General features: G+C 73.5%; 39 protein-coding genes (2 of these 39 only partly in view). 12 read left to right on the top strand and 27 right to left on the bottom strand.

Translation table 11 applies throughout. The features are described from left to right. The 3 genes from ACZ6O5_RS01540 to ACZ6O5_RS01530 all read right to left on the bottom strand — a co-directional run. Positions 1 to 412, bottom strand: partial view of a sensor histidine kinase gene (locus ACZ6O5_RS01540; RefSeq protein ID WP_465973970.1) — the beginning only. It extends 770 nt beyond the left edge of the window; only the first 412 of its 1,182 coding nucleotides appear in the window; its start codon is at positions 410 to 412; its stop codon lies beyond the left edge, outside the window. A gap of 135 nt (positions 413 to 547) precedes the next feature. Beyond that, complete coding sequence (locus ACZ6O5_RS01535; RefSeq protein ID WP_465973969.1) at positions 548 to 889, bottom strand: DUF190 domain-containing protein; 342 nt, start codon at positions 887 to 889, stop codon at positions 548 to 550. After that, positions 886 to 5,112 carry a putative inorganic carbon transporter subunit DabA gene (locus tag ACZ6O5_RS01530; protein WP_465973968.1) on the bottom strand — a complete coding sequence of 1,409 codons (4,227 nt, stop codon included), beginning with the start codon at positions 5,110 to 5,112 and terminating at the stop codon, positions 886 to 888. Before ACZ6O5_RS01530 ends, ACZ6O5_RS01535 begins: the two co-directional genes overlap by 4 nt. A 92-nt stretch (positions 5,113 to 5,204) precedes the next feature. Between ACZ6O5_RS01530 and ACZ6O5_RS01525 the strand changes: the two genes are divergently transcribed. After that, a complete protein-coding gene (locus ACZ6O5_RS01525) occupies positions 5,205 to 5,750 on the top strand; it encodes a carbonic anhydrase (RefSeq protein WP_465973967.1) in 546 nt (181 codons plus the stop codon). 13 nt (positions 5,751 to 5,763) lie between these two features. Here the strand turns inward: ACZ6O5_RS01525 and ACZ6O5_RS01520 are convergent, their stop codons facing one another. From ACZ6O5_RS01520 to ACZ6O5_RS01485, 8 genes are all read right to left on the bottom strand, one after another. Next, a complete protein-coding gene (locus ACZ6O5_RS01520; protein ID WP_465973966.1) occupies positions 5,764 to 6,600 on the bottom strand; it encodes a DUF6671 family protein in 837 nt (278 codons plus the stop codon). A gap of 45 nt (positions 6,601 to 6,645) precedes the next feature. Then, the gene (locus ACZ6O5_RS01515; RefSeq protein WP_465973965.1) at positions 6,646 to 7,812 is read right to left on the bottom strand and encodes a M20/M25/M40 family metallo-hydrolase; all 1,167 of its coding nucleotides are present in this window, start codon (positions 7,810 to 7,812) and stop codon (positions 6,646 to 6,648) included. 1 nt (position 7,813) lies between these two features. Continuing rightward, positions 7,814 to 8,575, bottom strand: a complete 762-nt coding sequence (locus ACZ6O5_RS01510) for an amino acid ABC transporter ATP-binding protein (protein ID WP_465973964.1) — start codon at positions 8,573 to 8,575, stop codon at positions 7,814 to 7,816. Continuing rightward, positions 8,572 to 9,429 (bottom strand): amino acid ABC transporter permease, encoded by an 858-nt coding sequence (locus ACZ6O5_RS01505; protein WP_431936555.1) that lies wholly within the window; start codon positions 9,427 to 9,429, stop codon positions 8,572 to 8,574. Before ACZ6O5_RS01505 ends, ACZ6O5_RS01510 begins: the two co-directional genes overlap by 4 nt. Before the next feature lie 112 nt (positions 9,430 to 9,541). After that, on the bottom strand, positions 9,542 to 10,483 hold the full coding sequence (locus ACZ6O5_RS01500) for a transporter substrate-binding domain-containing protein (protein WP_465973963.1): 942 nt from the start codon (positions 10,481 to 10,483) through the stop codon (positions 9,542 to 9,544). Between the two features lie 92 nt (positions 10,484 to 10,575). Further along, the gene (locus tag ACZ6O5_RS01495; RefSeq protein WP_465973962.1) at positions 10,576 to 11,460 is read right to left on the bottom strand and encodes a MurR/RpiR family transcriptional regulator; all 885 of its coding nucleotides are present in this window, start codon (positions 11,458 to 11,460) and stop codon (positions 10,576 to 10,578) included. A 71-nt stretch (positions 11,461 to 11,531) separates the two neighbouring features. After that, entirely contained in the window at positions 11,532 to 12,959 is a 1,428-nt protein-coding gene (locus tag ACZ6O5_RS01490; protein ID WP_465973961.1) for a hypothetical protein, read from the bottom strand. Positions 12,960 to 13,090: 131 nt separating this feature from the next. Beyond that, complete coding sequence (locus ACZ6O5_RS01485) at positions 13,091 to 14,356, bottom strand: cyanophycinase (protein WP_465973960.1); 1,266 nt, start codon at positions 14,354 to 14,356, stop codon at positions 13,091 to 13,093. A gap of 201 nt (positions 14,357 to 14,557) precedes the next feature. Here ACZ6O5_RS01485 and ACZ6O5_RS01480 point away from each other — a divergent pair, with 201 nt between their 5' ends. Further along, positions 14,558 to 16,036: an arabinofuranosidase catalytic domain-containing protein gene (locus tag ACZ6O5_RS01480; protein WP_465973959.1), complete on the top strand. Its 1,479-nt coding sequence runs from the start codon at positions 14,558 to 14,560 to the stop codon at positions 16,034 to 16,036. 64 nt (positions 16,037 to 16,100) lie between these two features. Further along, positions 16,101 to 18,857: a beta-L-arabinofuranosidase domain-containing protein gene (locus ACZ6O5_RS01475; RefSeq protein ID WP_465973958.1), complete on the top strand. Its 2,757-nt coding sequence runs from the start codon at positions 16,101 to 16,103 to the stop codon at positions 18,855 to 18,857. 390 nt (positions 18,858 to 19,247) lie between these two features. Here ACZ6O5_RS01475 and ACZ6O5_RS01470 read toward each other — a convergent pair whose 3' ends face one another. The 14 genes from ACZ6O5_RS01470 to ACZ6O5_RS01405 all read right to left on the bottom strand — a co-directional run bounded on the left by ACZ6O5_RS01470 (position 19,248) and on the right by ACZ6O5_RS01405 (position 38,960). Further along, positions 19,248 to 20,237 carry a LacI family DNA-binding transcriptional regulator gene (locus ACZ6O5_RS01470; RefSeq protein WP_281942136.1) on the bottom strand — a complete coding sequence of 330 codons (990 nt, stop codon included), beginning with the start codon at positions 20,235 to 20,237 and terminating at the stop codon, positions 19,248 to 19,250. Positions 20,238 to 20,598: 361 nt separating this feature from the next. Next, complete coding sequence (araA, locus tag ACZ6O5_RS01465; protein ID WP_465973957.1) at positions 20,599 to 22,101, bottom strand: L-arabinose isomerase; 1,503 nt, start codon at positions 22,099 to 22,101, stop codon at positions 20,599 to 20,601. 26 nt (positions 22,102 to 22,127) lie between these two features. Then, positions 22,128 to 23,120 (bottom strand): galactofuranose ABC transporter, permease protein YjfF, encoded by a 993-nt coding sequence (gene yjfF, locus ACZ6O5_RS01460; protein WP_465973956.1) that lies wholly within the window; start codon positions 23,118 to 23,120, stop codon positions 22,128 to 22,130. Continuing rightward, positions 23,117 to 24,190: an ABC transporter permease gene (locus ACZ6O5_RS01455; RefSeq protein ID WP_465973955.1), complete on the bottom strand. Its 1,074-nt coding sequence runs from the start codon at positions 24,188 to 24,190 to the stop codon at positions 23,117 to 23,119. Before ACZ6O5_RS01455 ends, yjfF begins: the two co-directional genes overlap by 4 nt. Continuing rightward, positions 24,187 to 25,728, bottom strand: a complete 1,542-nt coding sequence (locus ACZ6O5_RS01450) for a sugar ABC transporter ATP-binding protein (protein ID WP_465973954.1) — start codon at positions 25,726 to 25,728, stop codon at positions 24,187 to 24,189. Before ACZ6O5_RS01450 ends, ACZ6O5_RS01455 begins: the two co-directional genes overlap by 4 nt. 74 nt (positions 25,729 to 25,802) lie before the next feature. Then, positions 25,803 to 26,801, bottom strand: coding sequence for an ABC transporter substrate-binding protein (locus tag ACZ6O5_RS01445; protein WP_465973953.1), 999 nt, complete (start codon positions 26,799 to 26,801; stop codon positions 25,803 to 25,805). 91 nt (positions 26,802 to 26,892) lie between these two features. Next, the gene (locus tag ACZ6O5_RS01440; protein WP_425786754.1) at positions 26,893 to 27,576 is read right to left on the bottom strand and encodes an L-ribulose-5-phosphate 4-epimerase; all 684 of its coding nucleotides are present in this window, start codon (positions 27,574 to 27,576) and stop codon (positions 26,893 to 26,895) included. Beyond that, the gene (gene araB, locus ACZ6O5_RS01435; protein ID WP_465973952.1) at positions 27,573 to 29,255 is read right to left on the bottom strand and encodes a ribulokinase; all 1,683 of its coding nucleotides are present in this window, start codon (positions 29,253 to 29,255) and stop codon (positions 27,573 to 27,575) included. The genes ACZ6O5_RS01440 and araB overlap by 4 nt, the downstream gene beginning before the upstream one ends. A gap of 632 nt (positions 29,256 to 29,887) precedes the next feature. Beyond that, complete coding sequence (gene mmsB, locus ACZ6O5_RS01430) at positions 29,888 to 31,138, bottom strand: multiple monosaccharide ABC transporter permease (RefSeq protein ID WP_357297612.1); 1,251 nt, start codon at positions 31,136 to 31,138, stop codon at positions 29,888 to 29,890. Continuing rightward, a complete protein-coding gene (gene mmsA / locus ACZ6O5_RS01425; RefSeq protein WP_465973951.1) occupies positions 31,135 to 32,673 on the bottom strand; it encodes a multiple monosaccharide ABC transporter ATP-binding protein in 1,539 nt (512 codons plus the stop codon). The genes mmsB and mmsA overlap by 4 nt, the downstream gene beginning before the upstream one ends. Before the next feature lie 84 nt (positions 32,674 to 32,757). Continuing rightward, complete coding sequence (chvE, locus tag ACZ6O5_RS01420; protein WP_465973950.1) at positions 32,758 to 33,897, bottom strand: multiple monosaccharide ABC transporter substrate-binding protein; 1,140 nt, start codon at positions 33,895 to 33,897, stop codon at positions 32,758 to 32,760. 197 nt (positions 33,898 to 34,094) lie between these two features. Continuing rightward, a complete protein-coding gene (locus ACZ6O5_RS01415; protein WP_465973949.1) occupies positions 34,095 to 35,441 on the bottom strand; it encodes an extracellular catalytic domain type 1 short-chain-length polyhydroxyalkanoate depolymerase in 1,347 nt (448 codons plus the stop codon). An 82-nt stretch (positions 35,442 to 35,523) separates the two neighbouring features. Continuing rightward, complete coding sequence (locus tag ACZ6O5_RS01410; RefSeq protein WP_465973948.1) at positions 35,524 to 36,894, bottom strand: endo-1,4-beta-xylanase; 1,371 nt, start codon at positions 36,892 to 36,894, stop codon at positions 35,524 to 35,526. A 188-nt stretch (positions 36,895 to 37,082) separates the two neighbouring features. After that, entirely contained in the window at positions 37,083 to 38,960 is a 1,878-nt protein-coding gene (locus tag ACZ6O5_RS01405; protein WP_465973947.1) for an AfsR/SARP family transcriptional regulator, read from the bottom strand. 137 nt (positions 38,961 to 39,097) lie between these two features. Between ACZ6O5_RS01405 and ACZ6O5_RS01400 the strand changes: the two genes are divergently transcribed. Next, on the top strand, positions 39,098 to 40,021 hold the full coding sequence (locus tag ACZ6O5_RS01400; RefSeq protein ID WP_465973946.1) for a hypothetical protein: 924 nt from the start codon (positions 39,098 to 39,100) through the stop codon (positions 40,019 to 40,021). Here ACZ6O5_RS01400 and ACZ6O5_RS01395 read toward each other — a convergent pair. Then, on the bottom strand, positions 39,985 to 41,859 hold the full coding sequence (locus ACZ6O5_RS01395; protein WP_465973945.1) for an AfsR/SARP family transcriptional regulator: 1,875 nt from the start codon (positions 41,857 to 41,859) through the stop codon (positions 39,985 to 39,987). The two genes, ACZ6O5_RS01400 and ACZ6O5_RS01395, sit on opposite strands and share 37 nt — an antisense overlap. Positions 41,860 to 42,047: 188 nt before the next feature. On the opposite strand from ACZ6O5_RS01395, the gene ACZ6O5_RS01390 reads away from it, so the two are divergent. The 7 genes from ACZ6O5_RS01390 to ACZ6O5_RS01360 all read left to right on the top strand — a co-directional run bounded on the left by ACZ6O5_RS01390 (position 42,048) and on the right by ACZ6O5_RS01360 (position 50,695). After that, entirely contained in the window at positions 42,048 to 42,980 is a 933-nt protein-coding gene (locus tag ACZ6O5_RS01390; protein WP_465973944.1) for an STM4015 family protein, read from the top strand. Between the two features lie 22 nt (positions 42,981 to 43,002). Further along, positions 43,003 to 44,109, top strand: a complete 1,107-nt coding sequence (locus ACZ6O5_RS01385; RefSeq protein WP_465973943.1) for an STM4014 family protein — start codon at positions 43,003 to 43,005, stop codon at positions 44,107 to 44,109. Next, complete coding sequence (locus ACZ6O5_RS01380) at positions 44,097 to 44,900, top strand: STM4013/SEN3800 family hydrolase (RefSeq protein WP_465973942.1); 804 nt, start codon at positions 44,097 to 44,099, stop codon at positions 44,898 to 44,900. The genes ACZ6O5_RS01385 and ACZ6O5_RS01380 overlap by 13 nt, the downstream gene beginning before the upstream one ends. Next, positions 44,897 to 46,222 carry an STM4012 family radical SAM protein gene (locus ACZ6O5_RS01375; RefSeq protein WP_465973941.1) on the top strand — a complete coding sequence of 442 codons (1,326 nt, stop codon included), beginning with the start codon at positions 44,897 to 44,899 and terminating at the stop codon, positions 46,220 to 46,222. Before ACZ6O5_RS01380 ends, ACZ6O5_RS01375 begins: the two co-directional genes overlap by 4 nt. Continuing rightward, the gene (locus ACZ6O5_RS01370) at positions 46,219 to 47,088 is read left to right on the top strand and encodes an STM4011 family radical SAM protein (RefSeq protein ID WP_465973940.1); all 870 of its coding nucleotides are present in this window, start codon (positions 46,219 to 46,221) and stop codon (positions 47,086 to 47,088) included. Before ACZ6O5_RS01375 ends, ACZ6O5_RS01370 begins: the two co-directional genes overlap by 4 nt. A 270-nt stretch (positions 47,089 to 47,358) precedes the next feature. Beyond that, positions 47,359 to 48,786: an arabinofuranosidase catalytic domain-containing protein gene (locus tag ACZ6O5_RS01365; protein ID WP_465973939.1), complete on the top strand. Its 1,428-nt coding sequence runs from the start codon at positions 47,359 to 47,361 to the stop codon at positions 48,784 to 48,786. Between the two features lie 196 nt (positions 48,787 to 48,982). Continuing rightward, positions 48,983 to 50,695, top strand: coding sequence for a serine/threonine-protein kinase (locus ACZ6O5_RS01360; protein WP_465973938.1), 1,713 nt, complete (start codon positions 48,983 to 48,985; stop codon positions 50,693 to 50,695). 6 nt (positions 50,696 to 50,701) lie between these two features. Here the strand turns inward: ACZ6O5_RS01360 and rph are convergent, their stop codons facing one another. Beyond that, positions 50,702 to 53,305, bottom strand: coding sequence for a rifamycin-inactivating phosphotransferase (rph, locus tag ACZ6O5_RS01355; protein ID WP_465973937.1), 2,604 nt, complete (start codon positions 53,303 to 53,305; stop codon positions 50,702 to 50,704). Between the two features lie 401 nt (positions 53,306 to 53,706). Between rph and ACZ6O5_RS01350 the strand changes: the two genes are divergently transcribed. Continuing rightward, a protein-coding gene (locus tag ACZ6O5_RS01350; protein ID WP_465973936.1) for a SpoIIE family protein phosphatase crosses the window boundary here: on the top strand, positions 53,707 to 57,671 show its 5' portion. 190 nt of this gene lie beyond the right edge of the window; 3,965 of the gene's 4,155 nt are visible here — the first part of the coding sequence; the start codon lies at positions 53,707 to 53,709; the stop codon falls past the right edge of the window.

Below are 57,671 nucleotides of genomic sequence, written 5' to 3'. Positions count from 1 at the left end.
CCGGGTCCAGCCAGCCCACCCCGAGCGCGACGACCGCGCCGCCGCCGAGCACCAGGCCGCTCGCCGCGCCGGCCGCCACCGCGGTCCGCCGGTCGGTCCGGGTCGCCACCGTGTACGCGGCCAGCGCCACGGTCAGCACGAACGGCCCCCGCGCCTGTTGCACCAGCAGCGCGGTGACCGCCGTGGCGGTGACCAGCGCGAGCACCGGCAACGGGTGGCGGCGGCGCAGCACCAGCGCGCCGCAACCGGCCAGCGCGAGCAGCACCGCGCCGACGGTCAGCGGGTCACGCGGGGGCCCGCCGGGCGGGTTCACCGGGAGCAGGCTGACCACGAAGAGCAGCGCGGCCAGCAGCGCATCGGTCACGGTCGGGTGTGCCCGGGCCACCCGACGCCACCGCGCGACGCGTCCCATGCGCTCACCGTACGACACCGCTCGGGCGGGCACCCCGACGGGACGGATCCCGCCGGGACGCCCGCCCGGGTCGCCGGGTCGACCCCTACCGTCGCGCCACCCGCCGGGCGGGCGGCCGGAGATCGTCCCCGGCGGTCACTCCGCCGCCCGGTCGGCGCCGAAGTACTCGGGTCGGCTGACCCAGGCGTCGCTGACGAACATCACGCCGGGCCGCTGGGCCAGGATGTCGCGCAGCCCGGTGACCACCGGCTCGGCCCGGCCCGGCGGAAGCACGGCGATGACCATGACGAGTCCGGCCCGGTCGTTGAAGAGCAGCCGCCCCTCGTGGGTGCCGTGGTGGCCGAAGCCGGAGACGCCGCTCAGGCTGGTCCAGCCGCTCACCCCGGAGGAGTGCAGCAGGGTGCGGACCGCGTCGGCGTCGTCGGCCCGCGTGACGACCTCCACCTTGACCATGCGGGTCAGTCCCAGTTCGTTCATGCCGTGTACTCCTTCTCCGTCGCGGGCGCCGGGTGGCGCGCGGGCGGCTCGGTGGCGGGTGCGTGGCGCGGGGCGGGCAGCGCCCGCCACGATCCACCCGGCGCGGGCTCGGACCACGCGCCGGTGCCGGGGTCGACGACGGTCAGCGACAGCCACCCGCCGTCGACCAGGTGGCGCAGCCCGGGGTTGCGGCCCAGCACCGCGTCGACCAGGCGGTGCGGGGCGCGGATCACCGCGAGCAGCCGCAGCGGCTCGTGCGCCGGCCGCGTGCCGTCGGCGACCGACTGGAGCGGCAGTCCGAGGCGCAGGTCGCCGCCGGATCCGGAGAGGACGCCGAGCGCGTCGCCGAGCACGGTGTGCACGGTCTTGGTGCCCGCGCCGAGCCGCTGCGGGTCGACCGTGGAGAAGTAGTACTGGAGGTTGATCCAGGCGGCCACCACGAGCGGGCCGGTCATGATCGCCTCCAGCGCCGCCGCGTCCCGGTCGCCGGTCCAGTCGTAGGAGTGCAGGAACGTCCGGCAGCCGAGGTCGACGCCGGCGGTCAGCTCGCGGGGCGCGGCGACGAACGCGGCGTTGCCGGCCAGCGCCCACTCCGGGCGGACCTGCGCCCAGTCCCCGGCCCGCCGGGGCAGGCGGCGCGGACGTGGCCGGCCGGGCAGTCGCGCGGCCCGTTCCGCGCGCAGCCGCGCGCCCGCCCCGGCCAGCCGGCCGACCAGTTCCTGGACCGCCGGTCGCAGCCCGGCGGGCACGGCGTCCACGTCGAACAGCCGCACCTCGTCGGTGACGGTGTCGTGCTCACCGGCCAGCACGTGCGTGCCGTCGGGCAGGTGGATGCCCCGGTCGGTGAGGGCCGCGCGCACCTCGGGCCGGTTGAGCATCCCGGCGACGAGACGGGCGCTCACCCCGCCCCGGTTGCCGCCGCAGGCGCCGCAGTCCAGCGCGGCGGCGTACGGGTTGTTGGCGCTGGTGGCGCCGTGCCCGCAGAGCAGCACCAGCGGTGCGAAGCCGGCGGTGAGCCCGATCGTGCGCAGCGTCGCCTCCGCGTAGTAGACCTGTTCGTCGAGGCTCATGGCGGTGGTCAGGTCGGCGACGGTCGGTGCGGTGTGGTCGGCGGGCGGCACGAACCGGCCCGGGGCGGCGGCCCGCAGGAGCAGGGCGGCGGTGGCGAGCACGCCGGCGACCTCGACGAAGGCGAACGCGCCGACCGGGTTCGCCTTGGCGGCGGCGTAGGCGCGTCGCCAGGCCTGCCGCGAGCGCGCCGGGTGGCCGGCCCGGGCCGCCTCGACGGTGGCCACCGGTCGCATGAGGACCGGGCAGCGGTCCCGCCCGCGCCGGGCGCCGGCGGTCACGGTACGCACGGGCAGGCCGAAGAAGCCGGCGAAGCCGTACGTGTCGACCGGCCCGGTCGCCTCCAGGTGGCGGCGCAGGCCCTCGCTGCGCACGTCGATGCAGAACACCGCCTGGGTGAGCGCCGGGGCGTCGACGGCCGGCCGGTCCACGCCCCGGTCCAGCCGGTACCGCAGCCGACGCCGGTACGCGTGCTCGGCGGCGGCGAGCCACACCTCGGACTGCCGGGACGGGGTCAACTGGCAGGCCACGTCCCGCAGCGTGGCCACGGTCTCCCCGGGCAGGCAGGCCAGCGTGGCGACGTCGACGTCGAGCGCGCCGGCGAGTCGGGCGAGCGCCTCCGGGGTGATCCCGGCGGACCTGGGGAGCGTGGTGGGTGTCGCGGCGGCGATCGAGTCCAGCACCGGGGGCAGCTCCAGGTGGCGCTGGGCGGCGGCGCCGGCGAGCGCGTACTCGTAGGTGAGGCGCACGGCGAGCAGGTCCAGCGGGCTCAGTGCCGGCCCCGGCCCGGGGTTGGCCTGGGCCCAGCGGGCGTGCCCGGCCCAGCCGGGCAGCCGGAGCAGGGACCGGGACAGGTAGGTGGACCAGGCCGCCGGCGGCACACCCATCGCGCGCAGGAGCACCGCGACGGCCTGCTCGGGCGCCTCGGGCAGGGCGTCGACGAGCGTCGCGAAGCCGGTGACGCCCCACCGGGCCAGCGCCGGATCGGCGCCGGCCATCCGCCGCCAGCGCGCCCAGCAGCCCGCGTCCGCCGGGCCGGGCACCGGCCAGAGCGCCGCCGGGCGTCCGCTGTGCGCCGCGCACCAGGCGGCCACCAGGTCGTCGACGTCCGCGGTGGTCCGGGTGCCCAGCGCCCGGTCGAGCGTCTCGGCGAGGGTGTGCGGTCCGGCCTCGCCCGGGGTGCGGGGGCGGGGCCGCGCGGGCAGCTCGGCGAGCCGGCGCCGCGCCACTGCGAGCAGGTCGGCCGGTGGGGGCGGCCCGTCGTGCACCGGCTGGCTCAGCACGGCCAACTGGAGGTCGGTGACGTCGAGCCGCCGGTGGCCGAGCGGGACCGCACCGGCGACGCGTGGTGGTGGCGGCGGGAGCACGGCGGTGAGGTCGGCCGGGGTGATCCGCCCGTCGCGCAGCCGCTGCCGGTACTCGGCGGCCGGCAGGTGGGTCCGCGTACCGGCGAGGCCCCGCAGCTCGGCGGTGGCCCGGGCGAACGGCACGCGTTCCCGGCCGGCGAGCGGGTTCACCGCGACGAAGGCGTCCAGCGGTCCGACGGCGCCGACGTGGTCGGCGGCGGTGGTCGCCGCGGCGACGACCCGGGCGCCGTCCGAGCGGTCGAGCAGGCCGGGGCGCGGCACGGTGAGCGCCGCCGGGGTCGGCCCGCCGGGCGGGGCCGTCCGGCGGGCCCGCGGGATGGCGGCGCCGTCGTGCCAGGCCCACCACCAGAGCGTGGCGCTCGGCCGGCGGCGCAGCACGGCTCCGGCGACGGCCACCACGGCGAGCACGCACGCCACGGCGCCGACGCCGAGCAGGCTCGTCCCGGTCGGCAGCGCCAGCCAGCGGTCGACCGCCCGCCCGGCGACCAGATGTCCGCCGGCCAGCGCCGCCACGGTGACGGTGAGGGCAGCGGCGGTACGGGCCGGCAGCGCGCGGTCGGCGAGGGCGGACCACACGGCGGCGAGCGCGGCGGCGGCGACCAGCGCGGCGCTCAGCGCGCCGTTCGCTGTGGTGCCGAGCAGCAGTTCGGTGGCGAGCACGGTGACGATCACCGTCGCGGCGGCGAGGACGCGGGACCGGGTGGGCGGCGGGCCCTCCGGTCGTGGCGTGCCGGCGGCGCGGGCCTGCGCCTGGAGCGTGCCGCCGGCGGAGAGGAACGCGTACGCCTTGTAGACGGCGTGCCCGACCAGGTGTACGGCGGCCAGCCCGAACGCGCCGAGCCCGCACTGGGTGAGCATGAACCCCATCTGCGCGACGGTGGACCGGGCGAGGGTGCCCTTGACGTCGGTGCGCACCGCGGCGAACAGCAGCCCCGAGACGGCGGTGACGAGGCCGACGAGCACCATCGCCGGCATCATCCCGGGCGCGGCGGTGACCACCGGCGCCAGTGTGATCATGAGGAACCCGGCGACGTTGACCATTCCGGCGTGCAGGAACGCCGAGACCGGGGTCGGCGCGTCCAGGGTGGACGGCAGCCAGTGGTGCGCCGGCACCTGCGCCGACCGGACCATGGCGGCCACCAGCAGCAGCGCGCCGGCGGTGGCGAGCAGCCACCCGGGCCGCTCGCCGGCGGTGGCGCGCACCGCGTCCAGGTCGGCGTCACCGGCGGGCGTGACCAGCAGCGCGAGGCCGGCGACCAGGGCGGCGTCGCCGACGAGGAACAGTCGCCGGGTCCGGCGGGCGGCGGCCCGCACCCGGGGCTGGTCCCGGTAGTGGCCGATGAGGCCGACCAGCAGGTGCCCGGCCGCGATCCAGCCGACGGCCATCTGCACCAGGCTGGGCGCGGTGGCCATCACCAGTGTCGCGGTGGTGGCCGCCGCCACCCGGGCCTGGAGCGCGCGGGCGCCCGGCTCGCCGTCGAGGTAGCGGCGCGCGTAGCCGGCGACGACGGCGGCCAGCCCGCAGACCAGCAGCACGAACAGCGCGGTGAACCGGTCGACGCGGACGCCGACGGAGAACGCCGGCCCGAGCGTGTCGACGCGGGTGAACACGCCCGGTACGGCCGGGTCGGCCGCCACCCGGACCAGCAGCGCGGTGGCCGCCACCGCGCTGAGACCGAGCAATCCGCCCACCACCCGGGCGGCCCGGCGCGGGTCGGGCACCGCCAACGCGCCGAGCACCGCCGACGCGGGCCCGATCAGGACTCCCAGGACCAGTGCGACGTCCATCGCCACCTCCTTCAGACAAGCGCACTCTATTACACGATTTCTAATTCGTGTATCGTGAGACGCACGACAGTGGCTCGTCACGAGGAGCAGTGATGGACATGACCGGATCGCCGCCGCGGGGATGGCCCGTCAGCCCGAGCTTCGCCCTCGCCCGGCTGCGGGCGGGACACCACCGGTTCCGGGTGGGTGCGGCGCCCACGCCGTTCGCCCCGGCCGGCGCCCCGGTGGCGGCGGTCCTCTCCTGCGCCGATCCGCAGCCGGAAGCGGTGACGGTGTTCGGCGGCGCCGACGTGTTCGCGGTCCGTGCCGCCGGTCTGAGCACCGGGCCCTCGGTGCGGGGCAGCCTGGAGTACGCGGTCGGTCACCTCGGCACACCGCTGGTGGTGGTGCTCGGCCACACCACCTGTTCGCTGCCGCACGGCAGCGGACCCGAACGGGTGCGCGCCACGCTCGCCGCGCTGCGCCGGCACTCCCCCCTGCTCGACCAGGCGGTCCGCGCCGGCCGCTGCGGCCTGCACGGCATGGTCTGGCACGACGCGGAGCTGACGCTCGTCGAGGTGCGTCCCAGCGCCCCGCCCCCGGTCCGGCGCGTCGGCCGCCTGCGACCGCCGAACCGGGCCGGGGCCCGGCTGGCCTGAACCGGGACGGCGCTCAGGGGTTGCAGCGCGGGCAGGACCCCGGGTCGGCCGCACTGGCCACCGGACGACGCTCGCGGTACGGGCACCGGACACATCCGGAGACCCGCACCGCCGCCTGGTGGGTGGGCGTACCGCAGTCCCGGCAGGGCAGGCCGGCCTCCGTGCCGAGCGGGCCGAACCCGGGCGCGACGCATTCCGGACAGGCCGTGGCGAGCCGCCGGGCCAGGCCCAGCCCGGCGGCGGCGATCACCCGCATCCGGGTCGGGTTGACGTGGGCCCGCAGGTCCGCCGCGAGCACGGCGTCGCCGTCGGCGGCTGCCCGACGCAGCGCGGCGAACACGTCACCGAGCCGCCGCAGGCCCTTCTCCGGCCGGCCCGCGCCCCGCGCCGGCCGGACGACGACGGCGTGGTGCGGGAAGCCGACCCGGCGCAGGAAGGCCACCACCACGCTCCGGTCCCGACCGTCGGTGGTGAGCTGCGCGTGGTTGGTCTCCAGGCTGACCACGGACTCCACCACGGCGAGGCCGGACCGGTCGTCGACAAGCGCGACGTACTCCACGTCGGCGGGCACGCCGGGCAGCGTCGGGTGCGGACCGAACGCCCCCTCGCTGGCCAGGCCGACCGGGCATCCGGTGGCGGACATCCCGAGCCGCGCCTTGCGCAGCACGGTCTCCCGCGCGGTGCCGGGCCGGGGCACCTCACCGGTGAACGTGCCGAGCGCGTCGGTGTCCACCGCCGCCACCCGCAGTCCCAGGCCCAGCCGGCGGCGCAGCGGCGGGCGGAGCGCCCACTGCTTGCCGTGCATGGTCGCCAGCGCCGCCGTCACACCACGGAACGGGGAGCCCTCCACTCCCCGGACCCTACCCGACAGCCGAAGCGCAATTCCGGATTCTGGCTACGTGTCGGCTCGGCCGAGCGCGTCGACCAGGCCGGCCAGCAACGCCACCCGCGGCACCACCGAGTCCAGATCGAGCCACTCCCCCGGGCTGTGGTCGGCGCCGCCGACCGGGCCGAGCCCGTCCAGCACGGTCGCGCCGGCCTCGGCCAGCAGGTTGGCGTCGGCGCAGCCACCGGTCGCCGTGTGCGACACCGGTACGCCGAGCCCGGCCCCCACCTTCGCGGCCAGCTCGGCCAGCCGACGCCCGGCCGGGTCCGGCTCCCACGGCGGGGTGGGCGCCTGCACGGCCAGCTCGGCGTGCACGCCGGAGACGAGCGGAGCGGCGACCAGCCGGCGGATCTCGGCCAGCGCGGCCTCGTACTCGCCGGTGCGCCAGGCGCGCAGGTCGACAAGCATCCGGGCCCGGTCGGCGACCACGTTGGGCCGACCGCCGGCCTCCAACGCGCCGACGTTCACCGTCACCCCGGGCCAACGGCCGTTGAGCTGGTCCAGCGCCACGGTCAGCCGGGCGGCGGCGAGCAGCGCGTTGGCACCGCGCTCCGGTTCGATGCCGGCGTGCGCGGCCCGCCCACGCAGCGTCACCGCCAGGTCGGCGACGCCCTTGCGGGCGGAGACCAGGTCGCCGTTGTCGCGGGCGCACTCCAGGCAGAGCGCCACGTCGGCCTCGGCCCCGAGGGTACGCAGCAGCGGCCGGCTGCCCACCGACCCGATCTCCTCGTCCGGCGTGCAGACCAGCACCAGTTCGCCGTAGCGGTGCCGGTCCAGCGTGGCGAGCACCTCGACGGCGGCGAGTCCGGCGAGCACGCCGCCCTTGTCGTCGCTGACCCCCGGCCCGTACGCCCGACCGTCCTGCACCCGGAACGGGCGGGCGGCGGCGGTGCCCGGCGGGAACACGGTGTCCAGGTGGCCGGCGAGCAGGATCCGGCGGGTGCCGGCGCCCCGGCGGCGGGCGACCAGCACGTCGCCGAGTGGCCGGCCGGCCGGGTCGGCCACCGGTACCCGCTCGACGGACAGCCCGGCGCCGAGGCACCAGCCCTGCACCAGGTCGAAGACCTCCCGCAGCCCGTCGACCTGGCCGGAGCCGGAGTCGACCGCGACCAGTCGGGCGAGCCGGTCGTGGTACGCGGTCAGCCGGTCACCGGCGGCGCGCAACAGCGGGTCCATGTCAGAGCACCTTGTCGAGGAAGGCGCGGGTGCGCTCGTGGCGGGGTCGGCCGAGCACCTCGTCCGGCGGGCCGGCCTCGACCACCACACCGTCGTCGAGGAACGCGACCTGGTCGGCGACCTCGCGAGCGAAGCCCATCTCGTGCGTCACCACCACCATGGTCATGCCGTCGGCGGCGAGCCCCTTCATCACGTCCAGCACCTCGCCGACGAGTTCCGGGTCGAGCGCGGAGGTGGGCTCGTCGAAGAGCATCAGTTTCGGGCGCATGGCCAGCGCCCGGGCGATCGCCACCCGCTGCTGCTGGCCGCCGGAGAGCTGGCTCGGGTAGTGGTCCGCGCGCTCGGCCAGCCCGACGCGGTCGAGCAGGCGGATCGCCTCGGCGCGGGCGCGTTCGCGCGGGGTGCGCAGCACCCGCACCGGCGCCTCGGTGACGTTGCCGAGCGCGGTGAGGTGCGGGAACAGGTTGAACCGCTGGAACACCATGCCGATGTCCCGGCGGCGCACCGCCACCTCGCGCGCCTTCAACTCGTGCAGCTTGTCGCCCTGGCGGCGGTAGCCGACCAGCTCGCCGTCCACCGAGAGCTGCCCGCCGTCGATGCGTTCCAGGTGGTTGACGCAGCGCAGGAACGTCGACTTGCCGGAGCCGGAGGGGCCGAGCAGGCAGGCCACCTCGCCGGGGGCCACGGTCAGATCGATGCCCTTGAGCACCTCGACCGGGCCGAACCGCTTGGTCACGCCCTCGGCACGGACCATCGCCGTCATCGCACGCCTCCCCGGGCGAAGCCGCGGCCGAACCGGCGCTCGATCAGCCACTGGCCGACGGAGAGGAGGCTGACCAGGGCGAGGTACCAGATCGCCGCCACCAGGAGCAGCGGGATCACCTTGTAGTTGTTCTGGTAGACGCTCTGCACGGCGGTCATCAGGTCCCGTCCGGCGATGATCGACACGAGCGCTGTCGACTTGAGCATGGTGATGGTCTCGTTGCCCATCGGCGGGATGATCACGCGCATGGCCTGGGGCAGCACCACCCGGCGCAGGGTGAGCGTGGGGCCCATGCCGAGCGCGGCGGCGGCCTCGGTCTGCCCGTCGTCGACGGCCAGGATGCCGCCGCGGATCACCTCGGCCGCGTACGCCATCTCGTTGAGCGACAGCGCGAGCACGGCGGCGACGGTGCCGGTGATCACCACGCTGGTGGGGCGGTCGAACAGCACGGTGCCGGTGAACGGCACGGTGAGCGTGATCCGGGGGAACAGCGCGCCGAGGAACCCGAAGAAGATGATCTGCACCAGCAGCGGGGTGCCGCGGAAGACCCAGATGAACGTCCAGGAGACGCCGCGCAGCACCGGGTTGTCGGAGAGCCGCAGCACGGCGAGCAGGACGCCGCCGGCGGTGCCGAGCAGCATGGCGAGCAGCGTGAGCCAGAGCGTGGTGACCACGCCGTCGAGCACGTAGTCCTGGAACAGGTAGTGGGCCACGGTGCGGGGTTCGAGGTTGGGGCTGGTCAGCAGCGCCCGCAGGAACATCGCGGCCAGCCCGGCCACGACCAGCGCGGTGAGCCAGCGGCCGTAGTGGCGGACGGGGACGACCCGTACCGTCGGGGGTTCGGTGGTGGTCATCGTGGGAGTGCCTCCGGCAGGGGTGCGGCGGTCGCCGGGCGCCTTCGGGCCCGCCCTCACGGAGTCGAAAGGGCGCCCGGCGACCGCGGTTCGGGGGGCGGTGGTCCGCCGGTCAGTCGATGGCCTGGTCGACGGTGGCCTTGTCGATCGCGATCGGGGTCTGCTTCCAGCGGGCCAGGATCTTGCCGTAGGTGCCGTCGTCGATCAGGGACTGCACGGCGGCCCGGTACGCCTCGGCCAGCTCCTTGTTCGCCTTGAGGAACCCGAAGCCGTTCGGGCTGGCCAGCCAGCCGTTGGGCGAGGACGGGTCGTCGACCAGCTCGGCCTTGCCGGCGAGCGAGCCGGCGGTCTCCACCAGGTTGACCCGGGTGGCGGCGACCACCTGCACGTTGCCGGCGATCAGCGCCTGCACCGCCTGCGGGTTCTCCGGGTACTCCTTGATCTCCAGCGGCCGGCCGGCGCAGCTCTCCTTGGCGTACGTGGCCAGGTTCTTCGCCTGGTTGCTGGCCTTCTGCACGGCGACCGTCCGGCCGCAGAGGTCGGCCACCGTCTTCACGCCGAGCGGGTTGCCGGCGGCGACCAGGAACCCGGTGCCGGAGGCGGAGTAGTCGACGAACGTGGCGACCTGCTGACGTTCCTTCTTGTCGGTGATGCCACCGGCGATGGCGTCGTACTTGGCGGCCTGGAGGCCGGGCACCAGGCCGTCGAACGGCTGCTGGGTGAAGGTGGCCTTGAGGCCGAGCCGGGCCGAGGCGGCCTGGAACAGGTCGGGGTCGAGGCCGACGAACTGGTCGGTGCGGCCCTCCACCTTGAAGTCGACGAACGGCTGGTAGGGGGCGTTGGTGGCGACCGTGACGGTGCCACGACCGCGGACGTCGGACGGGACCTTGGCCGCGACGGCCTTGTCGGTCTCGACCGGTCCGACACCGTCGATGGTGACCGAGACGGGCGTGATCTCGTCGGTGGCGCCGCCGGTGGCGGCGCCACCGCAGGCGGCGGTGGCGGCGAGCAACGCCGTGGTCGCGCCGACCAGGGCGAGGAAACGGATGCGCATGGGGAGTCCTTCCGGGGGCCGGATCAGCCAGCCCCCGGACTGTAACTCACGTTACGATCTCGGTGGGGTTACAGTTTTTTGTAACGGACGTTTCAGTGGTCGCCGAACGCCTGCTGCGCCCCCTCCATCGCCTTCAGCCGCGCGCCGGCCGCCGGGCCGAGCCTGTCGATCAGCGCCGCGACCAGCGTCTCCACCAACGCCAGCGTGGGCACGAAGCTGTCGTACGGCGACGGCGAGTCGACCCGGGCGGGCAGCACCACCTCGGCCAGCCCGGCCACCGGCGACAGCCACCGGTCGGTGAACAGCACCACCCGGGCGCCCCGCGCGGTCACCTCCCGGGCCAGCGCCAGTGTCGGCTCCTCGTACCGGCGGAAGTCGAAGAGCACGACGAGATCCCGCTTGCCGACGTCGACGAGCAGGTCGGCACGCGCCACCGGCCCGGGCGGCAGCAGCCGGCTGTTGCCGCGCACCTGCATCAGGTGCAGCACCAGGTAGCTGGCCACCAGCGCGGAGAACCGGCCACCGGCCGCGGTGACCCGGAACTGCTGGTCGGCGAGGAGCCGCACGGCCGCGTCCAGCTCCCCCCGGGGCAGGTCGGCGAGCGTGCCGGCCACCGCCGCCGGCAGCGTCGCCGCGGCCCGGGGCAACGCGCCCTCCGGTGGCGTCCCGCCGTGCTCGGCGGCCCGGTAGGCGGTCAGCGGCGAGGTCTCCCGCTCCGCCAGCTCGTCGCGCAGCGCCCGCTGGAACTCCGGGTACCCGCCGAAACCGAGCCGGGACAGCAGCCGCAGCACGGTCGGCGCGCTCACCTCGGCGCGTTCGGCAAGCGCGGCCACGGTGCCCAGGCCGGCGGAGGGATAGGCGGCGAGCAGCGTGCGGGCGACCCGGCGCTCGGCCGGGGTGCACTCGCCGAGCCGCCCACGGATCAGCGCCGCGACGCCCACCACGTGCGGATCGTCGACAGCTTCGGAGTTCGGCACGAGCAGAGCGTAACGGCCCACCGGCCGGTGGGCGGGCGGGCGTCGCCCGCCCGCCCACGAGCCCCGTCCGGTCAGGACTTCGTGATCGCGCAGGTGTAGTCGGCGGCGCCGGAGCCGGCGTACGCCTCCAGGTCGAGGTGGTAGGTGGCCGAGCCGGAGGCGGTCCGGGTCAGCGTGACCGACTCGTCCGCCCCGGCGCCGTCGTTCACCGACCGGGTCAGCGTGCTGCCGGTGGCGCTGAGCAGGTACAGGTCCGCGTCGTAGGCGGACGGCACCGCACAGTTGACGGTCAGCGTCTGTCCACTGCCGAGCGTGAGCGAGAAGTAGTCCCGGTCGGCGGTGCTCTTCATGTCCCCGGTGACGGTGGCCGGGTAGGTCAGCCCGGAGATGTCGTTCGCGGCGGTCCGGGAGTCGTTCGGCTCCACCTCGGCGTAGGACGACCCGCCCGACGGCGGCGGGGTGGACGAGCAGTCGGTCACCGGCGTGCCGTTGTAGAGGCTGCTGTCCGGCACGCCGGCGCGCACGCTGCGCAGGTAGTAGCCGCAGGTGGGCCGGTTGGCGAAGTCGTAGCTCTGCCCGTCGGTCAGCTTCCAGATCTTGACGCCGGTGTAGGTCAGCGGCTGCCCGGACACCGCCACCTCGGGCTGGTGGTCGCCGAGCACCACGTACGCGCTCGGGCCGCTGAGCGTGGCCCGGCCGGCCCGGTCGACGTAGAGCGACGCGCCCTCCTCGACCCCGACGCCCCACGCCTTGCCGCCGGTGACCAGCCCGTCCTTGACCGCGCGGGCCACGAACGCGATGGTCCGGCCCATCCGGTCCCGGGTGACGAAGTGCGAGTCGTTGATCGTGCCGGCGTAGTTCGGCCAGCGGAACATGCCGGTGGTGAACGTCAACGACCTGTCGTACGGGTTGGCCAGCGCGGTCGCCGAGGTGGTGCTCGCGGTGCAGGCGTCGTAGACCACGTCGCTGTTGACGTGGTGCCCGGCGCTGCCGCCGCCGACGCCGCCGCCCTTGGCCACCACCGACTCCACCGACGCCTCCAGCGCGGTGCCCTTCCAGGCCACGTAGCGGCACTGGTCGCCGCCGGCGAAGTAGACGAACTCGGCGTTGCGGATGTCCGCGTTGACCTGACTGTTGTTGCCGTCCGCGGTGGCGGTGAGGGTGAGCGTGGTGCAGGAGTTGACGCCGGCCAGCGGCGTGATCACGTCGCACTCCGGGGTGCCGGAGCCGGAGCCGGCGACCACCACCACGTCGATCGCGCCGGTGCCGCCGCGGATCGCGTCGACCGCCCTGGTCATGGTGGCGGTGACGATGCCGCCGGAGCCGTTCATGGTGTACGCCGGGCCGGACCAGCTCGCCCGGCTGGCGTCCGTGGCGCTGCCCTGGCGTACCCGGGTGACCTGGGCGTGCGCGGCGGTGACGCCGAGCGGGGCGACGGTGAGCAGCGCGGCGGCGGCCGCCGTCACGGCGAGTCGGCGAGAGTTGCGGGAAGGGGACATGGGCACCTCCGAGGGGCCACGAAGCGATGAAACAGAAGTTACATCCATTGAGTTCACTGCTCAATACGTAACTTCTGTTACATGCCGGTGACGGCGGCGCCGGGCACCCGGCCCGACGCCGCCCGCCCGCGTCAGGCCGGTCGGATGCCGACCACCACGTCGGTGAACGTGGTGGCCGTCGCGCCCCGCCAGGTCGCGAAGCCGGGGCCCCGGGTCAGCCGCGCCACCCACACCGGGTCCTTCTCGTACGACGTGCCGCCGACCGCCACGCACCCGGCACGAGCGGCCAGACCGTCCTCGACCAGCCCGACCATGGCGTAGTCGTAGAAGACGTCCTCGGACGGCGTCGCGGTGCACGCGCCGGCGGCCGGCCGGACGCGCGGCTTGCCGGCGGCCGGCACGAGCCGCCAGCGCGGCGCGTCGTACGCGTCCCCGGCGGTGAGCCGGCTCCACCGCACGCCCTCGATCCCCCACACCCCGTCGTGGTCGGTGACCCGGGCCCGACGCAGGTCCAGCACGCCGACCCCGCGTTGCCCGAGCACCCGCAGCGACTGCCGCCGGCCGCCGACGCCGGTCACCTCCAGCGCGGTGTTCTCGTCCAGGCCGAACACCCGGTGGTGCCCGGTGTCCGAGGCGAGGCGGATCGACCGCGCCTCCCGCCCCCGGCGGGAGAAGTGCGTGTCGACCAGCCCGGCGGTGAAGAACCCGAACCCGCCGCGCGGCAGGTAGCCGAGCACGTCCGGATCGTCGAAGTAGCCCGGCTTCGCACCGTCGCGCAGCCCCGGCTCGGTGGAACCACCGGTGATCATGTCCCGGCCGGCCATGATCTGCGCGCCCGCGCTGGTGCCGGCGACCACCGCGCCGCCCCGCAGCTTGCGCCGGATCGCGGCCAGCGCCGCGCTGTCCCGCTGCGCCGCGCCCCGGGTCATCGTGGTGACGTAGCGGTACTGGTCGCCGCCGCCGAGGAAGAAGCCGGTCATCGACTCGATCTGCCGGACCACCGCCGGATCGTCGGCGGCGCCCGGGTGGTCCAGGTCGATCGGGATCCACCGGGCGTCGGCCACCCCGTAGGAGCGGAACAGGTCGGCGTAGTAGCCGCCGTTGCAGACGCTGTTGTTGCAGTCCGGCGTGCCGGCGTCGGGATCCTCGGCGGGCACCGGCGCACCCGCGGTGAGGATGCCGATCCGGGCCTTTCCGGGGCCGCCGGCCAGCCGGACGATGTCGTCGTAGATCTCCCGGTTGTCGTCGGCGAGCGCGCCGCCGACCAGCACCAGACTGCCGCCGTGGCGGTGCGGGTGGGACGCGGTGGCCGAGGCCGGGACCGCGGCGACCGGCAGGCTGAGCACGACCGCCGCGCAGGCGCCGACCCCCAGGGTCAGCAGGCGGTTCAAGGGCATGGTTGCTCCTCACAGAACCGTGAGGGCGGACCGCGAGCAAAGGGTACGGCATCCGTGCAGCGGCGACAATATTGAGAGCGCTAACATCGCCTCTCGTTGATCTCATGCGCCAACTAGGCGTTGACAGTCGACTATGTAAACGCCACGCTAAGGGCGATTGTTAGCGTTAACTTCGTCGTCATCTCCGTCGGAGGAGGATCGATGGACCCCACCACCACCCGCCGTCGCCTGGCGGTCGCGCTCGCCCCCCTGGCCCTGCTGGTCGCCGTGACCGCGTCCGTGATCGGCCCGACCGCGTCCCCGGCGCGCGCCGCCGGCACCGGTCCCTGCGACATCTACGCCGCCGGCGGCACGCCCTGCGTGGCCGCGCACAGCACCACCCGCGCGCTGTACGGCGCCTACGCCGGACCGCTCTACCAGCTACGCCGCGCATCCGACAACACCACCCGCGACGTCGCGCCGCTCGCCGCCGGCGACGTGGCGAACGCCGCCACCCAGGACGCGTTCTGCGCCAACACGAGCTGCCTGATCAGCGTCATCTACGACCAGTCCGGCCGCGGCAACCACCTGACCCAGGCGCCGCCCGGCGGGTTCTCCGGCCCGGCGGCCGGCGGCTACGACAACCTCGCCGACGCCACACTCGCCCCGGTCACGCTGAACGGCCGCAAGGCGTACGGGGTGTTCGTGGCGCCCGGCACCGGCTACCGCGACAACAGCACCAACGGCATCGCCAAGGGCGACCAGCCCGAGGGCATGTACGCCATCTTCGACGGCACCCACTACAACGGCGGCTGCTGCTTCGACTACGGCAACGCCGAGACCAACAGCCGCGACAACGGCAACGGCACCATGGAAGCCATCTACTTCGGCAACATCAAGGTCTGGGGCTACGGCACCGGCAACGGTCCCTGGGTGATGGCGGACCTGGAGAACGGCCTCTTCTCCGGCGTCAACCCCGGCTACAACGCCAACGACCCGTCGGTGAGCCACCGGTTCCTGACCGCGATCGTCAAGGGCGAGCCGAACCACTGGGCCATCCGGGCCGGCAACGCCCAGTCCGGCGCGCTGTCCACCTACTACAACGGGCCCCGTCCCAACGCGCCGGGCTACAACCCGATGAAGAAGGAAGGCGCGATCATCCTCGGCATCGGCGGCGACAACAGCCACGGCTCCGCCGGCACGTTCTACGAGGGCGTGATGACCTCCGGCTACCCGACCGACGCCACCGAGAACGCGGTCCAGGCCAACATCACCGCCGCCGGCTACGCGGCGGCCACCGGCGGCAGCCGGCAGAACGTCGAGATCGTCGGCGGCCAGTCGGGCCGCTGCGTCGACGTGCCGAACGGCAGCACCACCAACGGCACCCAGGTGCAGCTCTGGGACTGCTGGGGCGGCACCATGCAGCGCTGGACCTACACCGCCGCCCGGCAACTCCAGGTGTACGGCAACAAGTGCCTCGACGCCGAGGCGTCCGGGACCACCGCCGGCACCCGGGCCATCATCTGGGACTGCAACGGCCAGGCCAACCAGCAGTGGAACCTCAACGGCAACGGCACCATCAGCAGCGCCCAGTCCGGGCTCTGCCTCGACGCCACCAGCCAGGGCACCGCGAACGGCACCAAGGTCGCGCTCTGGACCTGCAACGGCGGCGCCAACCAGCAGTGGAACCTGCGCAACTGATCCGGCGGCCGGGCGGGCGACGGCCCGCCCGGCCGACCCCGTACTCCCGTCCCGGAGGCTTCGCATGCCCGCTCCCCTCATGAACCGCCGGATGCTCCTGCGCGCGACCGGCGCGACCGCCGTCGCGGCCACCGCCGGCGCCGCCGTCGGCTCCCTCACCGGCGGTGGCGCGGCCGGCGCGGCCCTGGCACCGGCCCGCCCGGACATCGGCGTCTCCGCGTACGCGTTCGACCCCGGCCAGGTACGGCTGACCGCGAGCCGCTGGCTGGACAACCAGAACCGCACGCTGGCCTACCTGCGTTTCGTCGACGTCAACCGACTGCTCTACAACTTCCGCGCCAACCACCGGCTCTCCACCGCCGGGGCCGCCACCAACGGTGGCTGGGACGCGCCGAACTTCCCGTTCCGCACCCACATGCAGGGCCACTTCCTGACCGCCTGGGCGCAGGCCTGGGCGGTGACCGGCGACACCACCTGCCGGGACAAGGCGGTCACCATGGTCGCCGAGCTGGCGAAGTGCCAGGCCAACAACGGCGCGGCCGGCTTCAGCACCGGCTACCTGTCCGGCTTCCCGGAGTCCGACTTCACCGCGCTGGAGGCCCGGACGCTGAGCAACGGCAACGTGCCGTACTACTGCGTCCACAAGACGCTCGCCGGCCTGCTCGACGTGTGGCGCCTGATCGGCAGCACGCAGGCCCGTGACGTGCTGCTCGCGCTCGCCGGCTGGGTCGACCAGCGCACCGGCCGGCTCACCTCGGCCCAGATGCAGGCCATGCTCGGCACCGAGTTCGGCGGCATGAACGCGGTGCTCACCGACCTCTACCAGCAGACCGGTGACGCCCGATGGCTGACCACGGCGCAGCGCTTCGACCACGCCGCCGTGTTCAACCCGCTCGCGTCGAATCAGGACCAGCTCAACGGACTGCACGCGAACACCCAGGTGCCCAAGTGGATCGGGGCGGCCCGGGAGTACAAGGCCACCGGCACCACCCGCTACCGCGACATCGCCACCAACGCCTGGAACATCACCGTCGGCGCGCACACGTACGCCATCGGCGGCAACAGCCAGGCCGAGCACTTCCGCGCGCCCAACGCCATCGCCGGCTACCTGCGCAACGACACCTGCGAGGCGTGCAACACCTACAACATGCTCAAGCTGACCCGGGAGCTGTGGCAGCTCGACCCCGACCGGGTCGGATATGTCGACTTCTACGAGCGGGCGCTGCTCAACCACATGATCGGTCAGCAGAACCCGGCCGACAGCCACGGCCACGTCACGTACTTCACCCCGCTGAACCCGGGCGGTCGACGCGGTGTCGGCCCGGCCTGGGGCGGCGGCACCTGGAGCACCGACTACAACTCCTTCTGGTGCTGCCAGGGCACCGGGCTGGAGACCAACACCAACCTGGCCGACGGCATCTACTACCACAACGGCACCACGCTGACCGTCAACCTGTTCCTGCCCTCGGTGCTCACCTGGAGCCAGCGCGGCATCACGGTCACCCAGAGCACCTCGTACCCGGTCTCGGACACCACGACGCTCACCGTCACCGGCTCGGTGGCCGGGTCGTGGACGATGCGGATCCGGATCCCGTCGTGGACCACCGGGGCGACCGTCAGCGTCAACGGCGCGGCGCAGGGCATCGCCACCACGCCGGGCAGCTACGCCGTGCTGACCCGCGACTGGGCCGCCGGGGACGTGGTCACGGTTCGCCTGCCGATGCGGGTGAGCACGGTGGCCGCCAACGACGACGCGGCGGTCCAGGCGGTCATGTACGGGCCGGTGGTGCTCTCCGGCAACTACGGCAACACCACGCTGAGCGCGCTGCCGACGCTTGACGTCGCCTCGGTCACCCGGACCGGAGGCAGCTCGCTGGCGTTCACCGCCACCGCGAACGGCGCCGCCGTCAACCTCGGACCCTTCTACGACGCGCACGGGTTCAACTACACGGTCTACTGGCGGGCCGGTACGGGCGGCGGCGGTGGCGGCGGGGCGAGCTTCCGGCTGGCCAACGCCGCCAGCGGGCTCGTGCTGGGCATCCAGAACATGTCCACCGCCGACGGCGGGCTCGCCCTCCAGTGGGGCGACACCGGCACCGCCGACCACGACTGGCAACTCCTGGTCGACGGGTCGGCGCTGAAACTACGCAACGTCAACAGCGGCAAGGTGCTCGGCGTGGAGAACATGTCCACCACCGACAACGCGCGGATCCTCCAGTGGGCCGACAACGGCACCGCCGACCACCTCTGGACCGTGGTCGACGTCGGCGACGGCAGCCACAAGCTGCGCAACGTCAACAGCGGCAAGCTGCTCGGCATCTCCGGCGGCTCGACCGCGCAGGGCGCGACGGCGGTGCAGGACCCGGACAACGGCAGCGCGGACAACCAGTGGCGCTTCCTGCCCAACGGCGCCCGCCGGCTCCAGAACCTCGGCAGCGGGCTCGTGCTCGGCGTGCAGGACATGTCCACCGCCGACGGCGGGCTGGTCATCCAGTGGGGCGACTCCGGCACCGCCGACCACCTCTGGACCGCGCTCGTGGACACCGGCGGCTACCTGCGGCTGCGCAACTCGAACAGCGGCCGGGTGCTCGGCGTCGAGGGCGGCTCCACCGCCGCCGGCGCGCGGATCGTCCAGTGGGCCGACAACGGCGCCGCCGACCACCGCTGGCGGCTGCGCCACGGCGGGAACGGCTACTTCCGGATCCAGTGCGCGAACGGCGGTCGGGTGCTCGGCCTGAGCGGCGGCTCCGGCAGCCAGGGGGCACAGGCCGTGCTCGGCGACGATTCCGGCGCCGCGCACCAGCGCTGGCGCTTCGTCTGAGACTCGGGGTACGCGTCGCGGCGTCCCGCCCCGCGTACCTCCGTGGTGACGCCGTCGCCGCCGGGCCGGGCGACCCGGCGGCGACGGCTCCGCCCCGCCGGGCGAGCCGGCTGGTCGGACGCGCCCGCCGGACGCCCGGTCGGCAGCCGCCAGCCGCCTACGCCCTGCCGACCCGACAGGCTCGACGCGTGACCTCGGTGGCCCCTGTCGAGCTGAGAGCACGAACGACTCAGTCGCCGAAGCTCCGGTCGCCACGTCACGCGCCGTCGCGCCCTCGCCACGTCCTACGGGCCGCGGGTCGGCCGAGCGAGGGCTGAGTCGTTCGTGCTCTCAGCTCGACAGGGGTGTGGCCGCCCGGCGCGATGCGGGGCCGGGTAGGCCGAGAACCGCTCAGCGCACCGGGGGCGGGCCGACGCTGCGACGCGGGACCAGCGTCGGCGCGATGGTCTGTCGCAGCGGCCCGACGCTTGCCGACTCGATCTGGGTCAGCAGCAGATCGAGGCTCGCCCGGGCCACCGCCCCGAAGTCGGGCCGCACGGTGGTCAGCGGCGGGATGAAGTAGGCCGCCTCGGGCACGTCGTCGAAACCGACCACGCTGATGTCGTCCGGCACCCGTCGGCCGTGCTCGTGCAGCGCTCGCAGCACACCGAGCGCCAGGTGGTCGTTCGCGGTGAAGACGGCGGTGACCTCCGGCATCCGGGCCAGCATCTGACCGCACCGGTAGCCCGCCGCGGCCGACCAGTCCGCCGGGACCAGCGGCGGCACCTCGGCGCCGGCGAGCCGCAACGCCTCGCGCCAGCCCTCGATCCGGCCGGCGCTGTCGAACCAGTCCGACGGGCCGGACACGTGCCAGACCGTGCGGTGCCCGGCGTCGAGCAGGTGCTGGGTGGCGGCCCGGGCACCGGCCACCTGGTCCACCGTCACCAGCGGGATCGGCCGGCGCGGATCGCCGTCGACGGTCACCAGCGGCACGTCGTGGGGCAGCCGTTCCAGTGCCTCGCCGGCCGACTCGACCGGCGCGATCACCACGATGCCGGCCACCCGGTGCGCGAGGTGACGCTCCACCGCGGCCGAGATGGACCGGTGGTCGAGGTCGCTGACGCTGCCCACGCTGACCGCGAAGCCGGCCTCGGCGGCGGTCTGCTCCAGCGCGGCCAGCAGCGAGGCCGGGCCGTAGAGCGTGGTGTTCTGCGCGACCACGCCGATCACCTGGGACCGGCCGGTGACCAGCGCGCGGGCCGCGCGGTTGGGTCGGTAGCCGAGTTCGGTGATCGCCGCCTGGACCCGTAGCCGGGTCTGCTCCCGCACGTTGGGATGCCCGTTCAGCACCCGGGAGACCGTCTGGTGCGAGACGCCGGCGAGGCGTGCCACGTCCGTCATCGCAGGACCGCGCACGGCCACCTCACTTTCGCCACTGCCCACGTGGCCCAACCGGGTCGACGTCGACCGGGCCGGCCCGGGTGGCGACAGTCTACGCCAGTTGTCCCACCGGTCACGGTACGGTCGATCCACCGTTCGCGTCATCCTGTCGGATTATCGGAGAATTGACGGCGAGCCCATTCCCCATTGGTGGCGACCACGGGGAAGCCGCAGCTCCGGACCGGTCGGAGGACCGGGGTGGGGCATTTCCGGCGAGTGCCGGCACCCCACCCCGGGCAATTCTCCGGCGCGTCAGGGGCGGAAAATGGTGACCCTCGTCACGGCGACCGAACCGGTTTCCGGTACAGAACTGCCGGCGCGATCAGAATCCGCGGGCGAGCCGGTAGTACGCCTGGTTCCAGCGCAGCTCGTCGGCGAAGCGGTGCGCCTCGGTGTCGCCGTCGATGACCACCAGCTCGGTACGCGTCATCGCGGCCAGGTCGCGCAGCTCCTCCACGCCCACCGCCTGGGAGAGCACGGTGTGGTGCGGCGCGCCCGCCGTGATCCACGCCTCCGCCGAACCGGACAGGTCCGGCCGGGGCCGCCAGACCGCGCGGGCCACCGGCAGCCGGCGCAACGGCTGCGGCGGCGGCACCACGTCGACCACGTTGGCCACCAGCCGGAACCGCTCCCCCATGTCGGCCATGCCGAGCACCACGGCCGGGCCGGACGCCGCGTTGAAGACCAGCCGGACCGGGTCCTCCCGCCCACCGATGCCCAGCGGGTGCACCTCCGCCGTCGGCACGTCGGCGGCGATGCTCGGGCACACCTCCAGCATGTGCGCGCCGAGCACCAACTCGTGCCCGAACGTCAGGTCGTAGGTGTAGTCCTCCATGAAGGACGTGCCGCCCGCGACGCCGACGGCCATCGCCTTCAACGTCCGGACCAGGACGGAGGTCTTCCAGTCCCCTTCCCCGCCGAAGCCGTACCCCTCGGCCATCAGCCGCTGCACCGCGATGCCCGGAAGCTGACGCAGGCCGCCCAGATCCTCGAAGTTCGTGGTGAACGCGCGGAAGCCGCCGGTGTCCAGGAACGCGCGCAGACCCAGCTCCTGGCGGGCGGCGTAGCGCAGCGAGTCGTGCCGGTCACCGCCAGCACGCAGCGCGGCATCCACCCGGTAGGTGTCGTCGTACTCCTTGACCAGGTCGTCCACCTGCGCGTCGGCGACCGCGTCGACCGCGTCGACCAGGTCGTTCACGCCGTAGGTGTTGACCGAGACGCCGAACCGCAGCTCCGCCTCGACCTTGTCCCCCTCGGTCACCGCGACGTCGCGCATGTTGTCGCCGAACCGGGCCAGCCGCAGCGTCCGCATCGACGACCAGCCGACCGCCGCGCGGGCCCAGGCCGCCACCCGGCCGACCACCCGCGGGTCGGTGACGTGGCCGGCGATCGTCTTGCGGGCCACCCCGAGCCGGGTCTGGATGTACCCGAACTCGCGGTCGCCGTGCGCGGCCTGGTTCAGGTTCATGAAGTCCATGTCGATGGTGTCCCACGGCAGCGCCACGTTGGCCTGCGTGTGCAGGTGCAGCAGCGGCGTCTGCAGCGCGTCCAGCCCGGCGATCCACATCTTCGCCGGCGAGAACGTGTGCATCCAGGCGATCACCCCGACCGCGCCCTGCACGGCCGCGTCCCGGCACACCGCCAGGATGTCCGCGCTGGAGGTCAGGACCGGCTTCCAGCACACCCGGACCGGGATGTCCGGCGAGGCGTCCAACCGGGCGGCGATCTCCCGGGACTGGTCGGCGACCTGCCGGAGCGTGTCCTCGCCGTAGAGGCCCTGGCTGCCGGTGAGGAACCAGACCTCGGGCTGGGGGTGAGTTGCCATGTTGTTGCCTTCCGCGCTAGGAGCCGTCACTTGAACCGGATGCCGATGAGGCGCTGGAGGAGGATGAACGCGAAGAGCAGCCCGCCGATCACGATCTTCGTCCACCAGGAGTTGAGGCTGCCGTCGAACGTGATCAGCGTCTGGATGACGCCGAGCACCAGCACGCCGAGGACGGTGCCGAAGACGTAGCCGGACCCGCCGGTGAGCACGGTCCCGCCGATCACCACCGCGGCGATCACGTCCAGCTCCATGCCGATGCCGATCAGCGGCGCGCCGGAGAGCGTGTAGAACGACAGCAGGATGCCGCCGATCGCCGAGCACAGCCCGCTGATGGTGTAGACGGCGATCCGGGTGCGCCCGACCGGCAGGCCCATCAGCAACGCCGACTGCGCGTTGCCGCCGACCGCGTACACGTTGCGGCCGAACCGGGTGTACGCCAGCACGTACGCGGCCACCAGGACCACCGCGAACGCGATCAGCACACTGATCGACACGAAGTTCCCGGCCGGATTGCCGATGCGCTCCTGGGACATGCCGGTCCAGAAGCCGTCGGTGATGGAGATCGAGGCGCCGCTGATGAACGTGCACATGCCCCGGGCGAAGAACATCCCGGCGAGCGTGACGATGAACGGCTGGATGTCGAAGAAGTGGATCGCGCAGCCCATCAGGAATCCCAGCGCCGGGCCGATGAGCAACGCGATGACGAGCACCAGGGCCGCCGGCATCCCGTCGCGCAGCAGCGCGGCCGACACCATCGTGGTCATCGCCACCACCGAACCGACGGACAGGTCGATGCCGCCGGTGAGGATCACGAACGTCATGCCGACCGCGACCACGAGAAGGAAACCGTTGTCGATGAAGACGTTGAAGACCACCTGGACGTTGGAGAAGGCGCGGTACTGCGACACCCCGATGCCGTACATGACCAGCAGCAACGCGAGTGTGGCCAGCACCGGGACGTGCCGCCGGGGCAGGCTGGGCCGCCAGGACCGGACGGTGGACAACGACGTGCTGGTCATGCCGGCACCTGCTCCTTCTCCCGCTGCGGCGTGGCCGGGCCGGGCTCGACGCCGCGCCGGCGCCGCCACCGGAACCGGGCCCGGAAGGCAGGGGCCTGGATCAGGCAGACGGCGATGACGACGACGGCCTTGAACAGCAGCGACGTCTGCGGCGAGATGTTCATGGCGTACACGGTGGTGGTCAGGGTCTGGATGATCAGCGCACCGAGGACGGTGCCGCCCAGCGAGAACCGGCCGCCGGCCAGCGAGGTGCCGCCGATCACCACCGCGAGGATCGCGTCGAGTTCGATCCAGAGCCCGGCGGCGTTGCCGTCCGCGCTGGACACGTTCGCGGTGACCATGAAGCCGGCGATCGCGGCGCACGCGGCGCTGACCACGTAGACGAGGAAGACGATGCGTCGGGACCGGATGCCGGCCAACCGGCTGGCCTCGGCGTTGCCGCCGACCGACTCCACGATCAGCCCGAGCGCGGTACGCCGGGTGAACGCGGCCACCAGCAGCGCCGCGGCGAGCGCGATCAGGATGGCCAGCGGCAGCGTCAGGACGTGCCCGACCCCGATGGCCCGGTAGGGCTCCGAGTTGATCGTGAGGATCTGCCCCTCGGTGACGAGCTGGGCGATCCCCCGACCGGCCACCATGAGGATCAACGTGGCGATGATGGGCTGGATGCCGATCACCGCGACCAGCACCCCGTTCCACGCGCCGAGCACCAGCGCGACGCCGAACGCCAGGGCGAGCGCGGTGAGCACGGTGGACAGGCTGTTCGGGTCGGCCGACTCGCTGATGTGCAGGCAGGCGATCGCGCCGCTGATGGCGCAGAGCGAGCCGACGGACAGGTCGATGCCGCCGGTCGCGATGACCAGGGTCATGCCGAGCGCGACGAGGATCAGCGGCGCGCTCAACCGGAGGATGTCGATCGGGGTGCCGTACAGGTGGCCGCTCTTGACCTCCACGGCGAGGAAGCCGGGCCGGTAGGCGGTGTTCGCGGCGAGCATCACCACGAGCACCAGGACCGGCCAGAACAGGCGGTGCCCGGTCAGCGGGCGGAGGCGTTCGGTGACGGTGTTCATCGGTTCACCTCCTCCCGGGGGGTTCCGCTGGCGATGGTGCGCATGACGCGGTCGGCGTCGAGCGAGTTGTCGTTGTCGAGCTGGGCGACCATCTCGCGGTCCCGCATGACCGCGACCCGGTGGCTCAGGCGCAGCACCTCCTCCAGCTCGGCGGAGATGAACAGCACCGCCATGCCGCCGTCGGAGAGCTGCACCACCAGCTTCTGGATCTCGGCCTTGGCGCCGATGTCGATGCCGCGGGTGGGCTCGTCGAGGATGAGCAGGCGCGGCTCGGTGATGAGCCAGCGCGCCAGCAGCACCTTCTGCTGGTTGCCGCCGGACAGGTTGCGCACCGGCAGCTCCGGGTTCGCCGGCCGGATGCTGAGCGCCTGAACGTACTTCTGGACCAGCTCGTCCTGCCGGCGGCGCGGGATCGGGCGGAGCCAGCCGCGCGCGGCCTGCATCGCCAGGATCATGTTCTCCCGGACCGACAGCTCACCGACGATGCCCTCCGCGCGGCGGTTCTCCGAGCAGAAGCCGATGCCCCGGTCGATGGCCTGGATCGGGGTACGCAGCGGCGCCCGGCCGCCGTCGACGAGGACCTGACCGTGGTCGGCGCGGTCGGCCCCGAAGAGCAGCCGGGCCACCTCGGTCCGGCCGGAGCCGAGCAGGCCGGCCAGGCCGACCACCTCACCGGCGTGGATGCGCAGGCTGAACGGGGCGACCGCGCCGCGGCGGCCCAGCTCGGCGGCGTCCACCAGCGGTGCCCGCCCGTCCGGCGCGACGGTGGCGCGCTTCTGCTGCTCCTCGAGCCGTTCCAGCACGTCCAGCTCCTGGCCGATCATTTTCTCCACCAGGCTGAACTGCGGCAGCTCCTCGGTGCGGTACTCCCCCACCAGGGTGCCGTTGCGCAGCACCGTGATGCGGTCGGCGATGTCGTAGACCTGGTCCAGGAAGTGGGTGACGAACAGGATCGCGATCCCCTCGTCGCGGAGCTGGCGCATGATCCGGAAGAGCTGGGCGACCTCGCCGGCGTCCAGGCTGGAGGTCGGTTCGTCGAGGATGAGCACCCGGGCCCGCACGTCGATCGCCCGGGCGATGGCGACCATCTGCTGCACGGCGAGCGAGTACGTCCCGAGCGGCGCGGCGACGTCCAGGTCGAGGTCGAGCCGGGCCAGGAGCGCCCGGGCCCGGCGACGCATCTCGCCCCAGTGCACGGCGCCCAACCGGCGGGGCTCCCGGCCGATGAAGATGTTCTCCGCCACCGACAGGTTCGTGCAGAGGTTGATCTCCTGGTAGACGGTGCTGACGCCGGCCGCGGCGGCCTGCATCGGCCCGCTGAACGACACCTGGTCACCGGCGAGCGTGACGGTGCCGGCGTCGGTGTCGTAGACGCCGGTCAACACCTTGATCAGGGTGGACTTGCCGGCGCCGTTCTCGCCCATGAGGGCGTGGACCTCGCCCGGGAACAGCCGGAAGTCGACGTCGTGGAGCGCGCGGACCCCGGGGAAGGTCTTGCTGATTCCGGTCATGGTCAGGACCGGACGGTCACCCGTCATACCATCGGACCTCTTCTGGAAACGGTGGTGGCACGGGGGCCGCCGTCGGTGTGACGGCGACCCCCGGGTGTGGCTCAGTACTTGCGGTTGGGCAGTGCCTCCTTGGCCTGCTCCTGGGTGAAGGTCGTCTCCTGGGTCTCGATCCGGGCCGGCACCTCCTCACCGGCCTTGACCTTCTTCACCAGGTCCATCAGCTGCGGGCCGAGCAGCGGGCTGCACTCGGCGATGAAGTTGAACTTGCCGTCCGCGAGCGCCTGCATGCCATCCTTCACCGCGTCGACGGTGATGATGGTGATGTCCTTGCCGGGCACCTTGCCGGCCGCGGTGATCGCCTCGAGCGCGCCCAGGCCCATGTCGTCGTTGTGCGCGAAGAGCACGTCGATCTTCGGGTTGGCCTTCAGGAACTGCTCCATCACCTGCTTGCCGCCGGCACGGCTGAAGTCGCCGTCCTGCGACGCGATGATCTTCAGGTTGGGGTTGGCCGCGATGGCCTCGCCAAAGCCCTTCTTCCGGTCGTTCGCCGGGGCCGAGCCGGTCGAGCCCTGAAGCTCGACGATGTTGACCGGGCCGGTGGCCGACTTCTTCTGCTCCACCAGCCACTCGCCGGCGAGCCGGCCCTCCTTGACGAAGTCCGAGCCGAGGAACGTCTTGTAGAGCGACTTGTCCGGCGAGTCGACCGCGCGGTCGGTCAGGATCACCGGGATCTTGGCGTCCTTGGCCTCCTTGAGCACGGTGTCCCAACCGGACTCGACCTTCGGCGAGAAGGCGATGACGTCGACCTTCTGCTGGATGAAGTTCCGGATCGCCTTGATCTGGTTCTCCTGCTTGCCCTGCGCGTCGTCGAACTTCAGCTCGATGCCGGCCTGACCCGCCGCCTCCTTGATGGAGGTGGTGTTGGCGGTCCGCCAGCCGCTCTCCGCGCCGACCTGGGAGAAACCCAGGACGATCTTGTCGTTGCCGCCGCCGCCGGAATCGCCGCCGGTGTCGCTGTTGCCGCAGGCGACCATGCCGCCGGCGAGCAGCACGCCGGTCAGGGCCGCGATCACCGTACGGGCCGTACTCCTGGTTCGCATCGTTCTCCTCGGGGTGGGGTGATCCGGGCGCGCGACCGGCGGGGCCGGGGCGACCGGTTGTGGTGGTGGGATGAGGTGGTGCTGGTCCGGGTCACCCGGCGGGCGGGCGCTGGCCGTACACGTTCTGGTAGCGGTCGTGGAGCGCGTCGACGTCGGCCGACGCGATCGGCAGCGGCGGCCCGAGCGCGCGGGCCAGGTGTGCGGTGCGGGCGACGTCCTCGCACATCACCGCCGCCTTGACCGCCGCGCGGGCGTCCCTGCCGATGCTGAACACGCCGTGGTTGCGCATGAGCACCGCGGGCGAGCGGTGCCCGGACAGCGTGCTGACGATGCCCTTGCCGATGTCGTCGCCGCCGATCAGGGCGAACGGACCGACCGGGATCTCGCCGCCGAACTCGTCGGCCTGCGCGGTCAACCAGCACGGGATCGCCTCGCCCCGGGCCGCCCAGGCGGTGGCGTAGCCGCTGTGCGTGTGCACCACGCCGCCGACCTCGGGCATCGCGCGGTAGACGTAGGCGTGCGCGGCGGTGTCACTCGACGGCGAGCCCGCGCCGTCGACCACGACCCCGTTGAGGTCGCAGACCACCATCGTGTCGGCGGTGAGGTCGTCGTAGTCCACGCCGCTCGGCTTGATCACCATCAGGTCCTGGCCGGGGACGCGCGCCGAGACGTTGCCGGCCGTCCAGGCCACCAGGCGGTAGCGGGTCAGCTCGCCGTGCAGGCGGGCCACCGTCTCGCGGAGCGCGGTGACCTGCCGGGCGATGTCGGGGTTCATCCCACCACCTCCAGGGCCGGGTCGGCGGGCGTCACGGCGGCGTCCACCGCCGCGTTCCGGATCGCCCGCAGGCGGAGCATGACGTCGTTCGCGCCGCGACCGAAGTGGTCGTGCAGCGCCCGGTACTCGGCGTAGAGCGCGTCGTACGCCCGCACGTTCTCCGGGATCGGCCGGTAGACGGCCTCGTCCACCCGCCCCATGGCCGCCGACGCCTCGTGGATCGACGGGTACGCCCCGGCCGCGACCGCCGCGTGGATGGCCGACCCGAGCGCCGGCCCCTGGGCGGAGCCGATGATGCCCAGCGGCCGGTTGGTGACGTCGGCGTAGATCTGCATCAGCAGGCGGTTCGAGGTGAGCCCGCCGGCCACCACCAGGTCGTCGACCGGCACGCCCGCCTCGGCGAACGCCTCGATGATCATCCGGGTGCCGTACGCGGTGGCCTCCAGCAGCGCGCGGTAGACGTCCGGCGGCCGGGTGGCCAGCGTCAGCCCGACGACCAGCCCGCTGAGGTCGTGGTTGACCAGGAGTGAGCGGTTGCCGTTCCACCAGTCCAGCGCCACCAGCCCGTGCGCGCCGACGGGCTGGGCGGCGGCCAGCTCGGTGAGCCGCTCGTGCGAGTCGAGGCCGGCCGGGGCGGCGTGCCGCACGAACCAGCCGAAGATGTCCCCCACGCCGCTCTGCCCGGCCTCGAAGCCCCAGGCGCCCGGGCTGATGCCGCCGTCGACGACGCCGCACATGCCGGGGACCTCGGCGGGGTGGGTGCCGTTGAGCACGTGGCAGGTGGAGGTGCCCATGATCGCCACCAGCCGGCCCGGGCGCAGCGCCTGCGCGGACGCCGCGGTGACGTGCGCGTCGACGTTGCCGACCGCGACCGCGATGCCCTCGGGCAGCCCGGTCCAGGCGGCGGCGCGGGCGCTCAGCACGCCGGCGCGGTCGCCCAGCGGCAGCAGCGGGCCGTCCAGCTTGGTCACGAAGTCGGGGAAGCCGGGGTCGAGCGCGGCGAGGTACTCCGGCGACGGGTAACGGCCGTCCTGCCGGATTCCCTTGTAGCCGGCGGTGCAGGCGTTACGCGTCTGGACGCCGCACAGCTCCCAGACGATCCAGTCGGCCGCCTCGATGAAGCGCTCGGCCCGCCGGTAGACCTCGGGGTCCTCGGCCAGGATCTGCAACCCCTTGGCGAACTGCCACTCGGCGGAGATCTTGCCGCCGTAGCGGCCGATCCACGGCTCGCCGCGCTCGTGCGCGAGGGCGTTGATCCGGTCGGCCTGCGGCTGCGCGGCGTGGTGCTTCCACAGCTTGACCCAGGCGTGCGGCCGGTGGCGCAGCTCCGGGACCTCGCACAGCGGCGTGCCGTCGGCGAGCGTCGGCAGCACGGTGCAGGCGGTGAAGTCGGTGCCGATGCCGACCACCCGGGCCGGGTCCACCCCGGCGGCGGCCAGCGCGGCCGGCACCGCCTCGCGCAGCACGTCGCGGTAGTTGTCCGGGTCCTGCAGGGCCCAGTCCGGGGGCAGCGCCGGGCCGCCGTCGGGCAGCGCCGTCTCGATCACCCCGTGCCGGTACTCGTGCACCGCGGTGCCGAGTTCGGCGCCGTCCCGGACCCGCACCACGAGCGCCCGCCCGGACAGCGTGCCGAAATCGACCCCGACCACGTACCGGTCGGTCGCCTCCACGTCGCTCATCTACACCTCCACCGCGTCACGGAGTTAGTGTTAGCGCTCACATATACATCCGTCAAGACACCTCCGCGCAACGGCTGCGTAACGGAGCCGACGGCGACGCCGCACCCTCCAGCGTCGGCGCGGGGACCGGCCCGCCCAGGCCGACGGAAGATCCACCACGGACGCCGGCGAACGGCTGTCAACACTCGGACAAGGAGCGTTGTTAGCGACAACAATCGATGCCCTGAGAGTCGGTGAACGAACGGAGCGGCCAGCGACCCGACGGGACATACGGAGACGCGGCGCGACGCCCCCAGAGGGGCTCTCAACGGCCTGTTTCCGACCCGACCGGCGGACGGAGAGCCCTCCGGGCGACCACGCCGCGACGGGCATGACGATTTACACAGCTTGATGTCAGCGATAACATTTCTAACCTCGCCGTGCCGCTGCGCACCCCGGGACGGGACGACCCCGCCGCGCCCCGGAGGGACGGCCGGGGCCGCGACGGGGTGGCCGATCCGGTCGGACACCGGCGCGGCTGTGGAGCGTCGACATCGGACGCGGAACGACACGACAGACAGCCGGCCGCCGCGGCGTGCACGAGGGCGACCGGATGACCGGCCGGACGGCACACCCCCCGTCCGGCCGGACGCTCACCGGCTACCCGCGGCCCGGCGCTTGTTCCAGATGTCGAACGCCACCGCGGCGAGCAGCACCAGCCCCTTCACCACCGACTGGATCGACTGGTCGATGCCCATGAGCTGCATACCGTTGCTCATCACCGCCATGATCAGGCCACCCACCATCGCGCCGACCACGGTGCCCACCCCGCCGGTGACCGCCGCGCCGCCGATGAAGGCCGCCGCGATCGCGTCCAGCTCGAACATGTTGCCCGCCGCCGGCTGGGCCCCGTTGGAGCGCGACGAGTAGATCACGCCGGCCACCGCGGAGAGGAAGCCCATGTTGACGAAGACCCAGAAGTTGACCGTCTTCACCCGCACGCCGGACAGCGTCGCCGCCGGCAGGTTGCCACCGATCGCGTAGACCTGGCGACCGAAGACGGTACGGCGGGTGAGCAGGCCGTAGACGAGCACCAGCACGGCCAGGACGATCAGCACGATCGGCAGGCCCCGGGCGTGCGCGAGCTGCCAGGCGAACCACATGACGACGGCGCCGACCACCGCCACGCGCAGCACGAAGAGCGGGAACGACTCCACCGGCTGCTCGTGGCGGACCCGGGCCAGCCGGGTCCGGAACACGCTCGCCGCGTACCCCACCACCGCGAAGACACCGATGAACAGCGTGAACGCGTCGAAGCCCTGGCCACCGAGCAGGCCGTTGAGGAAGCCGGCCGCGACCCGCTGGTACTCGGCCGGGAACGGCGACAGCGAGATGTTGTCCAGCACCCGCAGCGTCAGGCCACGGAACAACAACATGCCGGCCAGCGTGACGATGAACGCCGGAATGCCGGCGTACGCGACCCAGAGACCGTGCCAGGCGCCCACCGCGACGCCCACGGCGAGCGCGGCGAGGATGCCGACCCACCACGGCATGCCCTCCCGGATCACCAGCACGGCCGAGACCGCGCCGGTCAGCGCCACCACCGACCCGACGGACAGGTCGATGTGCCCGCCGATGATCACGATGACCATGCCGATCGCGAGCACCAGGATGTAGGAGTACTGAAGAACGATGTTGGTGAGGTTGCCGGGGCTCAGCGAGACGCCGTCGGTGAGGATCGCGAACAGCGCGACGATCACCACCAGGGCGATGTAGATGCCGCTCTGCCGCAGGTTGCCGAGGATCAGCGTCCGCGGGTCACTGGTCCCGGTCTTCAGGGTGGCGGCGGCGCCGGCGTCGGGCGCGTCGACCTTCGGGGAGGTGGCGGGCTTCGTGCTGGTCATCCGACGAGATCCCTGTCCTTGGTCATGAGTTCCATCAGGTTCTCCTGGGTGGCGTCGCCCACCGGCACCTCGCCGGTGATCCGGCCGGCCGCCAGGGTGTAGATGCGGTCGCACATGCCGAGCAGCTCGGGCAGCTCGGAGGAGATGATGACGACGGCCTTGCCGTCTGCCACCAGGCGGTTGACGATCGTGTAGATCTCGAACTTCGCCCCGACGTCGATGCCCCGGGTCGGCTCGTCGAGGATCAGCACGTCCGGGTCGGTGAACAGCCACTTCGCCAGCACGACCTTCTGCTGGTTGCCGCCGGAGAGCTTGCCCACCACCGACATGACGCTCGGCGCCTTGATGTTCATGTCGCGCCGGCCCCGCTCGGCGACCGTGATCTCCGCGTTGCCGTCGATCCAGCCGTTGCGCGCGAGCTTGCCGAGCGCGGCGGCCGAGATGTTGCCCCGTACGTCGTCGATCAGGTTGAGGCCGTAGTGCTTGCGGTCCTCCGTCGCGTACGCGATGCCGGCGGCGATCGCCTCGGCCACCGTGCGGGGCCGCACCTGGCGGCCGTTGACGAAGACCCGGCCGGTGATGTCCCGGCCGTACGCCCGGCCGAATACGCTCATCGCCAGCTCGGTGCGGCCGGCACCCATCAGGCCGGCGATGCCGACCACCTCGCCGGCGCGGACCGTGAGTGAGGCGTGGTCCACCACCAGCCGGTCCTGGGTCGGGTGACGCACCGTCCAGTCCTCGATCCGCAGCACCTCGGCGCCGGGCGTCGACGTCCGGGTCGGGTAGAACGCCGCGAGGTCGCGACCGACCATGCCGCGGATGATCCGGTCCTGGGTCGCCGTGCCGTCGCCCATGTCCAGCGTCTCGACCGTGCGGCCGTCCCGGATCACGGTCGTCGAGTCCGCGACCGCGGTGATCTCGCCCAGCTTGTGCGAGATCATGATGCAGGTGATGCCCTGGTCGCGGAGCCGCCGCAGCAGGTCCAGCAGGTGCGCCGAGTCGACGTCGTTGAGCGCCGCGGTCGGCTCGTCCAGGATGAGCAGCCGCACCTTCTTGGACAGCGCCTTGGCGATCTCCACCAACTGCTGCTTGCCCACCCCGAGCTGGATCACCGGGGTCACCGGGTTCTCGTGCAGCCCGACCGAGCGCAGCAGCGCCGCGGCCTCCGCGTTGGTCCGGTGCCAGTCGATCAGCCCGGCGCGACCACGGCGCTCGTTGCCGAGGAAGATGTTCTCGGCGATCGACAGGTACGGCACCAGCGCCAGCTCCTGGTGGATGATGACGATGCCGTCGGACTCGCTGTCCCGGATGCCCCGGAACCCGACCGGCTCGCCGTCGAGGACGATCTGCCCGTCGTAGCTGCCGGTCGGGTACACCCCGGACAACACCTTCATCAGGGTGGACTTGCCGGCGCCGTTCTCGCCGCAGATCGCGTGGATCTCGCCGCGCCGGACGGCGAGCGAGACGTCCTGGAGCGCGGCCACTCCGGGAAAGGTCTTCGTGATGTTCCGCATTTCGAGGATGTGATCGCTCATGGAAACCGTCCTGCTCGTGGCCGTCGCGTCGGTGCGCCGGCGGGCCCAGCGACAGGTGCGTCACCGGGCCCGCCGGAGAGCGGCTCAGCCGGCCCGACCGGCGGCGACCTCCTCGGCGGTCAGGTAGCCGGAGTCGATCAGCGCCGACTTGATGTCGTCCTTGTAGACGGTCTGCACCGGCAGCAGGAACGCGGGCACGACCTTGACGCCGTTGTCGTACGCCTTGGTGTCGTTCGCCTTGGGCTCCTGCTTCTTGAGGAACGCCTCGGCGGCGACCACGGCCTGGTCGGCGAGCAGGCGGGTGTCCTTGAAGACGGTCGAGCTCTGCACGCCGTCGTTGATGAGCTTGACGGAGGCGACCTCGGCGTCCTGGCCGGTGATCACCGGCAACTTCTTGGCCCCGCCGCGGTAGCCGGCGTTCTGCAGGGCGGTGATGATGCCCCGGGAGATGCCGTCGAACGGCGACAGCACGCCGTCGACCTTGCTGCCGTCGTTGTAGCTGGAGGTGAGCACATCCTCCATCCGCTTCTGCGCGGTCTCCTGCTGCCAGCGCAGGATGGCGATCTGCTCGATCTTCGTCTGACCCGACTTCACCTTCAGCGTGCCGGCCTCGAAGTACGGCTTGAGCGTGTCCATCGCGCCGTTGAAGAAGAAGTGGGCGTTGTTGTCGTCGAGCGAGCCGGCGAACAACTCCACGTTGAACGGGCCGGTCGCGCTGCCCTTCGAGCCGTCCTTGTTCTGTAGCCCGAGGCCGACCAGGAGCGCGTTGGCCTGCGCCACGCCGACCTTGTAGTTGTCGAAGCTGACGTAGAAGTCGACGTTCGGGCTGTTGCGGATGAGCCGGTCGTAGGAGATGACCGGGATCTTCGCCGCCGCGGCGGCCTGGAGCTGACCGCTGAGCGCGGTGCCGTCGATCGGGGCGATCACCAGCACGTCCGCGCCCTGCGTGATCATCTGGTCGATCTGCTGCGACTGGGTGGGGATCTCGTCGCCGGCGTACTGCAGGTCGACCTTGTAGCCCTTGGCCTGGAGCTTCTCCTTCACCGAGTTGCCGTCGGCGATCCACCGCTCCGAGGTCTGGGTCGGCATCGAGACGCCGATGGTCAGGTCGCCGGGCTTGGCCGAGCTGGTGTCCCCGCCGCCACCCGCGCCCTCACCACTGCATGCGGCCAGGCTGACGGCGATCGCGACGCCACCGAGCGCGGCCAGAAATCGTCTGCGCACGAGCTTCCTCTCCCCTGCGTACTCACGGACCCACGGATAACCCTCCCCGGAGTGTTAACGCTCACAAGATTCACCGTCAACCGATGACGGGAAATGCGCATGTCTCGGTCTCGTAACAAGGCTCGGCTACGGCCGGCCGGTTCGCCCGCGGTGTCCGGCGGCGCGACGACGGATCGCCGCGCCGCCGGAGACGTGCCTCAGAGGGCGGCGCAGGTCGGGGTCAGCCCCGACGCGCTGCCGGTGCCCTGGAACCCGAACTCGGTGCTCTGACCGGCCCCGAGCTGGCCGTTGTAGTCCACATTCGCGAACCGCACCGTGCCGGTGCTACCACTGGCGGTCGCACTCCACGTGTTCGTCACACTCGCCCCACCGGGCAACGTCAGACTCACCGCCCAACTCCGCGTACCCGCCGAACCCGCCGTCACCTTCACCGTCGCCACGAACCCACCGGTCCACGAGTTCAGCGACACCGACGCCGAACACGCACCCGGCACCGGCGGCGCCGGCGTCGTCGGACTCGGCGGCGGCGTGGTCGGGCTGGGCGGCGGCGTGGTCGGACTCGGCGGCGGGCTGGTCGGGCTGGGCGGCGGCGTGGTCGGACTCGGCGGCGGGGTGGTCGCCCCGGTACCGTCGAAGCCGAGGAAGCGCACCGCCTGGGCGGCGTCGAACGGAATCGAGTGGCCGTAGCCCTGGAAGCTGATCGCCTCGACCGGCGGCGTCCCACCGGTGCCGCCGTAGCGGGTCCGGGTGGCGCTGGCCTGCGGGTAGTCCGTCATGCTCGGGGTCTGCGAGACACCCAGCACGTTGGTCCACTGCTTGATCTGCTCACCGAAGTTGACGTAGCTCAGCGTGGTGTCCGTGGTGCCGTGCCAGATCTGCATGCGGGGACGCCGGCCGGTGTAGCCGGGGTACGCGTTGCGGACCAGGTCCCCCCACTGCTGCGGGGTCTTGGTGATCCGCCCGCCGGAGCACTCGCTGTTCCACTCCGAGCCGTTGGTGGTGGCGAAGCAGCCGAACGGCACGCCCGACGAGCTGACCCCGGCGTGGAAGACGTCCGGGTACACGCCGGCCATCACGTTTGTCATCATGGCGCCGGACGAAGCGCCGGCGACGCCGATGCGGGCCGGGTCGACCGGGTACCGGCCCGTCACGTAGTCGATCATCGACTTGAGACCGACCGGGTCGCTGCCGCCACCGCGCCGCAGCGCCTGCGGCGACGACACGTCCCAGCACTTGCTGCTGCGGGTCACCGACGGGTAGATCACGATGAACCCGTAGCGGTCGGCCAGCGGGCTGTAGCCGGAGCCGGTGTGCATGGCCGGACCGCTGCCGGTGCAGTAGTGCAGGACCAGCAGCAGGGCCGGCCGGGCCGGGAGCCGGTCCGGCACGTACAGGTGCATCTGTAGGTTTGTCGGGTTGGTGCCGAAGTTCGTCACCTGGGTGAGCGCGGCGGCGGACGCCGGGCCGGCGGCGCTGACGACGGCGACCGCCGTCGTCAGCGCCGTCGCCAGCACGGCCGCGAACAGCGCGATCTTCGCTCTCATCGACGGTTCCTCCAAGGCGGGGGGACGGGAGGGAGGCCGCCGGCCCGGCCCACGGTGCGCGCGGGCCGGGCCGACGACAGGCTCAGAGGGCGGCGCAGGTCGGGGTCAGCCCCGACGCGCTGCCGGTGCCCTGGAACCCGAACTCGGTGCTCTGACCGGCCCCGAGCTGGCCGTTGTAGTCCACATTCGCGAACCGCACCGTGCCGGTGCTACCACTGGCGGTCGCACTCCACGTGTTCGTCACACTCGCCCCACCGGGCAACGTCAGACTCACCGCCCAACTCCGCGTACCCGCCGAACCCGCCGTCACCTTCACCGTCGCCACGAACCCACCGGTCCACGAGTTCAGCGACACCGACGCCGAACACGCACCCGGCACCGGCGGCGCCGGCGTCGTCGGACTCGGCGGCGGCGTGGTCGGGTTGCCCGGCGTGGTCGGCGGCGGGGTGTTGGACCCTCCCGCGTTGAGCGCGTTCAGCACCGACGTGTACGCGGCCTTCTTGTTGCCGGCGCAGTCGAAGAGCAGCGCGTTGTCCGAGCCGCGCCACGAGTCGCAGTCCCGCACGCCCCACACGGTGATGCCGGTGCAGCGCGACACCGCCATGCAGGACCGGGTGACCGTGCCGAAGATGTTCGCCTGGTTACCGCCGGTCATCACGTCCAGCTCGGTGATCTGCACGTCCACGCCGAGGTCGGCGAAGCGCTGGAGGTTGGCCTGGTAGTCGCCCGGGATCGTGGTGCCCAGGTGCGACTGGAAGCCGACGCAGTCGATCGGCACGCCCCGGGACTTGAAGTCCCGCACCATGTTGTAGACGCCCGTCGACTTCGCGTTGACCCCGTCGGTGTTGTAGTCGTTGTAGCAGAGCTTCGCGCCCGGGTCGGCGGCCCGCGCGGCCCGGAAGGCCGCCTCGATCCAGTCGTTGCCGGTGCGCTGGAGGTTGGAGTCGCGGCGCCCACCGCCGCCACCGTCGGCGAACGCCTCGTTCACCACGTCCCAGGCGTAGATCTGGCCACGGAAGTGCGTGGCGACCTGGGTGACGTGGTTGATCGCGGCGTTGCGCAGCGCGGTGCCGGACAGGCCCTGCGCCCAGCTCGGCTGCTGCTGGTGCCAGAGCAGGGCGTGGCCGCGCACGCTCATCCCGTTGGCCCGGGCGTGGCTGACCAGCCGGTCACCACCGGTGTAGTTGAACCGCCCCTGCTGGGGCTCGGTGGCGTCCCACTTCATCTCGTTCTCGGCCACCACGGAGTTGAACTCGCGGTTCAGCACCGTCACGTACGTGTTGTCGGACAGTTTGCCGGTGGCGACCGCGGCGCCGAAGTAGCGGCCCTTCTCGGCCGCCGACGCGCCCAGGGTCGTGCCGGCGCTGGCGTGGGGCGCCAGCGCCACCGCCATGCCGGCGGCTAGCGCGCCGGCCAACAGGCTGGTGGACAGCAGGGCTCTCATGGGTCTCATGCGGATTCCTCTTCCGGGTTGCAGCGGTGGTGGTGCGACGCCTCGTCCCGCCTCGACGGCGGTGCCGAGGGTCCGGCCAGCGCGGCTCGCCCGGTGAGCCTTGCGGTGCCTGTGCCCTGCCATCGACTGTGAGCGATAACATGCGGCGCGTCAAGTCGCGGGCCGCAGCCGGCTGTGGCCGACTCCGGCTAGCCCGCCCCGCCCGAGGGCACCGGCACGGCGCCGGACCGGCCCGGCTCGGCGGCGAGCAGCCGGGCGGCGAACTGGTGCACGGTGCGCAGCATCGTGTACCGGGGACGCGCCGCGTGGTGCCGGGCCGTCAACAACGACTTCGCCACCAGCCCGTCGAGCACCACCCGGGTGCCGGGCCGCCACCGCGGTGCGACGCCGCAGACCCGGTCCACCTCGTCCAGGCCGAAGAGCCGGGGCAGCCCACCGAGGCGGACGAAGCACCAGCGCTCGGCCGGCGTCAGGCAGTCGAGGCTGCGGTGCAGCGCGGCGGACAGCGACCGCCCGGACACCGGCTGCCCGGGCCGTCGGGGCGGCTCCAGGGTGGCGAGCGGGTTGTCCAGGTGGCGCAGCAGCTCGTCCAGGGTCCGGTCGGCCATCCGTTCGGCGGCCAGCTCGACGGCGAGCGGCAGCCGGTCGACCAGGCCGCAGATGGTGGCCACCGTGCCGACCTCCTCGACGCCCAACTCGAAGCCGGGTCGGGCCCGGGCGGCCCGGCGGGCGAACAGCTGCACGGCGGGCATGCCGCGTTCCCCGTCCGGGCCGGTGGTCAGCGCCGGCAACGGCGGCAGGCGCCACACCGACTCGTAGGGCAGGCCGAGCGGCTCACGCGAGGTGACCAGCACGGTGACCCGACGACCGGCCCGCACCACGTCGTGCACCAGGCCGGCGCAGGTGTCGGTGAGCCGGTCGACGTTGTCCAGCACCAGCAGCACGTGCCGGTCGGCCAGCAGCCGGGCCACGGGTGCCGGGTCCGGGCCGGCCCGGCGGACGCGGCGACGGATCGCCCGCAGCGCGTCGGCCGGGGTGCGGGCGGCGGCGAGGTCGACGGTGACGACGCCGTCGGCGTACCCCTCGCCGGCCCGCTGCGCGACGGCGGTGGCGAGCGCCGACTTGCCCCCGCCCGCCGGCCCGGCCACGGTGACCACCCGCTGCTCGGCGAGCAGGTCGGACAACGCGGCGAGGTCGACCTCCCGGCCGACCAGGTCCGCGTCGTCCGGGGCCGGGTCCGGTCCGGAGGGTCTCCCGCCGGCCGCGCCGCGGGCCGGCGGAGGCGTCCCGGGTCGGCGCGGCGCGGGACCGCGTCGCAGCTCACGGCCGGCGGCGGCCAGTTCCGGACCGGGCTCGATGCCCAGTTCGGCGGTGAGCCGGGCGGTGATCTCGGCGAGCCGGTCCCGGGCGGTCGCCCGCCGGCCGGTCCGCGCCAACACGCTGACGTGCCCGGCCTGCACGGCCTCGTGCAGCGGCTCGGCGGCGGCGAGCCGTGCCGCGACGGCCAGCACCTCGTCCGGCCGGTCGAGGTCCAGACCGAGACGGACCAGATCGAGGCCGGCGTTGACCCATTCCCGGCGGAGCGCGGCGACCGTCTCCGACCCCGGCAGCAGCCCGCGCAGGTCGGTCAGGTCGGGATCGGACCAGCCGGCGACCGCGGCGGTCAGCAGCGCGAACGCGGTCGTCGGGTGGGCTCGGCGCGCCAGGACGCGGGCCGCCTCGGTGAGCCGCCGGAACCGGGGCAGGTCGACCTGGTCCGGGTGGAGCTGGAGGCGGTACGCCCGGGGCGCGGAGACGATCACGTTGGTACGGGCGTGCCGGGGCGACGCCGGCTCCAACGCGCGCCGCAACCGCGCCACGTAGGTGTGCAGGAGACGGCTCCCGCTGGGCGGCGGACGGTCGCCCCACAGCGACCGGGCGAGCGTCTCGATCGGGAGGTTCTCCCCGACGTGCAGGGCCAGCAACGCCAGCAACGCGCGCTGCTTCGACGGACCGAGCGCCACCGGCGTGCCGCCGTCGTGGACCCGGACCGCGCCGAGCACGGTGACGGAGAAGTGACGTTCCACGGATCGGTGATTCCCTCCCCTGACCGCTCCCTGTCTGCGCGTCAAGAATGCTGCATACCGCTCGTGCCACGCTTCTTCGTGTTTGCCGGCCCGGCGTGGAACTTTCGGCCCGGACGCGGACCAGGGGAGGATCGTCAATGACCACACTCGCCAGACCCACCACCGACCGCCCGCTCACCCGGGACCGCCGCCCGATCGCCGCGCTGGTGGCCGTGGCCGGGGGCCTGCTGCTCGCCATGCTCTGGTCGTTCGAGCTGGTCGACCACGTGATCGGTGACTCCGTCGCCAACTCCGTGCTCGGCACCGACGCCAAGCAGACCGTGATCGGCGGCTCGGCGGCCGGCGCCCTGTTCGCCTTCGTCTCCGGCTTCGCCGGCACGTTCACCGCCTGCAACATCGCCGTGTTCGGCGCGCTGCCGGACGTCGCCGGCCGGGCCGACGGGTCACGCCGGGGGCGCGTCGCCGCCGTGCTGGCGCCGCTGGGCTGGCTGGCGCTCGGGCTGGTGGCGGTGGCCGCGGTGTACGGCTTCGTGGCCGTGCTGATCGGGTCCCGGCTTCCCCAGCTCTCCACGGCCACCGTCGGCTCCGGCTTCCCGGTCCGGCTGGTGCAGGCGTCCTTGGTGTTCGGGCTGATCGGGCTGGCGTTCGCCGCGCTCGGCCTGGCGGCGCTGGGGTTGCTCCCCGACCCGTTCGCCAACCGGCCCACGGCCCGCCTGGTGACGCTCGGCGCCCTGGTCGGCGGCTTCCTGGTCGGGCGGCCGTACCCGCTGTTCCACAAGCTGCTGGAGCAGGCGGTGGACAGTCACAACCCGTTCTACGGCGCGCTGGCGCTCGTCCTCCAGTCGCTGGGCAACATCCTGGTGATGGTCGTGCTGGCGCTGCTGCTGGTGCTGGGCACGCGTGGCGGCGTACAGCGGTGGTTGTCCCGGCCCGGCCGGGCCGGCCTGCTGGTCGGCGTCGCGCTGCTGGTGCTCGGCGCGTTCCTGGTCTTCTACTGGGACGTGCGGCTGCCCGCCAAGTTCGGCTACGGCTGGTTCCCGACCATGCCCTGGAACGCCTGACCGTCGTCCCCGTCGCGCCCACCGGCTGCGGCCACCGCCACGGTGCGCAGCAGCCGGTAGCGGGCGCCGTCCGGGCCGGCGTCCGGCTCCAGCAGGCACTCGTCGGCCAACCGGTCGAGCACGTCGCGCACCTCGCCGTCCGGGACGATGCCGGCGCAGCGCGCGACCGCGTCGTCCGGGGAGAAGCGCAGCTCCCCCCGGGCCAACCGGGCCAGGCACGCCCGGTCGGTCGGGCGCAGCGGGGCCAGGCTGCGCCGCAGCGCCGAGGTGAGTGACCGGTGGTGCCGCGGGTGTCCCCGCCGCCGCGGTCGCAGCAGGTGGAGCGGGTCGGCGACCCGCCGGAGCACGCCGTCGAGACTGTCGGTGTAGAGGCAGGCGGCGGCAAGCTCCAGGGCCAGCGGCAGCCCGTCCAGCTCGCGGCAGATCCGGGCCACCGTCGGAGCGTCGGCCGGCGACAGGCGGAAACCGGGGCGGACCAGCCGGGCCCGGTCGACGAAGAGGCGCACCGCCGGATTCGCGGCCAGCGTGTCCACGTCCGCCGGCCCGGGGACCGGTAGCGGGCCGAGCCGGAACACCGCCGCGCGGGCCGGCCCGGGCCGGCGGCGGGAGGTGACCAGCACGGCCGTACGGGGGCAGCGGTGCCGCGCGTACTCGATCATCTCCGCGGCGCGCCCGGCCAGGTGCTCGACGTCGTTGAGCACCAGCAGCATCCGACGCTCCGCCACGACGCGCAGCGGATCGGCGGTGGCCGCCAGCCCCAGCGTCTCGGCGAGCAGGCGCAGCACCGCGCCGCAGTCCGGGGCCTCGGCCGCGTCCACGGCGGCGACGCCGTCCGGGAACACGGCGGCGACCCGTTCGGCGACCGCCAGGCCGGTGGCGGACTTGCCGCAGCCGGCCGGGCCGACGATGGTCACGTGCCGGTGCGCCACCAGCAGCGTGGCGCAGTGCGCGACCTCGGCGTCACGGCCGATCAGCGTGCCGAGGGCCGGCCCCGGCCCGCGCCAGCCGGGCGGCCGGGCGGCCCGCGGCCGGGCCGGGGCGCCCGACGCCGCCCGGGCCGGTGCGTCCCCGGCGCGCAGCAACGCGGCGTGGATGCGGCGCAGTTCCGGCCCGGGCTCCACGCCCAGCTCGGCGCGGAGCCGGGCCCGGACGTCGAGGTAGTGGTGCACGGCGGCGGCGCGCTGGCCGCTGCCCGCGAGCACCTCCAGGTAGCGGGCCTGCACCGCCTCCTGCAACGGCTCGGCGGCGGCGAGCCGTTCGACCACCGGCACCACCTGCGAGGTCTGGCCCAGGGCGACCGCCACCGAGGCGTACAGCAGGCCGGCGTCGACCCAGGCGGCGCGCAGCGCGGTGACGTGCCGCGGACCGGCCAGCAGGCCGGTGAGGTGGGTGAGCGTCGGGTCCCGCCACAGGTCCAGCGCGGTGGCGAGCAGTTCGAACGCGTCGTCGAGCGCGCCGGCCGCCCGCCGGCTGCGGGCCCGGCCGAGCAGTGCCCGGAACCGGCACGCGTCGACGTCCTCCGGGGGGACGTCGAGCCGGTAGCCGCCGGGCACCGAGGCGATGACGTTGGTGCGGGCCCGGGGCGCGGTGTCGGGCTCCAGCACCTGGCGCAGCCGGGCGACGTACGTCCGGATGAGGTGTGCGCCACTGTCCGGCGCGTCGGCGCCCCAGAGCGCCTCGGTGAGCGCGCCCAGCAGGACCGGCTGCCGGGGGTGCAGGGCGAGGTAGCCCAGGACCGCACGTTGGCGGGCGGGACCCAACGGGATCTCCACCGGGCCGCGGAGCGCGGCGACCGGGCCCAGCACCCTGATGCGGACCGGGTCCACGGCAGCGGCCATGTGCGCCTCCCCCCCATCGGGGAGGCTAGGCGACCGGCAGATGACTGTCCATGACGGAGCGCCATACTCCGATGACACACCGCACAACTGGCCGGCATTGCGCACGGCAGGAGTCCGCCGCCCCTGGTCGTGTCGGGGCCGCCTGTTACGGTTCCGCCGCCCTTGCCGCTGCCGCACCGGAGGTTGGTGTGATCAATTCGCACGTCTCGTCGTTCGCCGGGTTGCCGGTCCTGCCGTTCACACCGGGAATGGCGCTGCCGGCGGATCCGTCCGCCGTGGCCTGGCGGTTGGAGGTCGAGGAGTTCGACGCCGACCCGACCGAGTTCGCCGGCCTGGTCCGCGCCCTGCTCGACGAGGTGCCGGCCGAGGCGGTACGCGCCGTGGTGGTGGGCGAGTGGGGCGAGGCGCACGAGCGCCCGCTGCCGGTGGATCTGCTGGTCGACGCGGCGTCGAAGTGGACCGGGCTGCGGGCGGTGTTCCTGGCCGACCTGGTCGCCGAGCAGTGCGAGATCTCCTGGCTGACCCACCGCGACGTCACGCCGCTGCTGGCCGCGTGTCCGGCGCTTGAGGTGCTGTGGATCCGCGGCGCGCAGGGGCTGCGGCTGGAGCCGGTCCGGCACACCGCGCTGCGCGAGCTGCGGATCGAGTCCGGCGGCCTGCCGGCCGAGGTGGTGCGCGCGGTCGCGGCGTGTGACCTGCCGGCGCTGCACCGGCTGGACCTGTGGCTCGGCGTCGCCGACTACGGCGGCGACGCCACCGTGGACGACCTGGCGGTGGTGCTGGCCGGCGACCGGCTGCCGGCGGTGCGGCACCTCGGGCTCTGCAACGCGGAGCACGCCGACGCGATCGCCGCGGCGGTCGCCGACGCGCCGGTCGTCGGCCGGCTGGAGGTCCTCGACCTGTCCATGGGCGTGCTCGGCGACGCCGGTGCGACGGCGCTGCTGGCCGGTCAGCCGCTGACCCACCTGCGCCGGCTCGACCTGCACCACCACTTCCTGTCCGAGGAGGTGGCCGCGTCGGTGGTCGCCGCGCTGCCCGGCGTCGAGGTCGACGTCTCCGACCCGCAGACCGCCGACACGTACGACGGCCAGCCCTACTACTACACCGCGGTCGGGGAGTGACCGGCGGCGGTGGCGTGCTGACATGCGACTGACCGTGGTGGGCAATCCCGCGAACCGCCGGGTGGCGCTGTTCACGAGCGCGGTGCGCGCCGCGGGGCTGCCCGCCCCCACCGTCCTGCCCTGGGCGGACGTACTGACCGGGGCCGTCCCGCCGCCGGCCGGCGCGCTGGTGCGGGTCGACTCCCCGGGCGAGGATCCGCACGTCGACCGGCTGCTGCGACGGTCGGCCACCGCCGCCCGGCACGGCGAGCTGATCGGCCTCGCCGACGCGTACGCCGGTCTGGTGGCCGGGCTCGACCGGGTCGCCGCCGGGGGCGCGGAGCTGCTGAACCCGCCGGCGGACGTCGCGGTGCTCTGCGACAAGCGGCGTTGCCACGCGCTGCTGTCGGCGGCCGGCGTGCCGGTGCCGGCCGCGCTGCCGCCGGTCGGCGGTTATGCCGGTCCGCCACCGGTCGGCGGTTATGCCGCGCTGCGCGAGGCGATGGCGGCGGCCGGGTGGCGCCGGGTGTTCGTCAAGCCGGCGCACGGGTCGTCCGCCGCCGGGGTGCTCGCGCTCGCGGTCGGTCCGCGCGGCGTGCGGGCCGACACCACCGTCGAGCCCACCCCGGACGGGTTGTTCAACTCGCTGCGGGTCCGGCGGCACACCGACGAGTCGACGATCGCCGCGATCGTCGACCGGCTGGCCCCGGACGGCCTGCACGTCGAACGGTGGCTGCCCAAGGCCGGCCTGCGGGACCGGGTGGTCGACGTGCGGGTGCTGGTGGTCGCCGGCCGGCCGACGCACGCGGTGGTGCGTGCCGCCCGGGGCCCGCTGACCAACCTGCATCTCGGCAACGCCCGGGGCGACCTGGCCGAGCTGCGCGCCGCGGCCGGCGCGGCGGGCTGGTCGGCGGCGATGGAGACCTGCGAGCGCGTCGCCGCCTGCTTCGCCGGCTCGCTGCACGTCGGCGTCGACCTGATGTTCCTGACCGGGTGGCGCCGGCACGCGGTCGCCGAGGTGAACGCGTTCGGCGACCTGCTGCCCGGCGTGTTGACCGACGGCCGGGACAGCTATGCCGAACAGGTGCACGCGCTGACCACCGGCCGGTGGCGGCGGTGGCGGGCGGGGGTGGCCGCATGCGCGGCCTGATCGGCAGCCACGACCTGCTCCTGGTCACGCTGGACACGCTGCGCCACGACGTGGCCGCCGAGCTGGCCGCGACGGGGCGGACGCCGCGGCTGGCCCGGGCGCTGCCCGGCGGCCGGTGGGAGCGCCGGCACTCCCCCGCCAGCTTCACCTACGCCGCCCACCACGCGTTCTTCGCCGGCTTCCTGCCCACGCCGACCACGCCGGGGCCGCACGAACGGCGGTTCGCGGCGGCGTTCCCGGGCAGCGAGACGGCCGGCGCGGACACCTGGGTGTTCGACGCCCCGGACCTGCCCACCGCGCTCGCCGCGGTCGGCTACCACACGCTGTGCCTGGGCGGGGTCGGTTTCTTCAACCGGCGTACCCCGCTCGGCGCGGTGCTGCCCGGCCTGTTCGCCGAGGCGCACTGGGAGCCGGAGTTCGGCGTCACGTCCCCCACCTGCCTGGACGCCCAGCTCGACCGGCTGGCCGAGGTGCTGGCCCGGGTGCCGGTGGCCCGGCCGTTGTTCACCTTCCTCAACGTCGCCGCGCTGCACCAGCCGAACCGGCACCATCTGCCCGGCGCCGAGACCGACAGCCGGGCCAGCCACGCCGCCGCCCTGGAGTACGTCGACGGCCGGATCGACCGGCTGTTCCGGCTGGTCACCGGTCGCGGCCGGCCGGTGTTCACGATCATCTGTTCCGATCACGGCACCGCCTACGGGGAGGACGGCCACACCGGCCACCGGATCGGCCACGACGTGGTGTGGACCGTCCCCTATGCCGACTTCACCCTGCACCCGGGAGAATGGTGACCAGCACCGAACCGAGCCTCGACGGCTCCGCCTACCAGCAGTATCTCTACGCGTACCCGCACAAGACCTCCTACCGGGCGCTGCGGCCCCGGCCCCGGCTGGCGGACGTGTGGCGCGCCGAGGCGCGGGACGCGCTCTTCCTCTACCTGCACGTGCCGTTCTGCGAGATGCGGTGCGGGTTCTGCAACCTGTTCACCCGCGCCAACGCGCCGGCCGAGCAGGTCACCGCGTACCTACGTCAGGTGCGCCGGCAGGCCGGGCGGGTCGCCGAGGCGCTCGGCGCGGACGCCGGGTTCGCCCGCGCCGCGTTCGGCGGCGGCACCCCGACCTACCTCACCGCCGACGAGCTGACCGCGTTGTTCGCCGTCGCCACCGAGACGCTCGGCGCGCGCCTGCCGGGCGTACCCCTGTCGGTGGAGACCTCGCCGGCCACCGCGACGCCGGACCGGCTCGCGGTGCTCGCCGCGCACGGCACCACCCGGGTGAGCATCGGCGTGCAGAGCTTCCTCGACGTCGAGGCCCGCGCCGCCGGCCGGCCGCAACGCCGCGCCGAGGTGGAGGCCGCGCTGGCCGCGATCCGGGACGCGCGGATCCCGTCGCTGAACATCGACCTGATCTACGGCATCGACGGGCAGACCGCCGACACGTGGCGGCAGAGCCTGGACGCGGCGCTGGCCTGGCGGCCGGAGGAGCTGTTCCTCTATCCGCTCTACGTCCGGCCGCTGACCGGGCTCGGGCGGCGGGCGCACGCCCGCGCCGACTGGGACGCCCAGCGCCTCGCGCTCTACCGGCAGGCGGTGGAGACGCTCGACGCGGCCGGCTACCGGCAGGAGTCGATGCGCCAGTTCCGCCGGGCCGACGCGCCGGCGCCGGACGGTCCGGGCTACCGCTGCCAGGACGACGGCATGGTCGGGCTGGGTTGCGGCGCCCGCTCCTACACCACCGCGTTGCACTACTCCTTCGACTACGCGGTGAGCGTCACGCAGGTACGCGCGGTGCTCGACGACTACCTCGGCCGTCCCGCCGACGACTTCGCGTACGCCGAGTTCGGTTTCCGGCTGGACGACGCGGAGCAGCGTCGCCGCTGGCTGCTCACGTCGCTGCTGCGCGTCGACGGGGTGGACGCCGACGCCTACCGGGCCCGCTTCGGGCGACGGCCGGTCGACGACTTCCCGCAGCTCGGCCGGCTCGTCGAGCGGGGCTGGGCCACCGACGGCGGGCTGCGGCTCACCGCGGCCGGGCTGGCCCGCTCCGACGCCGTCGGCCCGTGGTTGACCTCCGCCGAGGTCCGACACGCGATGACCGGGTACGCGTTGCGATGACGCTGTCGATCCTCTACCGCGGCCCGCTGGCGAGCTGCAACTACGACTGTCCCTACTGTCCGTTCGCCAAGCGGCAGGACCCGCCGGAGCTGCTGCGCGCCGACCGGGCGGCGCTGGCCCGGTTCACCGGCTGGGTCGCGGCGACCACCGACGTGCGGCTGTCGGTGCTGTTCACGCCGTGGGGCGAGGCGCTGACCCGACGCTGGTACCGGGACGCCATGGTGTCGCTGTCGCACCTGCCGCACGTGGACCGCGTGGTGGTGCAGACCAACCTCGCCGCCCGCGTCGACTGGCTGGCCGACGCCGACCCCGGCTCGGCCGCGCTCTGGACGACCTACCACCCGGGGCAGGTCGAGCGGGCACGGTTCCTGGCCCGCTGCGCGCGCCTGACCGAGCTGGGCATCCGGTACTCGGTGGGGGTGGTCGGCCTGCCCGAACACCTCGACGAGGCGCGGGCGCTGCGGGCCGCGTTGCCGCCGGCCGTCTACCTGTGGGTCAACGCGGCCGAGGGTCGCCGTTACGACGCCGAGGAGGAGGCGACCTGGACCGCGCTGGACCCGCACTTCGGCTACAGCGTCCGGCCGCACCTGTCGCTCGGCCGGCCCTGCCACGCCGGTGAGACCGCCGTCTCGGTGCTGGGGGACGGCACGGTCCGCCGCTGCCACTTCATCCCCACCCCGATCGGCAACCTCTACGACGGCTCGTGGCGGGCCGCCCTGAAGCCCCGCGGGTGCGACACGGCGGTCTGCGACTGCCACATCGGGTACGTCCACCTCAAGCCGCTCGGCCTGCGGGAGGTGTTCGCCGGTGGGGTGCTGGAGCGGATCCCGGCCGGCTGGCCGTCGCCGGTCTCGACGCCGCGCTGACGCCTGGTCGAAACGGTTCCGCCCATTGACAGGCCGTTGATGTTAACGAAAACATTGACGAGTGCCTCTTCGCGAGCGCACCGGGAGCTCAGCACTTCGCACCGCCGCCGGCCCAGGGCAGACCGGCGCTGCTCGGGACGGTTGACCGAGGAGCGGCAGGCGTCGACAACCGGCCACTGTCCGCGCGAGGCTCACCTCATGCGACATCTGTGAGCGCTCACTTCGCCTCGGTCGGTCGTCGCCATCCCACTCACGGACCGGGAGGTCCCCGTGCGACTCACGCACCATCCCCGCCACCGGGCGGCGTTGATCGCCGCCGCCACCACACTCACGCTCACCACCGCCGGCCTCACCGCCACCCAGCTGCCCGCCGCGGCCGCCACCGGCTGCGCGGTCAGCTACACCGTCTCCTCGTCCTGGTCCGGTGGGTTCGGCGCGAACGTCTCCGTCACCAACCTCGGCGACCCGGTCAGCAACTGGCGGCTGACCTGGACGTTCGGCGCCGGCCAGACCGTCACCCAGTACTGGAACACCACCATCACCCAGACCGGCGCCGCCGTCACCGCCGCCAACGTCTCCTACAACGGCAGCATCCCCACCGGCGGCAGCACCAGCTTCGGCTTCAACGGATCGTGGACCGGCAGCAACCCGGTGCCCACCAGCTTCGCGCTCAACGGCACCACCTGCACCGGCGGCGTCAGCACGCCGCCCACCACGACGCCACCGAGCACCCCGCCGCCGGGCGGCGACGGACCGTGTGACATCTACGCGGCCGGCGGCACGCCCTGCGTCGCCGCGCACAGCACCACGCGGGCGCTGTTCCGGACCTACAGCGGGCGGCTCTACCAGGTGCGCCGCGCCTCCGACAACACCACCCGCGACATCACCACGCTCACCGCGGGCGGCCCCGCCAACGCCGCCGCGCAGGACTCGTTCTGCGCCAACACCACCTGCGTCATCACCTGGATCTACGACCAGACGACGCGGGGCAACAACCTCGGCTACCAGGGCGCCGGCGGCATCGGCGGCGCGGTGCAACCGGCCGTGGCGAACCGCGAGGCGATCACGGTCGGCGGCGCGAAGGCGTACTCGCTGTTCATCCCCGGCAACAGCAGCTACTGGCGCGACGGTCACCTGACCGGCGTCCCGACCGGCAGCGCGCCGGAGGGCATGTACATGGTCACCAGCGGCACGCACGTCAACAGCGGCTGCTGCTTCGACTACGGCAACAGCGAGACCACCCGCCGGGCCGACGGCGCCGGCGCGATGGACGCGATCTACTTCGGCACCAGTTGCTGGTTCGGCGGCTGCTCCGGCAGCGGCCCCTGGGTCCAGGCCGACCTGGAGTGGGGTCTCTACCCCGGCGGCAGCCAGACCTGGAACCCCAACCAGCGCGCCTTCACCAGCAAGTTCGTCACCGCCACGCTGAAGAACAACGGCACCTCACGGTTCGCCATCAAGGGCAGCAACGCCCAGTCCGGCAACCTCTACACGCTCTACGACGGGTCGCTTCCGCCCGGCTACAGCCCGATGAAGAAGCAGGGCGCGATCATCCTGGGCAGCGGCGGCGACTGCTGCATCGACAACAGGAACCAGAGCGTCGGCACGTTCTACGAGGGGGCCATGGTCGCCGGTTACCCCTCGGACGCGACGGAGAACGCGGTCCAGGCCAACGTCGTGGCCGCCGGCTACCGCTGAGCCGATCCGGCCGCCGCCCGGTCCCACGGGGCGGCGGCCGGATCACGGGCGGGCCCGGTCGCCGTGGACGGGACGCCGCACGCCGGGCGGGCCCGGGACGGACGGTAGGCTGCGGGCGGTCATCGGGGCGTCCGAAGGGGAACTGCGTGACAGGCGTGTCGGTTCGCGGGGCGGTTGCGGCCTGCGGAGGCCCGGAGTGAGCGAGGGACTGCGTCCCGGTGACCCGGTCCGGCTCGGTGGTTACGAACTGCTCGGCCGGCTCGGCGAGGGCGGCATGGGCAGCGTGTTCCTGGCCCGGTCGCCGCAGGGCCGGCAGGTGGCGGTCAAGGTGGTCCGCGCCGAACTGTCCCACCACGACGAGTTCCGGGGCCGATTCCGCAGCGAGGTGAACCGGGCCCGCCAGGTGCCGCCGTTCTGCACCGCCGAGGTGCTGGACGCCGACCCGGACCACGACCCGCCGTACCTGGTGGTGGAGTACGTCGACGGGCCCAGCCTGGTGCAGGTGGTCCGGGAGCGGGGGCCGATGACGACGGCCGGCGTGCACGGCATCGCGGTCGGGGTGGCCACCGCGCTCACCGCCATCCACGGCGCCGGCGTGATCCACCGGGACCTGAAACCCGCCAACGTCCTGGTCGCGCCCGGCGGGATCAAGGTCATCGACTTCGGCATCGCCCGCGCGTTCGAGGCCACGAGCCAGCACACCCGGACCGACCAGATGGTCGGCACCGTCGCGTACATGGCTCCGGAGCGGTTCGAGAGCGCGTCCGGCCAACGCACGGGCCCGGCCGCGGACATCTTCGCCTGGGGCGCCGTGGTCGCCTTCGCCGCGACCGGCCGGACGCCGTTCGAGGGTGAGTCCGCCACCGCCACCGCGATGCGGATCATGACCCAGCCGCCGGACCTGACCGGTCTGGACGGGCCGCTGCGGGAGCTGGTCTCCCGGGCCCTGGAGAAGGAGCCGACCGCCCGGCCGACGGCCCGCGACCTGCTCGACGGCCTCCTGACCGCGGCCTCGCCGGCGAGCGGGGCCGCCGTCCGGACCGCCGGGCCGACAGTGCCCGGCGCGGCGGCGGAACCCGGCCCCGGTGGCGGCCCCGCCACCGGCTCGGGAGCGAAAGCCGGTCCGGCGGCGGGAGCCGGCCGCGCGACGGGAGGCGGCCCCGACGGCGCGGGCCGGGGCGTCCCGGCGGACCCGGGCGCGGCCACGACGCGGCGCCGCCGACTCATCGGGTTGGCCGCCGGCGCCGCCGTGATGGCGGTGCTGGTGCCGGCCGCGCTGTTCGGCGCGGACCTGGTGGGCGACCGGTCCGGTTCGACGCCCACCGGCTCCGCCGGCAGCGGTTCCCCGACCGGCGGCGGCACGCCGTCCGCGTCGCCGGCGGCCGGCGGGCCGACCACCGGCGGCACGCCCTCCTCGACGGCGTCCCGTACCCCGGGCGGATCGCCCTCGGCGTCGGCCGACCGGACCCGGGCCATGCTGGCCGGTCAGCGACGGCTCCTGCTGCACGTCGTGGAGATCGACCGGGACCTGTCGCTGCCGTTCGACGGCGAGCTGACGGTCGGCGACGGCACCGGCAAGGACGCGCTCTTCGTGCTCGAACCGGTCGGCGTCGACTACATGATCAAGTCGGTGAACCCGGACATCGCGCACCGTCCGTGCCTCGGCGTCAAGCTCGACCCCGAGGGGTACGCGTCCCTGGTGGGCGCCGAGTGCGAACCCACCGGGGCCACCGTGTTCAGCATCTCCCGGGAGGGCAGGGACGACAAGGGCCGCACCTCCTACTCGATCATCAGCGAGAAGTACGGCGTGGTGCAGTGGGAGGACACCGAGAAGGAGATCTACGTCCAGGAGATGGGCGACGCCCCGATCGACACCACGTTCAGCCTGGTCGACCGCGGCGCCGCCTGACCCGGATCAGGTCAGCAGCTCGACGTACCCGCCGGAGCCGTGCACCCGGATCCGCTGCCCGTCGCGGATCAGCCGGGTGGCCCGCGGCACGTTCACGACGGCCGGCAGGCCGTACTCCCGGGCGATGACCGCGCCGTGGGTCATCGGGCCGCCCACCTCCGTCACCAGGCCGGCCACGGCGACGAACAGCGGCGTCCAGCTCGGGTCGGTATGGACCGTGACGAGGATGTCGCCCGGTTCGACGTCCGCGCCGGTCAGGTCGAGGACGATCCGGGCCCGCCCCTCCACCGTGCCGGCCGACACCGGCACGCCGGCCAGGGCGCCGCTCGGCACGTCGTCACGCCGGTACGCCCCGTGGACCGCCTCGCCGTCCGAGGTGAGCACGCGGGGTGGCGTGAGCGCCTGGTGGAACCGGAACGCCTCCGCGCGCTCGCGGATGAGCCGCGCGTCCACCCGGCGCGTCCGCACCGCGTCGCGGAACTCGTCGAAGGTCAGGAAGAAGACGTCCTCCCGGTCGGGCAACACCCCGTCCCGTACCAGCCGGTCGGCCTCCGCCATCAGCGCCTGCTTGTAGACGAGGTAGCGGCTCACGATGGCGTACTTCGGGTACTCGCGGTAGCCGATGAAGGTCCGGACCCGGTCGATCATCCGTTGGGTCTCGTCGGCCTTGCGGTCCCCGTCCGGCAGCGCCCGGAGCCGGTCGAGCACTTCCCGGGCCTTCCGCCGCACCGCCTGCCGGCCCTCCGCGAAGCGCCGTCCGGCGGCGCCGGGCGCGACGTTCCGGACGTGGTCGAGGATCAGCGGTACGAGGGTGGCCGGCCGCTCGCTCCACCGTGGTCGGGTGATGTCGATCTCGCCGACGCACCGCATGCCGTACCGGTCGAGGTAGTCCTGGAGGGCGTCGCGTGCCTCGCGTCCGCCCGGCAGCTTCGGCAGCTCGTCCAGGAAACCGTCGTCGTCCGCGGCGTCCCGCAGGAACGCCACCACCTCGGGGTGGGGGCGGATGACGTCGGCGACGTCGAGCAGCGCCAGCCCCATCTCCGAGGTGACGTTGCCGGGGGCGGACAGCGTGAGCGTGTCGGCGGCGTTCCGCTCGCCCAGCCACTCCCCCAGCTTGTCGTTGAGCCACCAGGTGGCCTCCATGCCGGCCATGATCGCCTGCATGTTGACCGGGTCGACGAGGGCCCGCTTGTGCTCCGGGAACGCCTCCGCCACCAGGAAGTCGAACAGCGCCGGCCCGGTCCGGGTGCCGATGTCGCGGCGCAGCGCGGCGATGCTGGCCCGACTCCGCTCGATCAGCGCCGTGACGACGGCCGGGTCGGTCTCGATCGTCGCCGACGGCAGCCCGGGGGGCGGACCGGCGGGGCCGTCGTCGGGCAGCGTCGGCACGACGTCACCACGGTCCAGGATCGTCTCCAGCGCGTCCCTGGTCAGCGGATCCGATCTGGTCATCAGGTCCAGGAAGGCGGCCCGGCCCGCCGGTGTGGCCAGGTGCCGGGTGGCGTCGACGAACAGCCGGCCACCGGCCTCGTGCATCGGCGCCATGGCGGTCAGCCGCCACATCGACAGCCCCAGCGGCTTCATCGCGTCGGTCATCATCTGCTGGTGGCCGACCGAGAGGTAGACGTGGTTCTGCCCGTCGTCGACCACCGGGACCGGGAACAGCGTGGTGATCGGGCGGCTCTGGAGGATGTGGAGTCCGCCGTCGGCCAGGGCCCACTCCAGGTCCTGCGGGCCGCCGAACCGCGCCTCGATCCGCCGCCCGAGCCGGACGAGACGGACGACCTGCTCGTCCGTCAGCGCGGGCTGCTCCCGCCGGGCCGGATCGACCGCCTCGGTCCGCGTCCCGCCGCCCGGCACGGCGCGGACGGCCCGCGGCTTGGTGGCGATGGTCCGGGAGCGGACCCGGTCGTCGCGCACCGTGAACACGTCCGGGGTGACCAGGCCGGAGACCAGGGCCTCGCCCAGACCGAACCCGGCCTCCACCGAGGCGACCTTCCGGTTCCCGCTGACCGGGTCGGCGGTGAACAGGATCCCCGCCGCGTCCGGGAGCACCATCCGCTGCACCACCACGGCCATGTGCACCGTACGGTGATCGATGCCGTTGCGTAGGCGGTAGGTCACCGCCCGCTCGGTGAACAGCGACGCCCAGCACCGGGCGACGTGGGTGCGGATCTCGTCCGGGCCCACCACGTTCAGGTAGGTGTCCTGCTGGCCGGCGAAGGAGGCCGTCGGCAGGTCCTCGGCCGTCGCGCTGGACCGCACCGCGTAGGCGGCGTGCGCGCCGAGCCCGGCCAGCGCGGCACCGATCGCCGCCGCGACCTCGCCCGGGACGGCCGCCTCCTCGATTACGCGGCGGATCTCGGCGCTTACCGTCCGGATCGCCTCGCGGTCGTCCGGGCGCAGCCGGGAGAGCCGGTCCAGGGACCCGTCGAGCGCCGGCAGGTCCGCCACGGCCCGCCGGTACGCATCGGTGGTCACGCAGAAGCCGGGCGGCACGCTCACCCCGTCGAGCCGCGACAGCGCCCCCAGGTGTGCGCCCTTGCCACCGACGGTGGCGACCTGCCTCTCGTCGATCTCGTCGAACCCGACCACGTAGCGTCCGGCCATCGTCGTGCCCCCCGTTTTTCCAGCTCATCCGCGTCCGGCCGACGATTCTGCGGCATGACCGGGGTCTTGCGGCAAGCCCCGGGGTGCGATATACGTTAGAAGTGGCAGGGAGCGACGTCTCCCTGCCTTCGGTGTTTTCCGGCCCTTCTCCGCGGCGTCGGTGGCGTCCGGCGGCAGACCCCGGTCCGCGCACACCCACGCCTCGGCCGGCGGGCCGAGATTGTGGCACTCCCGACGGCGGTCGGTGGCATGGCGGGGACGCTGCGGGGGCAAGAGCGGTACGGACAGCTACTCTGGGGGCCGCTCGGGCGGCGGGATACCGCTTGTGTCAGGATTTGTCGCCCAGGGTGGCGCCGTGACCTGGACGAGCGGGATCATGTGTGGTGAGGGAGACTCGGGCGATGACCGGCGCTGGCACCGACCCGCGGACACGTGCCGACGTGTTCGCCGTCGACGGTGAGATCGGCCCGGATCTGGCCCGGGTCGACTGGTCGAGCCATCCGCTGGGGCAGCCCGACGGGTGGCCGCAGAGCCTGCGGACGGCGGTGCGCATCCTGCTCTCCTCCCGCTTCCCGATGTGGATGGCCTGGGGCCCCGAGCTGACGTTCTTCTGCAACGCCGCCTACCGCCGCGACACGCTGGGCCGCAAGTACCCGTGGGCGTTGGGCCGCCCGGCGAACGAGGTGTGGGCGGAGATCTGGCCCGACATCGGCCCCCGCATCGACACCGTGCTGCGCACCGGCGAGGCGACCTGGGACGAGGGGCTGCTGCTGTTCCTGGAACGCGCCGGCTACCGGGAGGAGACCTACCACACGTTCTCCTACAGCCCGCTGCGCGACGACGACGGCACGCTGGTCGGGATGCTCTGCGTGGTCAGCGAGGAGACCGAGCGGGTCATCGGCGAGCGACGGATGGCCACGCTGCGGGACCTCGGCTCCGACCCGAGCGTGATCCGCACCGAGCAGGAGACGCTCGCCTTCGCCGGTCGCCAGTTGGGGCGCAACGCGCACGACCTGCCGTTCACGCTGACGTACCTGTTCGGTGACGAGGGCGACGCGCGGTTGGCGGAGGCGACCGGGTTCGCCGCCGGCGATCCGGCGGCGCCGGCCACGCTGTCGCTCGACGACCCCGACGCGGTCTGGCCGGCGCGGGCGGTCACCGAGGGGGACCTGGTCCGGGTGCCGCTGGACTCCGCCGTGCACCACGACCTGCCGACGGGCGCCTGGCCGGAGCCGCCGACCGAGGCGTTGCTGGTGCCGCTGCGCCAGCAGGGCGGCACGCCGTACGGGTTCCTGGTGGCCGGGCTCAACCGCTACCGGGCACTCGACGACGGCTACCGCGGGTTCGTGGAGCTGACCGCCGGGCACGTGGCGACCGGGATCGCCAGCGCCCGCAGCTACCAGGCCCAGCAGCGGCGGGCCGAGGAGCTCGCCGAGCTGGACCGGGCGAAGACCGCCTTCTTCTCCAACATCAGTCACGAGTTCCGCACCCCGTTGACGCTGATCATGGGACCGGTGGACGAGTTGCGGGGCCGGCTGCGGGACGCCGACGGACCGGTCCGCGAGGAGCTGGAGGTCATCCGCCGTAACGGGCTGCGCCTGGGCAAGCTGGTCAACAGCCTGCTCGACTTCTCCCGGATCGAGGCCGGCCGGATGCAGGCCCGCTACCAGCCGGTGGACCTGGCCGCGGTGACCGCCGACCTGGCCAGCGTCTTCCGCTCGGCGATCGAACGCGCCGGCCTGACCTTGGAGGTCGACTGCCCGCCCCTGCCCGAGCCGGTGCACATCGACCCCGGCATGTGGGAGAAGGTGGTGCTCAACCTGCTCAGCAACGCCCTGAAGTTCACCTTCGACGGCAGCGTGCGGGTCGAGCTGCGCGCCGAGCACGGGCAGGCCGTGCTGCGGGTGGTCGACACCGGCATCGGCGTCGCCGAGGAGGAGATGCCCCGGCTGTTCGAGCGGTTCCACCGCATCGAGAACGCCCGCTCCCGCTCCGACGAGGGCAGCGGCATCGGGCTGGCCCTGGTCAAGGAGCTGGTCACGCTGCACGGCGGCAGCATCACCGCCAGCAGCACGGTGGGCCGGGGCACCGCGTTCACGGTCCGGCTGCCGTTCGGCGACGCCCACCTGCCGGCCGACGCGATCGCCGCGGCCGGCTCCGGCCGCGTGCCGCTCTCCGCCGAGCCGTTCGTGCAGGAGGCGCTGCGCTGGCTGCCCGGCGAACCGACGGCCGAGGTCGTCCCGGAGGACGCGACACCGGTCGAGGGTCCCGCGCCGGCCCGGCCGGGGCAGGTCCCGGCCCGGGTCCTGGTCGCCGACGACAACACCGACATGCGCGAGTACCTCACCCGCCTGCTGCGCTCGGCCGGGCACCGGGTGCAGGCCGTGGCCGACGGCCAGGAGGCGTTGGAGGCCGCCCGCACCCGCGCGCCGGACCTGGTGGTCAGCGACGTGATGATGCCCCGGCTGGACGGCCTGCAACTGGTGGCCGCGCTGCGGGCCGACTCCCGGACCGCCGGCACGCCGGTGCTGCTGCTGTCCGCCCGCGCCGGGCAGGAGGCTTCGATCGAAGGGCTGGAGGCCGGCGCGGACGACTACCTGGTCAAGCCGTTCCCGGCCGCCGAGCTGCTGGCGCGGGTGCGGGCGAACGTGGAGCTGGCCCGGCTGCGCAACCACCACGCCCGCTGGCGCACCGCGCTCATCGACTCGTTGCAGGAGGCGTTCTTCGTCTGCGACGAGGCCGGCGCGGTCGTCGAGATCAACGCGGCGTTCACCGACATCCTCGGCTACGGTCCCGAGAACCTGCCCTACCTGCCGGTGCAGCCGTGGTGGCCGGACCCGGAGGCCGAGCCGGAGGCACACCGTCAGGTGTCCGCCGCGTTCTCGGTGCTGATCGGCCAGACGAAGGGCACCTACACCGTGCCGGTGACCCACCGTGACGGGCACCGGCTCTGGATCGCGACCGCGTTCAACCAGGTCGACGACCCGGACACCGGACGCCGGGTCATCGTGGGCACGTTCCGCGACGTCACCACCGAGCACTACGCCGTGCAGCGGGAGACCGCCCTGGCCGGGCTGAGCCTCCGGCTGTCGCAGGCGGACGACCTACCCGACGCCCTGCACGGGGTGCTGGACGAGATGCGCAAGCTGTGGCGCGCCACCGGCGTCATCACCGCCGTCTTCGGCGACACCGCCGGGCCCGACGTCACCGCTACCGACCCCCTGCTCCAGTGGGACACGCTGCCCGACGAACGCCGGCAGGCGTTGCTGGCGTTGCGGGACACGCCGCTGCTGACCCCGGTGGCGACGCCGGCGCACGGGGCCGGCATCGCGCTGGAGCATCCGGACGGCACCATGGCGCTCTGGGTCGACCTGGGCGAGAAGCGGCCCTTCACCGAACAGGACCAGACGCTGCTGGCGCTGCTCGCCGGCCACGTCGCCCAGGGGCTGCACCGGGTGCACCAGATCGACCAGCAACGGGAGACCGCGCTGGCCCTGCAACGGGCGATCCTCGGCCCGGCCCAACTGCCCGCCGGCTTCGCCGTGCGCTACGCCCCGGCGTCGCTGCCGCTCAAGGTCGGCGGCGACTGGTACGACACGGTCGAGCTGCCGGACGGGCGGATCGCGATCGTGGTCGGCGACTGCGTCGGCCACGGCCTGCGGGCCGCCACCGTGATGGGGCAGCTACGCAGCGCGTGCCGGGCGCTGCTGTTGCAGGACGCCAGCCCGGCCCAGGCGCTGATGGCGCTGGACCGGTTCGCCGCCCTGCTCCCGGGCGCGCAGTGCGCGACCGTCCTGTGCGGTGTGCTGGACCCGGCGACCGGCCGGCTGCGCTACTCCAGCGCCGGGCACCCGCCGGCCGTCGTGGTGCACCCCGACGGCACATCCGAACTCCTCGACCAGGGCCGGTCCCGCCCGCTCGCCGTCCGCGCCGGGCGGGAACGCCCGGAGGCGGAGGTCACCGTGCCGGCCCGGGCCACGCTCATGCTCTACACCGACGGTCTGGTCGAACGCCGCCGCCAGCCGCTGACCGCCGGCATCGACCGGGCCGTCACGACGATCCAGGAGGGCCGGGGCATCCCGGTCGAAACGCTGGCCACCGAGGTGATGGACCAGCTCACCCCGGACGGCGGGTACGACGACGACGTGGCTCTGCTGCTCTACCGGCACCCCGGGCCGCTGGAGCTGGACTTCCCCGCCGAGTCGTCGCGGCTGGCCGAGGTGCGTACCGCGTTGCGCGGGTGGCTGGACCGGTGCGGGCTGGCCCCGACGTACTCCTACAACGTGCTGGTGGCCGCCGGTGAGGCGTGCGCCAACGCGATCGAGCACGGTCACCGGGACAGTCCCGGCGGGCGGATCCGGCTGCG

Source organism: Micromonospora sp. NPDC049201 (assembly GCF_055586805.1).
The sequence above is the reverse complement of the archived record's forward strand: the minus strand, read 5'-3'. Positions and strand labels throughout refer to the sequence as shown.

Bases quoted from the DNA above. Each gene is read 5' to 3' on its own strand.
- araB (WP_465973952.1), bottom strand. From the start codon at position 29,255: ATGAGCGACGTGGAGGCGACCGACCGGTACGTGGTCGGGGTCGATTTC.
- ACZ6O5_RS01475 (WP_465973958.1), top strand. From the start codon at position 16,101: ATGCCCGCTCCCCTCATGAACCGCCGGATGCTCCTGCGCGCGACCGGC.
- ACZ6O5_RS01415 (WP_465973949.1), bottom strand. From the start codon at position 35,441: ATGAGAGCGAAGATCGCGCTGTTCGCGGCCGTGCTGGCGACGGCGCTG.
- araA (WP_465973957.1), bottom strand. From the start codon at position 22,101: ATGGCAACTCACCCCCAGCCCGAGGTCTGGTTCCTCACCGGCAGCCAG.
- ACZ6O5_RS01370 (WP_465973940.1), top strand. From the start codon at position 46,219: ATGACGCTGTCGATCCTCTACCGCGGCCCGCTGGCGAGCTGCAACTAC.
- rph (WP_465973937.1), bottom strand. From the start codon at position 53,305: ATGGCCGGACGCTACGTGGTCGGGTTCGACGAGATCGACGAGAGGCAG.
- ACZ6O5_RS01445 (WP_465973953.1), bottom strand. From the start codon at position 26,801: ATGCGAACCAGGAGTACGGCCCGTACGGTGATCGCGGCCCTGACCGGC.
- mmsA (WP_465973951.1), bottom strand. From the start codon at position 32,673: ATGAGCGATCACATCCTCGAAATGCGGAACATCACGAAGACCTTTCCC.
- ACZ6O5_RS01510 (WP_465973964.1), bottom strand. From the start codon at position 8,575: ATGACGGCGATGGTCCGTGCCGAGGGCGTGACCAAGCGGTTCGGCCCG.
- yjfF (WP_465973956.1), bottom strand. From the start codon at position 23,120: ATGACCAGCACGTCGTTGTCCACCGTCCGGTCCTGGCGGCCCAGCCTG.
- mmsB (WP_357297612.1), bottom strand. From the start codon at position 31,138: ATGACCAGCACGAAGCCCGCCACCTCCCCGAAGGTCGACGCGCCCGAC.
- ACZ6O5_RS01385 (WP_465973943.1), top strand. From the start codon at position 43,003: ATGCGACTGACCGTGGTGGGCAATCCCGCGAACCGCCGGGTGGCGCTG.
- ACZ6O5_RS01440 (WP_425786754.1), bottom strand. From the start codon at position 27,576: ATGAACCCCGACATCGCCCGGCAGGTCACCGCGCTCCGCGAGACGGTG.
- ACZ6O5_RS01395 (WP_465973945.1), bottom strand. From the start codon at position 41,859: ATGGCCGCTGCCGTGGACCCGGTCCGCATCAGGGTGCTGGGCCCGGTC.
- ACZ6O5_RS01410 (WP_465973948.1), bottom strand. From the start codon at position 36,894: ATGAGACCCATGAGAGCCCTGCTGTCCACCAGCCTGTTGGCCGGCGCG.
- ACZ6O5_RS01480 (WP_465973959.1), top strand. From the start codon at position 14,558: ATGGACCCCACCACCACCCGCCGTCGCCTGGCGGTCGCGCTCGCCCCC.
- ACZ6O5_RS01515 (WP_465973965.1), bottom strand. From the start codon at position 7,812: ATGGACCCGCTGTTGCGCGCCGCCGGTGACCGGCTGACCGCGTACCAC.
- ACZ6O5_RS01530 (WP_465973968.1), bottom strand. From the start codon at position 5,112: ATGGACGTCGCACTGGTCCTGGGAGTCCTGATCGGGCCCGCGTCGGCG.
- ACZ6O5_RS01470 (WP_281942136.1), bottom strand. From the start codon at position 20,237: ATGACGGACGTGGCACGCCTCGCCGGCGTCTCGCACCAGACGGTCTCC.
- ACZ6O5_RS01455 (WP_465973955.1), bottom strand. From the start codon at position 24,190: ATGAACACCGTCACCGAACGCCTCCGCCCGCTGACCGGGCACCGCCTG.
- ACZ6O5_RS01525 (WP_465973967.1), top strand. From the start codon at position 5,205: ATGGACATGACCGGATCGCCGCCGCGGGGATGGCCCGTCAGCCCGAGC.
- ACZ6O5_RS01490 (WP_465973961.1), bottom strand. From the start codon at position 12,959: ATGTCCCCTTCCCGCAACTCTCGCCGACTCGCCGTGACGGCGGCCGCC.
- ACZ6O5_RS01400 (WP_465973946.1), top strand. From the start codon at position 39,098: ATGACCACACTCGCCAGACCCACCACCGACCGCCCGCTCACCCGGGAC.
- ACZ6O5_RS01380 (WP_465973942.1), top strand. From the start codon at position 44,097: ATGCGCGGCCTGATCGGCAGCCACGACCTGCTCCTGGTCACGCTGGAC.
- ACZ6O5_RS01500 (WP_465973963.1), bottom strand. From the start codon at position 10,483: ATGCGCATCCGTTTCCTCGCCCTGGTCGGCGCGACCACGGCGTTGCTC.
- ACZ6O5_RS01450 (WP_465973954.1), bottom strand. From the start codon at position 25,728: ATGACGGGTGACCGTCCGGTCCTGACCATGACCGGAATCAGCAAGACC.
- ACZ6O5_RS01535 (WP_465973969.1), bottom strand. From the start codon at position 889: ATGAACGAACTGGGACTGACCCGCATGGTCAAGGTGGAGGTCGTCACG.
- ACZ6O5_RS01485 (WP_465973960.1), bottom strand. From the start codon at position 14,356: ATGCCCTTGAACCGCCTGCTGACCCTGGGGGTCGGCGCCTGCGCGGCG.
- ACZ6O5_RS01505 (WP_431936555.1), bottom strand. From the start codon at position 9,429: ATGACCACCACCGAACCCCCGACGGTACGGGTCGTCCCCGTCCGCCAC.